Source organism: Bacillus sp. 179-C3.3 HS (genome assembly GCF_047229225.1).
Classification (GTDB): domain Bacteria; phylum Bacillota; class Bacilli; order Bacillales; family Bacillaceae; genus Bacillus.
Genome location: NZ_JBFEFT010000017.1, coordinates 1 through 57,671, shown reverse-complemented (window position 1 = coordinate 57,671; position 57,671 = coordinate 1). Strand labels below are relative to the sequence as shown.

Below are 57,671 nucleotides of genomic sequence, written 5' to 3'. Positions count from 1 at the left end.
TTTATTTTGCTTTCGGTGTCACCATTTCTTCTGGTTTCACAAACTGTTCGAACTGCTCTTCTGTTAATAGCTCTAATTGAAGGGCAGCTTCTTTTAATGTTAAGCCTTCTTTATGTGCAAGCTTGGCAATTTTCGCTGCATTCTCATATCCGATATGCGGATTGAGTGCTGTGACAAGCATCAATGAATTTTGTAGGTTCTTTTCAATTGTCTCAAGGTTTGGCTCGATTCCAATCGCACACTTGTCATGGAACGAGTTCATACCGTCTGCAAGCAATTCAACTGATTGTAAGAAATTGTAGATGATGACTGGCTTAAATACATTTAGCTCGAAGTTTCCTTGGCTTGCTGCAAAACCGATTGTAGCGTCATTCCCCATCACTTGAGCGACAACCATTGTTAATGCTTCACTTTGAGTTGGGTTGACTTTCCCTGGCATGATAGAGCTACCTGGCTCATTTTCAGGAATAGTCAGCTCACCAATTCCGCAACGTGGACCACTTGCAAGCCATCTGACATCATTGGCAATTTTCATTAAATCAGCTGCAAGTGCTTTTAAAGCACCGTGTGCATACGTGATTTCATCATGGCTTGTTAGCGCATGGAACTTGTTTGGTGAAGAATTGAATGTTTGACCTGTTAGCTGGCTAATTTCTTCCGCCACGTATGTGCCGAACTCAGGATGTGCGTTTATCCCTGTACCAACAGCCGTACCACCAATGGCAAGCTCTCTCATTTTTTCAGTGGACTCTAAGATCATTTCTTTTGAACGGTCTAGCATATAGACCCAGCCGCTAATCTCTTGTCCAACTGTTAGCGGTGTTGCATCTTGTAAATGTGTACGACCGATTTTGACGATGTCTTGATAAGCTTTTGCTTTCTCATCAAGTGTCGCTCTTAATTGATCAATCGCAGGTAATAGCTTGTTGTACACAGCTAATACAGCTGCCACGTGCATCGCCGTTGGGAACGTATCATTCGAACTCTGACTGCGGTTTACGTCATCATTCGGGTGAATGCTGAACTCACTCTTTTTCTCTTGTAAATACGCAGTCGCTCTATTTGCTACGACTTCATTCATGTTCATGTTACTTTGCGTTCCACTACCTGTCTGCCACACAACAAGTGGGAAATGCTCGTCATACTTTCCTTTGATGATGTCATCACATACAGCTGCAATGGCTTCTGCTTTTTCACTTTCAAGGTTACCAAGACGTTCGTTGGCAATCGCTGTACTACGCTTCAAAATTGCAAACGCATTCACAACTTCCTTTGGCATTTTCTCAGAACCGATTTTGAAGTTTTCCTTGCTTCGTTGTGTTTGTGCTGCCCAGAACTTGTCCTTTGGCACTTTGATTTCACCCATTGTATCTTTTTCGATTCTAAATTCCGTCATTATGTATCCCTCCATAGCTTCTCATCACTCAACTCTATTCTATACAAAAAACCAAAATCCTTTAAGCGTTTTCAATAAGATTTTATCTTTATTTTAATTTTAGTTCAATATAAACTCGAACATCTTTGGAATATTTATATTTTGGGTTCGTTTTTCCGTAATCCTTTGACGTATACGTCACCTCATAATGTTGATCAAATGATTGTAGAATACGATCAATCTCTTCTTTTGTACCTGCTAAACGAATTTGTGCCATTCTATTGTTCCTCCAACTCTTCCTTCTTTCTTTTATCTCAAAATAATGTAACACAGAATATTGTTTTTTCAAGCGGATATAATAATGGAAAATCTTGATGAGGTGAGTGATCCGCTTGAATCAGACTCCACTAAAAGAGCACTTATATGACAATCTCTCCATCATTCTCCCGAAGCTAAAAGATATGGACGATCTGATCCACGAGAAAAAAACATTACCTCACGGACAGACCATTTATTATCTTTACATAAAAGAATTGAACAATGGCTCAGAGATTCAAACCTTTTTAAAATTGCTTTTGCAGGATCATGACTCACTGACAAAAGAAAAACTTGAAACCAATTTATCTATGATGACCACTCGTTCAGTCAAAACGGCTGAAGATTTGATAGATGCTCTATTTCAAGGAAATTGTGTCGTTCTTATAAATGGATTTATGCATGCCTATATTTTACAAACGAACGAAACAAAAAAACGAGGGATATCAGAAGCAACAACTGAAATGGTATACAGAGGGCCCAAGATTGCTTTCATAGAAGACATTGATACGAACTTGGCATTAGTCAGGCAGCGTCTAAAGAACCCTCAACTGAAAACAGTGGACATGAAAATCGGAAAGCAGAAATTGATCAAAGTCACTGTCATGTACATTGACGGTATGGCTTCAACATCGGTTTTAAAGGAGCTGAAAAGACGACTGAAGCAAGTCACGATCGATGATTTGCAGGACTCAGGTGTGCTTCAGGAGCTCATTGAAGATAATGTGTATTCTCCTTTTCCACAAATACAAAATACAGAGCGACCTGACAAAGTTTCATCAGCTTTAAATAATGGGCGTGTAGCTATTTTTGTTGAGAATTCTCCTTTTGTTTTAATTGTCCCTGCTTCTCTAGCTACGATCATGCAATCACCTGATGATTATTATGAAAGATGGATTTCAGCCTCACTCGTTCGAATGCTACGCTTTTCTTCCATCTTCATTACATTGTTTTTATCAGCCTTCTATATTGCGCTTGTCTCTTTCCACCAAGGGTTATTGCCAACAACATTGGCTATAACCATTTCAAGTACAAGAGAGAACCTCCCTTTCTCCCCGATTGTAGAGGCACTGATTATGGAGACCACCATTGAGCTATTAAGGGAAGCCGGTTTTAGACTGCCCAAACCAATCGGACAAACCATTGGGCTTGTAGGGGGCGTTGTCATTGGGCAGGCTGCTGTTCAAGCGCATATCGTGAGTTCGGTCATGGTAATCATCGTCAGTGTCATTGCCCTTGCTTCCTTTACCGTTCCTCAATATGAATTGGGAATGTCGTTTCGTGTGCTTCGCTTTGTGTCGATGTTTGCTGCGGCCACTTTTGGGTTATATGGGCTTGTCTTGTTTATGCTTGTTCTGCTCACACATTTGACGAGACAAAAAAGTTTTGGCATACCGTTTTTTTCACCTTCATTTATCTTTAGTTATAAAAATGAAGACAATTCCATCATTAGATTGCCTTTGAAAAATCAAAAGAAAGGAGAGCGACATGGTCAATCATAAGGGAACCATCACAAGCTACCAAGCAACTGCCATCATTTCAAATGCAATACTTGGGGCAAGTATGCTCATTCTGCCAAGAACGATGGCACAAATAAGTGATACACCCGACGGTTGGATCACACTTATCCTAATGAGCGCGATTTATATCGTGTTCATTTGTTTCATTGTCCTCATGATGAAAAAGACTCACTTTTCTTCTTACTTTGATTTTACAGAGGAGGCATTAGGTAAATGGTTAGGCTCTGCAATAAATCTGATCATCACCCTTTATTTCTTAGGCGTCGCTACCTATCAAGTCCGCTCGATGTCAGAAATGGTTAAGTTTTTCCTCCTTCAAAACACCCCAGTCAGTGTAACGACACTTAGCTTTATTTTGGTTGGAGTTTATCTTGTCATGGGAGGCATTGGTGATATCGCAAGGTTATTTCCGTTTTTTCTCATCGTGACGCTCGTGATATTCTTCATCGCCTATTTACTCAGTTTGCAAGTGTTTGATCTCAATAACTTAAGACCCGTTTTAGGGCAAGGCTTCGCACCAGTCTTAAAGCCACTCAATGTCTTGACCATTTCATTTGTTGGGATTGAAATCATCTTTTTCTTACCTGCCTATCTCAAAAGCAAAAAGCACACATTCACATACAGTACATTGGGCTTTTTGATTGCTGTTATCGTTTATATTTCCACCTATGTGCTTGTCATAGGTGCACTCACCGTGAAAGAAACCGCCACGTTAACGTGGCCAACAATATCCTTGTTTCAGTCATTTGATATTCACGGAATTTTTATTGAACGGATTGAATCTATTTTACTGATCGTATGGCTTGTCCAACTGTACACCAGTTTTGTTGCATACACTTTCTTTGCAGCAGTGGGCGCCTCCAAGCTGACCAAGTTCCCTAAGAAAGTAGTTCTGACGCTGCTCACGATCATCATGTATGTAGCAGCGATACTCCCTAAGGATGTCAATATTGTCCGAGACTATATGTTATACATAGACAAACTGTACTTCCTATTATTCGGGATTCTCCCCTTCTTATTGTTTGCCATTGTTCTTTTAAAAAGGAGGCGGAAAGCCGCATGAAAAAGAAAATCGCCTTCTCTCTATTGGCTCTCGTCCTCTTGTGTGGGTGTTGGGATAGTACAAACATAGAGAATTTAAACATTGCGATTGGCTTTGCTGTTGATAAAGGTGATGCAGATCATAAATTGAAATTATCTATGCAAGTATTGGTTCCTCAAAAAATTAGTCAAGAAGCTAGCGTACAAGACCCGACTAAGATCATCGAAACGAGTGGCAATTCGATGCATCAAATCTTTCGGTCAACTTTTTTGAAAAGCCAAAAAATCTATTCACAGCAGCTGCGTGTGTATTTATTTTCCGAAGAACTCCTAAAGGATTATGACTTTGATATGGTCATTAACCAGTTTATTCGAGACAATGAAACGCGTAGAGGCAGTCTTGTGTATACGGCCTCTGAAAAGCCTGGAGAATTGCTGAAGATTAGTAGTGACGGACAGCCAGCATCTAGTGTTTTATATGATCTTGCAGAGAATACAAAAACGACCATTAGTATGCTTCATTCCGTTTCATTAGGGGATGTGTCATCTGCGATTCAGAACAATGTGTCATTCGTCGTTCCAAAAGCAAATGTCATTCAAGGAAATTTAGCCATAGATGGTGCATCTATTATTAAGGACAAACGCTTTTTAACCGATATTTCCGCAAAAGCGGTGCAGTCATACAACCTGTTAACAGGGAATGTCAAAGGGGGACTTGTTGAGGTTAATCATCATCAAACAACATATGCATTTGAGATTTTCAGATTAAAACATAAGGTAGAGACAAAAAGATCAAAAAGCGGACGATATACATTTGATGTCTCGGTCAAAATGGACGGAAGACTGTCGGAGGATTGGAATGAACATGAGAATTCATTTGATGAGAAATATATTCGTAAAATCGAGGAAATGGTTGAACGAAAAATAGAGAACCAAGTGAAGCATTTCATTCAAGTTTTACAGCAAGAAATCAAAGCCGATATTTGTGAATTTTATCAACAAGCGAGTATTGCGTATCCGAAGGAATTCAGTAAAGAAGCAAAGCACTGGGACGAAGTTTTCAGTGAATCTGACATCCATTACAAGGCCCAAGTAAAAATTCGTGACTTCGGGACTAAGGGCGCAACACAATCGCAATAGAGTATGTTAAAATGGTAAGAAAAAAAGGGTGTCAATCATGAAACGAGCTTTACAATCGGCCGGCATTCTATTTTTGATATTAGGAATCCTTCTGCTAATCGTTGCATTCTTACAATCAAAAGAAGATTTCTTCATTGAAGCCGACAGCTTTTCAAGCACTTTACTGATTGTGATTTATTATGGACAAACCCCTGCGCTCCTTCTCATTGGAGGCGGTCTATTCCTAGGATTATCACACATCATGAATTTGCAGGAGAAAAAAGCAGCATTGGCAAAGGAGAGCGTAAAGCTATTATCCGAGATGAAGAATACCCTAGAAACCAAATCGGCCCTGGAGCAGGAAGCTTTCCCGGTTCCTGAACTCCATCAACTTTCCGAGCGTCCCACAACGGGACAAAATGACTAATTCCGTCTGTTCTAACAGCTTTCAAACGAAAGCTGTTTTTTCAATTGATGAGCTTATGGCGATGTGCGTAAACTGCCGCTTGTGTACGGTCTTCCACATGTAGCTTTGATAAAATATTGGTGATATGCGTTTTTACGGTTTTAATCGTAATAAATAATTCCTCGGCAATCACTTTATTCGATTTCCCATCTGCAATCAGCTTCAATATTTCCATTTCTCTGGCTGTTAATGAATCGTGAAGGATCGATCCATTGGATGAATGCCTAAGTTTATTCATGACTTTCCCCGCCACTTTCGACTCAAGGCGTGGTTCGCCAACATTTGCAGATCGAATGGCATCAGCAATTTCTCCTGCCTTCGATGTTTTTAATAAATAACTCAAAGCACCAGCTTCTATGACTGGATAGACTTTATCATCGTCAATAAAGCTAGTCAGGACGATAATCTTGGCATCCTGAATGTTTTGACAAATTTGCTTGGTCGCTTCGATACCGTCCATTCCTTCCATCACCAAATCCATTAAAATGACGTCTGGTTTTAAGTCAATGGCTAATTCTACACCTTTTTGTCCATCTGACGCTTCACCGATGACTTCAATATCAGGCTGCGACTCCAAAAAGGCAGCAAGCCCCATCCTCACCATTTCGTGATCGTCAATTAATAGCACTCGGATCATCAAACGCTCTCTCCTTTTCCTTCAACAAAAATAGGAACCTTTACATCAATTTGCGTTCCTTTTCCCTCAAATGACATAATCTCTGCCACACCGCCTACTTCGCTTGTTCTTTCTCTAATCGATTCAAGCCCATAGGAGGAAGCCTTCACATCATCCATCTGAAAGCCAATGCCGTTGTCGATAATCTTCAGCTGCACTTGACGATTTCGAATAAGCAGACGGACTGTCACCTTTGTAGCCTTGGCATGCCGAAACACATTTGAAAGGGCTTCTTGGACAATGCGGAACAAGTGATCTTCCACCCCTTTAGATAAAGGAACATCGTCTTCAATTTCCCAATCAATATCAATTGGTTGCTTTGCCTGAAATTCATTAAGAAGTTCAATTAACCCTTTTTTCAAGTCTTTTCCTTCAAGGGTAATCGGTCTTAAATGCAGAAGTAAGGCGCGCATCTCATTTTGTGCATCGCCCGCCATTCGTTCGACAAGACTCATTTGCTTTAGAATCTTTTCGTCCTTTTCCTTCATTCCTTCTAGAATAGCAGACGTCATCATAGAGATCGCAAATAACTGCTGACTGACCGCATCATGCAGGTCACGTGCCAAACGCTGACGCTCTTCTGAAACAACGGATTTCTTCATTTGAACTTGCCATTCCGCCCGCTCATTCGAGAGCTTCTGTAAAGAGGCTACTTGCATTTCAACCCGCTTTGCCATTTCATTTAACTGATCGGCAGCTAAGCCTATCTCGTCATCACCAAGAGATGGTAGCCTATATGAAAAATTCCCGTTTTCAAACTTTAAAATAGATTCAACGAGCTGATCAAGCCGCTTTTTATGCTGATAGCCGAACACATAGCCTGCTGAAACACCAATCGTGACACTAATGATGAGCAAAATACAAACAAACGGGATACCGAACCAGCGCGAAGAGAGCAAAATGAGCGGGTCAAGTTGATAATAGAACACCAATGGTAGAGTCGTTACGATAAGGGCTCCAAGTGCGACGCCGACTGCGAGCCGGACAGATTGCCACTGGATGCCTAAATGCAGTCTCTTCATAGGTACCTCACATCGATATCACCAATGAGTAGAGAGATTGAAATTTTCACTTTTCGTTTACTTACTTCATAATCATTGGTCATCACATACATTTTACTACCTAATCCACTTCTTTTTTCATCAATGATTTTCAAATCACCAATGGCGGCAGATGCACTGACACATACCTCGATATCTTGCGGCACATAAATGTCGACATCGCCAATGAGTCCGCTAATGACAATGGTGCTTTCTTCTTCTGCGATGATTGCCTTTGATAAATCAATTTTGACATCCCCAATAAACCCTGAAATGGTCAAATCACCTAGCTGAAACGGCTTTTTCATTAATCTGACTTCACCAATAAAAAAGTCGTGCTCTTTGCGCGGTTTTGACTGACTTTTCGTTTTCCTTTGATCGCCTTCTTTTTCAAGATTTACTTTCAATGAAGGCTCGTTCTCCTCTGGTGATTCCTTTTTATCGACATCAAAGATCGGTTTGTTTTTCAATAATCGATAGCCAGCATAGATCAGAAAGGCAGCAAATAAATATCCTGTTAAACTAAACGTGATATCTAATAAAAACTTCAAGAACAGGAAGCCGGCAAAAATATAAGAAATTGAACCGAGCCAACCTTTGGATCGTGAATGCAACCAATAACCAGCAAGCGCAAAAAACACTGGCCAGAAGAGGTCACTTCCGATCCCGATGATATTGAGAAAAAGATTGATACCAAAAATCACAACAATGATACCTAAAATTTGATTTCTTGAAAAACGCAGTTGACTCGCCTCCTCCCTTTATTCAGTTTACTAGCGTAGTTTCACGTTCCCACTTGTCACCTCAATATCGACTAAGTGTGTTCCTTTTCCTCTAGTACCAGTAAAGCTTTTGCCTTCATTCTCTACATGATGGAAGTTGTATGAATAATCAATATTTCCACTTGTCTTTTTTGCTTGGACGGTGAAGTCTCCCTCATCCGGCAAGTTCATCTTTGCACGACCTGATGTCATTCGAAATGAGACAGGCGCATCAATTGTATCAAAGCTGGCATTAAGCCTGCCACTTGTCATCCCCAACTGGAGCTGTCCACTGACATTTTCAATATCCGCACGCCCAGATGTCGCACTGATGTCACTATCTTTTGCCTTAATATGAGACACAGCAAGTCTGCCAGAAGTCGCTTTGATCTCAACGCGCTCCGCAGAAAAATTCTCCGCTGTCAGACGCCCGCTTGTTGACTTAAGTTCCACTTCTTGAAGTGATAGCTTCTTTTCACCATCGACTTCTGTGACACCACTTCCACCAGTAATCTTTACATTTTTATGATAATCTGTTGGGATTTTAATTAAGAGCTCCCCTTTTTCAAATTTAGAAAAAAACAAGAACCCTTTATTTTCGGCACGGATTTTGAATGTACTGCCTGTTTGCTCTGCATACATTTTTCCATTTCCATTGACAACTGATACGGAAATATCCGAACGGTCCTCTGGCTCTACCTTCACCCGAAATCGAGATAGAGAGACATCCAATTGATCTATTTCATCGCTCTTCGCTGAAGCTGATGTGACTGCTTTTTCACGAGAGAAACTCAAATGAAAGAGATCTCCATTTTTAAATAGCATTCCAATGAATAGAGAAACACCTACAATTATACAAATTAGACCGATTAATCGTTTCATTGATACCATCCCTTTATTCTATGACCTTTTTATTATAAGGAAAAGCGAAACAGAAAGAAATCAAATATCGGAAGAAAAAACATGCTTTTCTCCCGATTTGACACATTTCTCTTAGTTTGCTTGCTGCTCAGGTTCCTTTTGTCGTTTGAGCTTCTGAAATTCTTTTTCAACTTCATCTGCGTAATCAAGATGTGCATAGGCACCTTGATCTGCAAATTGTCCATAGCCGCTGGCTTTTGTTTCCATTTCTTCGATACGATGTTCCATCCGTAGAAATTCCTTATACGCACTTTCACTATCGACTTTATTGATTGATTCATTCATATGTTGTTTTGCCTGTGCCGCATTGGCTCTAGCAATGAGTGCCTGCTTTTTGTCTTTAATATCACGGAGCTTCGTTTCTAAATGCTGTAATTGCTCTTTCAGTTCAGTCATTTGTGTCACAGATTGTTGATAAGCGCCCTGATGTTCTTTATGCTTCTCTTCAAAGTACTTCATTTCTGTGAGTGCTTTTTTTGACAACTCTTCCTCTCCTGCATGAAAAGCTAGCTCTGCTTGTTTCTTCCGCTTACCTGCAAATGCTTCTGCTTCCTCAGCCTTTCTTAAAAAGCCTTGCTGAATCGTTTGCTGTTTGATAATGGCATGTTTCGCTTTGGCAATATCCCCTTCCATATCTCGTACATATTGATTCAGCATCACACGTGGGTTCTCCAATTTATCTAATCCTTCATTTACCGTTGCCACAAACATATCTCTTACTCTTCTTAAGACCATTTGTTATTCCTCCTTTTATTTTTTCTTCAAGAAATGTTCCCACTCTTGATCAAATGACGTCCGAATGGGTTCTTCCATGTTCGGGACTGTTTCTGACTCCGTATAGGTTGTGTGTGAAGCGTCTTTTGTTGTATCACTACCGAGCAGCTGCCAGCCGAAATAGAGAAGTGCCACTGCGAAAGCAATGCCCATTAAAAATGGGATAGCCTGCACAATGAGCAACACACCAATGACAGCCAAGATGACACCGACGGTTTTATTGCCTTTATCATACTTAGTGATACCTAAATAAATGAGCCACGCCCCAATGAGACTTGGGATCAGTCCACCAAATGAACCGCCAAAGAAGATGGACAAACCGATCAACATGAGAATCGAACCGATGATTGTTTTACTTGTTGTATTCACCTGATACGCCTCCTTTCTTGCTCCTTGCTTTTACTATAATCAAAAAAAAGACGCGGCAAAACGTGTCGTAGATGGATCTTTGATTGCGACCAGAGTCGTAACTTCGCTCAGACTGACACGTTGAATCTATAAAAAAACACTCTTCTTTACGAAGAGTGTCTAGATTGTTGACAATGGGCTAAAATTTTTTAGTCCTTTGTCTTCAATTCAGCGTGATTGAAAACCCTTGAAGTCTAGGAAGGACGAGCACTGGAGCGGAGCGAATGAAACATTCGTGAGCACCAGCGCACAGGCCTGACAACGAATGCGAGGGTTTGTCTACACGCTGTACACTCTTCTTTACGAAGAGTGTCTCTCTTATTTAGAACGAAACACATGCGCGCTGCGTTCATATTCAACATCTGCCTCATCTAGTCGATGATTGATAACACGTGCAGCTGCAAATAAATAATCGGATAGACGATTTACATACGTCAGCGTCACTGGAGGAATCTCTGCCTCTTTCGCTAACGTGACAATCTGCCGTTCGGCCCTTCTGACGACCGTTCGTGCGACATGTAATAACGAAGCACCTTCCATCCCGCCAGGCAAAATGAATTTGGTGAGTGGGGCAGCTTCTGACACGTACACATCCATTCTCTTTTCTAGCATCTCCACAGATTCTTTCGTTAATTTCGCTTCTTTTCCAGGCGTGATTGTGGCTAAATCACCCCCACAGTCAAACAGTTCATGCTGAATTACGATCAGTTCTGACAGCACATCTTGAAATAACTCACCATACTGCCTTAAATTCGCATGTGCCAGACCAATGAAGCTATTGGCTTCATCCAGCGTACCATATGCCTCTACTCTGATGTCATCCTTATCGGCTCTTCCGCCAATCAGTCCTGTTTGACCTTGATCGCCTGTTTTTGTATACAGTTTCATCGGGCTTCCCCCTTTTCGTCGTCTTGATTTCATCATGGATGAATCTACAAATCTTCTTCAAGATCTATCTTTATCCAAAAAGCAATCCGGTATGTTCACTTTTTTATGACATCCAATGTAGCAAGGAGTTGACGAATCTTCTGTTGTAAGTGTTTTTCCCAAAGGGCGCCATGCCCACTCTCTTTCTCTTTAGTAGAAATCACACAAAGATGTTGAATCGTCATATTCGTCTGGAGTTGTATGAAATACATCAATTGTCCCATGAGCTGAATCATTGTGCCGTCTGATAAAGACCGTTTCATTACAAGCCAAACTGTCAGCTCTTCTTCGCTACACATGCCATAAAGAGCAAAGTGATCATCTTCTTCGGTTGCGTATTGTTTTGGGCTGTCAGATTGAAACATAAACAACATATCTTCATGACCATCCGTTTGTTCACTCGTCGTTCGAAGCGCCATACTCCCCGTTCCAAGTGACCTTTTCCAATAGAATCCTCCATTATCGCTATGTGAAGAGAGTATTCTAAGAGGCTGATTCATACAAAGCGTCATCCCATCCTGTCCGTTCATTTTCCATGCTATTGACAATGCCTGCTGATCTAGTTCGATTGAACTTACCGCAGGCTCAATGATGAATTGAGGATTTGCACGAAATGGGTGTTGGAGTGAAGTGACATTCGTTTCATATACACGATGAATGCGATCGGTGGTCAGCACACGTTCTGGGGAACCTAACATCTCAGTCTTTCCTTCGTGAAGCAAAAGCAGTCGATCACAATACAGACTAGCAATGTTGACATCATGGAACACGCCAATGACTGCTAACTTAGAAGAGTAGGTTTCTTGTTTGATGAGATCAAGTAAATGTTTTTGATAAGCTAAATCAAGAAAACTCGTTGGCTCATCTAGTAATAAATATTCCGGCTGCTGAGCCAATGCCTGTGCCAAATACACCCGTTGTTGCTCTCCTCCACTTAATTCATGGATGGATTGGTCCTTGAACTGAATGATATCTGTTTGTTCCATGACTTGATGTACGATGTCCATATCTTCTTTCGTGATCGATTGCAGCCACCCTTTTTGATAAGGATATCGGCCAAATTGTACGGTTTCTTCCACTGTAAAAGAAAAGGCTTGTTCGGTTTTCTGCGGTAATACAGCGAGCTTTTGTGCAAGTGCCTTTGCCCCGTAGGATTGAATGGGCTGCTTGTCGAGGCATACTTGACCACTTTCTGGTGGCATGATCCCTGCTATCATCTTCAGCAACGTCGTCTTTCCACTTCCATTCGGTCCGAGGATCCCGACAAATTCTCCTTGCTTGATCTCAAAGCTGACACCATCAATGACCTTTTTGTTACCATATCCGCCTCTGACTTCTTTCACTTGAATCATATGTGCCTTCCCCCTCTGTATCTCCGGATGAGGATCAATCCAAATACGGGTGCACCAATTAACGCCGTAATGATACCAATAGGCAATTCTGTCGGTTCAATCACGGTACGGGAGATGACGTCTGCTAACACGAGAAAGGAAGCTCCGTTCAGCATCGATAATGGGAGAAGGTGACGATGATCTGTGATGGCTAAAAGCCGGATAAAATGTGGAATCACAAGTCCAACAAAACCAATTGTTCCCGACACCGCCACTGCACTACCCGTTAGGATAGAACCGGCGAGAAGTATCACATATTTGCTCCTTTTGACATGTACCCCTAGCAGCTTTGCCTTCTCTTCTCCATACGTCAGTACGTTCAAATCTTTCCCCATGACCATTAGAGCAAAGGTACCAATCAGAAAGAATGGAATGAATAGCGCGATATAATGCCAACCTCTCATTCCCACACTTCCAAGAAGCCAATGAATAATCTCTCTTAAATCATCACCTGTCAAAGCAATCATTAATGAAATCAGTGCACCTAAAAAGGAGCTGAAAATCACACCTGTTAAGATTAAAGAAGAAATGCTCATTCCGCGATGAACAAGTCTCGCAAAAAAGAGGACGAGACATAGCGTCACAAGTGCCGTTGACATACTGAAAAAAGGCAGTGTATAACTGCCGAACATCGGAATCTGCAAACTAAAAAACAACGTTGCCACTGCGCCAACCGATGCGCCTTGGGATACGCCAAGTGTATATGGATCGGCGAGGGGATTTTTAAGCAAGCCTTGAAAAGCCGCACCCGATAACGCTAATGCTGCGCCAACTAATGCCGCTAACACAACTCTCGGAAGACGAATATTCATCATAATATTGTGATCTATGGTATCAATGGTGCCAATCTGCACACCAAACAGTTCATACATAAATATCCGGATAATAGAAGAAATCGGGATCCCTAGACTGCCAAAAGAGATCCCCATCCCGATGCACACGATCAAAAGAAGACTACTAAACGTATATGTCACAAGATATTTATTTGAACGTGTCAGGGTAAACACTTTTCGCAAGAGCCTCGACTCCTTCAATCAATCGCGGTCCCGGTCTTGATGCGAGATCCGTATTCAATTGAAAGACTTGTTTTTCTTTTACTGCCTTCATTGCATTCCAGCCATCTCTTTTTTCCAGATCAGCTAAACTAGCCCCATCAATCGTCATAATAATGTCTGGGTCCTGTTTGATCAGTGATTCTTCTGTTATTTGTACCCAGCCGGTTTGGTCACCTGCTGCATTTTTTGCGCGGATGACTGAAATCATTTCATCCATAAATGTATCTTGACCCGTTGTATAAATTTCTGGTGCACCTGACACTTCTACGAAAACTGTTTTTTCTTGATCTTTTGAAATGGTCTCTGCCTGTTTCCTAATGTCATTCAGCTTTGACTTCATGCTGTCTACTATCTTCACAGATGCCTCTTTCGCGCCAGTTGCTTCACCAATCATATTGATTGACTCGTAGACGTCCTTGAAGGAAGTCGCATCATTCACTGTCAGTACTTGAACCCCTGCGTCTTCAAGTTGTTTAAAGCCTTCTTTTGAGCCTAGTTGGGATGCATGTGCTAACACAAGGTCAGGTTTTAAGGAGATAATTTTCTCCACATTCAATGTCACTCCGCCAACCTTTTCTACTTTTTCTACTTCCTTTGGATAATTGTCAACATCGGATCTCCCGACCATTTTATCTCCAAGTCCAAGTGCGTAAACAATCTCTGTATTACTCGGGATTAAGGAAACAATCCGTTTCGGCTGTTCCTTGATTTCGACAGTTTGACCAGTTGCATCTTGAATCGATACAGGGAAAGCGGCAGTCGTTGTTTCTTTGTTTTGTGAACCTGCTGCTTTTTGCTCCGTCTCCGCTCCTGCACAACCTGCTAAAACACCCACCACAAGTAATACTGATAGCCAAATGGCTGTTAACTTCTTCATGAATGAACCCCCTGCATTATGTCATGTTGACGAAACATCCTTCGTCAATTCTTTTCTAATTTCGGAAATATTATACTACAGTGTAGATAGGTTGTATATGTGATGCCCAAAAGAGGATTTTCTGTGCCTAAAATAGAAAAAACAGCCCTTAAAAGGCTGTTTTCATTGATTCATTTCTTCTCCATTTACGATGACTTTCTGAAAAAAAGGAGATACTGCATGCTTTAGAGAGAGCGGATACGTGACATCATCGATGACACAATCCTTCATTTTAAAATGAGTGACTGGGGAATGCGCGTATGCTTCAATCTTCACGCCATAACGTCCGCCCTTACTTCTTAACCCCTCTATTTCAATATGACGGACAACTGGACGATGTGGACCAGCATCCCCTTCCTCATACATCATGTCGATACAGACCACCTCATGCTTTAAGCTTTTGATCGTATTGTTTTTAAAATAAATATGTTCAATGGTTCCGCCCCTGACAGAGTTGGTTTTGATACGCAGTGCCCGGTCAAGGTTCGGACTGTCCATTAGATTATCCTCTGCATAGACATATCTGACCCCGCCAGAAATTTCACTGCCAATCGTCACCCCGCCATGGCCATCGCGCATTTCATTTTTACGAATGACAATGTTTTCAGAAGGAACACCGATTCTTCGGCCGTCTTCATTTCTGCCCGATTTAATGGCAATACAATCATCTCCATTATCAAAATAACACTCTTCAATGAGCACATTCCGACAAGATTCTGGATTTACCCCATCTGTGTTAGGACCATGGCCTATCACATTGACTTGGCGAATGATCACATTCTCACTTAGTACAGGGTGAATTTGCCACATTGGTGAATCCTTCACGGTGACGCCTTCAATCAGTACATTGCGACACTCGTATGGCTGGATAAAGCTCGATCTTAAATAATGACCTTCTCCAAATATTCTTTCTTTCACAGGGATCCGCTTTTCTGCCATGTCAAAGAGAAGCTCGCGATCTCTCTCCTGTGAGGGCTGGCCGTTCGTTCCATATTTCCAAGGCCACCAATGATGTTCATCCCCGCTTCCATCCAGTGTTCCAGCACCTGTGATGGCCATATTTTCTGCATGGTGTGCATAAATGAGTGGAGAATAATTATATAATTCGATGCCTTCATACCTTGTGAGAACGAGTGGAAGATAATGAGCTGGTTCTTGGCTAAACTTAACATACGCGTCCTCATGTACATGAAGCTCTACGTTGCTTTTTAATTCAAGGGCACCTGTTAAAAATGTTCCACTTGGAATGTGCACACGTCCCCCTTTCAGGCGGTGTGCATCATCAATTGCGGTCTGAATCGCTTTTGTAGAAAGCTCTTTCCCTTGAGGATCTGCACCATATTGCGTGACATTAAATTCACGATCTGGAAAGACCGGTGCTTTCATCTGTTGTAAAATGTCATCAATCTCATCATTTATTTTGTCTGTCATTTGTTTCTTTGTCATTTCCTTCCCCCTCTCCACCTATAGGGTGACACCTGTTTTAAAAATTGCCAGCTCTCTAAAATTGTTTTTCTCATGATTTAATTGTTTGCCGCTCGCCACTTCAATGACAGTTGAAATAAAAGATTCCAACACGACATCTTCTGGAACATCTTCTAGCAGTTCTCCAGCATTAAAATCAATCCAGTGTTTTTTCGTCTCATATAAAGCAGTGTTGGTCGATATCTTCATTGTAGGAACAAACGTACCGAATGGGGTTCCTCTGCCTGTTGTAAAAAGTACTAACTGACAACCTGAAGCAGCAAGAGCCGATGAAGCAACCAAATCATTCCCTGGTGCACTTAAAAGATTCAGCCCTTTTCGTTTGAGGAGTTCCCCATATTTCAACACATCTTTAATGTCAGAAGTACCTGCTTTTTGTGTACATCCAAGAGATTTATCTTCTAATGTCGAAATTCCACCTGCTTTATTTCCCGGGGAAGGATTTTCATACACTGGTTGTCTATGATCAAGAAAGTACTGTTTAAAATCATTAATCATTTGTACAATATTGTCGAAGATTTCTTCTGATTCTGCTCTCTCCATTAAAATGGTTTCAGCACCAAACATTTCTGGTACTTCTGTTAAAACCGTTGTTCCCCCTTGGGCTACAATAAAATCAGACAGTCTTCCTAAAAGAGGATTTGCCGTAATGCCAGAAAACCCATCTGATCCGCCACACTTCAGACCGATTTTCAGTTCAGATAACGGGATCTCTTCTCGCTGATCCCCTTTAGCCGCTTCATAAATCTCCTTAAGGTAAGCGACACCTGCATCAATTTCATCACCGACTTCTTGGCTTCTTAAAAATTTGACCCTCTCTTTGTCATAATCACCGAGTGTAGATTTGAAATCCTCTATATCGTTATTTTCGCATCCAAGTCCTAAGACAAGTACGCCTCCAGCATTCGGATGCTTCACGGCATTTTGCAAAATGGTCTTTGTATTCTCATGATCATCCCCAAGTTGTGAGCATCCATAGTTATGTTTTAACACGAGAGCCGTTTCAAAAGGGTGAATGTTCCCGCCCATTTCAGAGGTGAAAATTTGAATGATTTGGTCGGCGATGCCATTGACGCACCCGACTGTCGGCACGATCCAAAGCTCATTTCGTATTCCACACGCTCCATTTTTTCTTTTATAGCCTTTAAATGTGAGAGTCGTTTTTTCATAACGATTTTCCGTAAAAGAAGGGCGATATTCGTAATCAAGTTTTCCTGATAGATTGGTTTTCATATTATGTGTGTGCACCCATTCTCCAGCTAATATTGGCGAAGTCGTGTGGCCAATCGGGTATCCGTATTTGATGACATTGTCATTTTGCCCGATATCAACGAATGCAAATTTATGACCTTTTGCGACGGTTTCTTTCAACACAACTGTATGACTGCCATGCACAAGCTTCGTCCCTTGCTCTATCACATTTAACGCAATGCCCACATTGTCTGAAGGGTGAATCACAATAAACTCTTTCATGCTTTTTCCCCCTGACTTTCAAATTGATGGTGCAACATACGATGAACAGCTGCTCTCATCCCATGTTCATGTATGAAAGTAAGCTGATCGACAACTGCATCACGTAAGCCCTCTATTTGCGTTAAATCTTCTCCCCACATTTGCTTGTTTGATAGAATACTAGATGCCATTAATTCATAGGATTGATTTTTCTCCCATGCGGCCTTCATCAAAGCCATCACCGTCTCATCATCTTTTATCGCTTCCTCACATTCTTTGTAAAAATAGATCAGACTGCTAAGTGAAAATACGAGCTTGATCGGCAGTTGTTTTTTTAGTGCAACGTAATCCAACAACGAGGGGAGTAAGCGAGTCTGGAATTTCGATATGCCATTTAAGGCAATATCCATCAATTGATGCTTTACAAACGGATTACAAAATCGATCCCAAACAGATTGTGTGTAAAGATATAATTCCTCATCAGGAAGCGGAACCCCCGGCAGTACTTCTTCCTCCAACATGCTTCGAATAAATGGACCAACAAGCGCATCATTTACCGCCTCGTTTACTGTCTCCAATCCACATAAGATCGCAATCGGCACCATCGCTGTATGTGCGCCATTTAGAATACGTACCTTTCTTGTTCGATAAGGTGAAATATCATCGACAAACAGTACATTTAACCCTGCCTCTTGAAAGGGGAGCTCTTGTCGTACAAAGGAAGGTGCTTCAATCACAAACAGATGATAATATTCCGCTGTCACAAGTAGTTCATCTAGATAACCGTCCTCTTTTTGTACCACTTCCGCCGTTTCCTTAGAAAACCCCGGTACAATCCGATCAACAAGCGTATGACAGAACGTGTTGGCCTCGTTGACCCATGTCAAAAAGGAACGTGGAAGATTCCATTCGTTTGCCATACGGATGATATACTCCCTTAAGCGCTTCCCGTTTTGTTCTACCAATTCACAAGGAAGGATAATGAGTCCCTTCGTATGATCTCCAGAAAATGTCTTAAACCTGTGATACAAAAAGGCTGTCAGCTTTCCCGGAAAACTCACCTGAGGTCGGTCCTCCAGTCGATCCTCATGTCTATACGTCAACCCCGCCTCCGTCGTATTTGAAAACACAAAGCGCAGATCAGGATTCTCTGCCACATGGAGAAATCTTTCATAATCCGTATAGGTACTGATTCCTCTACTGATGGATTGAATGATCATCCGTTCATTGATTTCCTTCTGATCATGAAAGCCTTGTATACATAATGTGTACAAGCCATCCTGCTCATTTAAAGTACTGACAGAGCCCTTACGAGGAGGAACAACAACCGCCCTCCCTTTAAATGAAGTGGTGTCATTCAATTTCTGGATTTGCCAATTGATAAAACCGCGCATAAAATTCCCTTCACCAATTTGGAGAATGGTTTCCGGGTAGTTGGCCGTCGGGTAGACAGTTTTGGATAATCGTTTCAAACAGTTTCCCCTCCTTCATCGATTGCACACGTGAACATTTCATGTCAAAAGGTGCTGATTAATGCACCTTTTTGACTGAATCCCTCATCATCAATTCTGTGTGGACGTACACTTTTTGCGGATGTTCTTCTTTCTTTTCTCCATTCATGACTGAAAAAAGAGCTTCTGCTCCAAGCGCACACATTTTTTCAATAGGCTTTTTCACTGTTGTGAGCGCAGGAGTCGTATACGATGAAAATGCGATATCGTCAAAGCCGATAATGGACATATCATCTGGACATGTTTTTCCTTTCGCATATAAAGCATTAATCGCACCAATGGCCATATCATCATTTGAGCAAAATAGCGCTGTTGGTGGGTGTTCAAGTGCAAGTAAGGCTCCCATTGATTCAAAGCCGCTTTTCATGTGATAGTCGCCTTTGATCATATATTCTTTTTTCATTGGCACGTGATGATCAATTAACGCTTGCAGGAAACCAGCTTTTCTTTCCTGAGTCGATTTAAAGCCTTCTTTTCCCTCTATCATGGCAATTTCCTTATGGCCTTGCTGAATGAAAAAGTGGGCAGCTTGATATGCACCTTGACTATCATCAGCTAATATATTCATCACTTCTTCACTTTCTACACGACGGTTGAGCACAATGATCGGTATGCCTTGGTTTTTCACATGATGGATAAAGGCTTCGTCGTGCTCGCTTTGACTCATAAGCAAAATGCCGTCATATCGCTGTTTATGAATCGTTGTGTAATCTTGAAAATCGTCAATCCCTCTTACAAACATATTATAGTGCTCCGTCATCACACGATTGACACCCTTTAGCGCATCAACGAAGAAGCTTGAGGATGTACCTTCCGTTAAGCTCGTAAAAAATAGCCCAATCGTAAATGATTTTTGTGACACAAGGCCTCTGGCATGAACATTCGGAGAATAATTCAGTTGCTTTGCAATCGACAAGATTTTCTGTCTTGTTTTCTCTTTAATAAAAGGACTATTATTTAAAGCCCTTGATACCGTGGTATGAGAGACATTTGCCAATTTTGCTATATCTTTAATTGTGACTGTCATGCTAATTCCGCCTCTTATGATTTTTTACCATCATCTTACCATAAAAACGTTTTCATTTTTTGTCTTTTTCTTCAAGTGTTGATCCTTTTCTGGTTTTGTTGGCCTGCTCGCTCAAATTGAAAGTACTGTTTGGCATTTTCATAACTAATCCCTTTGACAATGTCCCCTAACAAGGAAAGGTCATTTGGCACTTCACCTTTTTCGACCCACTCTCCTATGATGTCACAAAGCAATCTTCTAAAATACTCATGTCTCGTATACGATAGAAAACTCCGTGAATCCGTCAGCATGCCAATGAAGCGACTAATTAATCCGATACTTGATAGGGCCATCATCTGTTCTGTCATTCCCTGCTTCGTATCATTGAACCACCAAGCAGTCCCATGCTGGATTTTCCCTGGCGTTGTTCCATCTTGAAAGCTACCAGCCAATGTCGAAATCACTACGTTATCTCTTGGATTTAAGGAATAGAGAATCGTTTTCGTTAATGCATGTTCTCTCTCTAATTGATCCATGATTCGGCATAGCGGTTTCGCAATATCCTCATCATTCATCGCATCATATCCTGTATCCGGTCCAAGCCGCTCAAGCATTTTTGAATTGTTATTTCTAAGCGCATTGATATGAAGCTGCATCGCCCAATCACGCTCACAATATGCACGACATAATGCAATAAACGTATGTGTCTTAAATTTGATGCTCTCTTCTTTTGTTAACCGTTGATTCGATAACCTTTTATCAAAAATGATCTCCACTTCTTCTTCAGTCGTTTCTTCATACACCATCTCATTGATTGCGTGATCTGAAATCAAACATCCTTGTTCATGGAAAAAATCAATTCGCTTATGAAGTGCTTTCAAAAAATCCTCGTATGAATGGATGGGGGTCGCGGATACCTCTGCTAGCTGATGCACATAATCTATAAACAAATCAGCCGTAATATCAAGAGCCTTATCAGGACGAAATCCTGGCAACACTTGCACAGAAAAGCCTTCTTCACGCAACTTTTGGTGATAGGATAACGAATCAATCGGATCGTCTGTTGTCACAACTGTTTCAACATTGGATTTCAAGATAAAGTCTCTCGCACCAAAGCCCTCTCCCTGCAGTTTTTCATTCACTTTCTGCCATATGATGTCTGCGTTTGCTTCATTCAAAAGTTCATAAACACCGAAATATCGCCTCAGCTCTAAATGCGTCCAATGATAGAGAGGATTTCCTATGGTCATTGGGACGGTTTTCGCCCAGGCTAAAAATTTCTCTTGATCTGATGCATCGCCTGTTACGTGCGTTTCGGGAATGCCATTTGCTCTCATGGCACGCCATTTGTAATGATCGCCGTAAAGCCATGCTTCGGTGATATTTTGAAATGTTTTATTTTCATATATCTCCTTCGGACTCAAATGACAGTGGTAATCAATGATTGGCAGGTCTTTAGCAAACTGATGATATAACTTCTCCGCCGTTTCGCTGTTTAATAAAAACTGATCATCTAAAAAAGCTTTCATCAAACTCCCCCATCTCCCAATATATTAAATACATATTGTTCACGTTAACAATTTTATTGTAATCGTTTACATTGTCAATTTCAATCCGAAAACAGAAAAAAGCGACTTCCTTTTAAAAAGAAAATCGCTTTTTCACTATTTTACAGGGGGTGATTTTTTAAGGATAATCGAAATAGTTGTTCCTACATCCATTTCACTTTCGACTTGAATATCACCGTCATGCAACAAGACGAGTTCTTTTGCAATAGCAAGACCTAGCCCCGTTCCATTCGTTGGATCATTCGTATTTGTTCCTCTATAATAACGATTAAACAGATGATCCACCGTTTCTTGTGCCATTCCGCAGCCATTGTCTTTCAATTCGATCTGAACTTCTTCATTCGTTTCAGATAAAATCGTAGAAATATGTGTCCCTTTTTGATTATGCTTCACGGCATTTGCGAGCAAGTTCTCAATCACTCTTCTAAACCAAGCTTTATCAATTTCAAAGGTAACGCCATTCGTTTCGTCTACAAAGGATGAAGGATGATCTTCAGAAAATGAACTTCTTGCAAACTCGTCCATAATTGATGCTAAAAATGCTCCAAGATCGATAGGCTTTCGGTTAATTGGTAATGCACCATTTTTCAAGCGATAAGTGAGATTTAGATCCTCTATTAAGGTCGACATATATTCAGACTTCTCACGAATCACTTGTCCCATCTCCATGACTTCTTCCTTCGACCATTGATATTGATCCGATTCGAGCATGAGGCCATACCCATAGATCGTACTAAGTGGGGTTTTCAAATCATGTGACAAACCTGCAATCCATTCTTCTCTTGTCGTTTGAATCTTTTTGCGGTTTACCTCATTTTCTTTTAACGTATGAGTGAGCTGATCCATTGTTTTTAGGATATCCTCAAACAATCGGTATTCCCGTTTAATACGTCCCTTTTTATTTTTGCTAACTGGAATCCCTTTTCTATTTGTTGGCTCCTGCAATTTATTTCTTGATAAAAAAATCAACCAACGAATAATATGATAGATTGGTAGTCCGTAGCGATACGAATACCATAATGTCATCACAATAATGACTGCAAGTGCAAGTCCGGCAATGATCGTCGTACTATATTGATTCAAAGCTTCTGTCTCAAGATAATAAAGTTCATCTGGACTGTACACTTTATTGGGCACTGATACGATGATATATCGATTCTGATTTACTTTGATATAGGATAAGTCATTTTTAAATTCCCAAGGCTTTGATTGGTACTTCAGCAATTCAATATCTGTTACGTTGCTTTTCAACATATTTTTTGAACGAATGCCTGTTAAATATTTACCTTCTTCATTAAATAAATGAACCGATCCATTCATTCTTTTTAAGAATGCTTTTGTTTGCTCTGAATATTGAGATAGCGCAGCAAGATCTTTCTCGTGTTGTTTTAAATAGTTGGCGACCTTCGTGCTGTTCGTCTTAAACCCATAGAGCACGATATAGCTTTCATGGTCCATTTCAATTGGCCAATAGTACATCTTATAATCTTTAAACTGCCCTGTTTCAAAGATCTTAATCATTTCATCCTTTTGATAGGAAGTTGGAATACTTTGCGGCAAATGATAGCTATAGGCACTTTGTTTCTTTGAATCGATGACTTGTAGCCAACCGTCGCGCCTTTTGACTGCCTGTTTGAGCTGATCATCTGCTTCCATTTCTCCATCCTCATTAAAGTAAAGCCAGCTCATGAGGGTATCTTCATTCGCCTTTGTTAAACCGGTTTCGGTCATATTTTCGAAGGATTTCTTAATAGATACATTTTCAGAGAATGTATCTCCGATCAACAGGATGGCAATGACAATAAACATTTGTCCGACAAAGTGAAAGAAAAGTCTTATTCGTAAATTCATAAATTAATTGAGAACCTTCGCAGGATGCGGAATAAATTTATATCCCATGCCACGGATGGTCACAATATATTCAGGATGACTTGGGTCTAATTCTATCTTTTCTCTCAGCTTTCGAATATGGACCATGACAGTGTTGTTATCACCATATGATGGGACTCCCCAAACTTTCTCATAGATTTGATCTTTTGAAAGTACAACATTTGGATGATCACAAAAATACTTCAGCAAGGACAACAGCTGCGCTGAGCAGGCGGTCACCTCTCCTCTTACTTTCAATTCTGCTGCGTGCGGATAATAAGAGAAATGGGCATACTCATATTGGTTATGTGTCACTCCGTGTTCCTCTTGTATCGAAATATATGTTCGATTTAAGTGAGCCTTAATTCTAGCCACGAGCTCTAATGGGTTGAATGGCTTCGTGATATAATCATCTGCTCCTTGTGCAAAGCCTGTCAATTTATCTACATCAGACGTTCTTGCAGTTAAAAAGAAAATAGGCGCCTTCGTATATTTTCTCATTTCAGGAAGCACGTCAAAACCAGATTGACCGGGCATCATCACATCTAGAAGTAAAAGGTGGATATCTTCGTTTTTCACAATATCTAATGCTTCATCTGCATTGTAAGCTTTATAAATATGTTGAAAACCTTCTTTTTTCAGTACGCGTTCAACCATTTTTACAATTGCTTCTTCGTCGTCTGCAATCAATATTTTTGCTGTTTCCACGCATCTCTTTCCTTTCTAGCTTGATCTCTAACCGTATATTACCATTGTCCAAAGTAAAAAAGTACCTCTTTTCTGCATAAAAGCGAAAAAATATCAACTAAAAAGTATATAACTTACTAAATCTCTGAAAAAACAAAAAAACCCGGAGTTGCCCCCCGAGTTACTTGTACAGTTTTTTATCCATTCACAGCTTCTAGCTTTCTTTCCTCGTTGATTAAATCATATGTTAAACAGATCGGTTTGTTGGTTCTTGGATCAAGGACGATTTCTGCATCGATGTGAAATACTTGACGAAGCACTTCTTTTGTCATGACTTCATGTGGCGTCCCATCTTTGATCACTTTGCCTTGATTGAGCGCAATCATATAATGCGAGAATCGGGCTGCATGATTTAGATCATGGATGACCATCAGTACTGTACGTCCTTGTTCACGATTTAAACGCTCTAACAACTGAAGAATCTCAAGCTGGTGGGCGAGATCTAAATATGTTGTTGGTTCGTCTAGTAGTAGCAATTCTGTCTCTTGAGCGAGTGCCATAGCAATCCATACCCGTTGACGTTGTCCACCAGAGAGGGCTTCAATTGGTCGATCATGAAATGCGATCATGCCTGTTTCCTCTAGCGCCCACCTAATGATACGTTTATCTTCATTTGATAAACGACCAAATCCGGTTTGATGCGGGAAACGACCATAGGACACAAGTTCATAGACAGTCAGTCCACTTGGTGCCTCTGGTGTTTGTGGCAAGATCGCCATTTGTTTTGAGATCTCTTTGGTTGGCGTTTGATGAATGGCTTTCCCATTTAGATATACGACGCCTTGATGAGATTTCATGATGCGGGACATTGTTTTGAGAATGGTTGATTTCCCGCAGCCATTTGGCCCAATTAATGTAGTGACTTTGCCTTTTGGGATGCTGATATTTAAATCGTCTACAATGAGACGATCATGATAGCCGATGCTTAGCTTTTCAGTTTCGAGCGATTTCATATGTTATTCTCTCCTTCCTCATGCGTTCGTTTTCATTAATAAATAAATGAAGTAAGGTGCACCTAAAGCAGAGACGACAAGCCCGACTGGCACTTCTGACGGTGCAAGTATGACACGTCCAATGGTATCCGCTAGTAACAAGAGCAATGCGCCAATCATTGCAGAGGCAGGAATCATTCCTTGATGCCTCGGTCCGACAAGCTTTCTTGCTAGATGCGGTGCAGCTAATCCTAAGAACGTAATGCTTCCTGCAACAGCCACGCTCACACCAGCCAGTGCAACAGCAATCAGCATGAGAAAGCTTCTCTCTTTATGAACCGAAATCCCTAAACCATAGGACAACTGATCACCTAAATTCATAATATTTAAGTAACGAGCCCTGCCAACCGCTAACACTAGGAAAATGAGCATCCACGGCATGACGGATAAGACATAAGTCCAGCTCGAACCCCAAATGCTTCCTGATAGCCAAACAATGGCTTGGCTAAAATCGTTTGGGTTCATTTTTAATTGAATCACAACAATCGCTGCTGAAAACGCAGCATTTATCCCAATTCCGGTCAAGATCAATCGAACAGGTGTAATCCCTTTTTTCCACGCTATCACATAGATCAGACATGCAGCAAGCGCTGCACCTGCGAAAGCGAATAACGGCAATACAAAGATCGTGAAATCACCCAGATTTGACACAGAACCTTGAAAGGCAAAAATAAACAACACAACGGCAAATCCCGCTCCTGCATTCACACCGAGGATGCCAGGATCAGCTAAACCGTTTTGAGACACTCCTTGCCAAATGGCACCTGATACAGCGATGGAAGCGCCAACGAGTAAGGCGATGACCATTCTTGGAAGTCTAAATTCAAACAACACCAGTTCATCCATTTCACTTCCAAATCCAAAAAACGTCTTCAATGTATTCAAAGGAGAAATACGAATTTCTCCAGTGTTTAAACTGATTAAGAACACAACCACAATCGCAATAGAGATGATGAGCATGGTTCGTCTATATTTCTTTTTCTTTGCCTGCTGCGCCAATTCCATTAAAGACCGCTCCTTTCACGTCTAGCTAAATATAAGAAGAAAGGAACACCGATGATCGCTGTAATCGCTCCGACTGGCGTTTCAAATGGCGCATTGACAAGCCTTGCCGCAATGTCTGCATAAATGAGCAAAACAGCTCCTAAAATGGCTGTGCATGGAATGATCCATCTATAATCGACACCGACGAGAAAACGAGTGACGTGAGGAATGACAAGCCCGATAAATCCAATGGAGCCTGCCACTGAAACAGCAGCACCTGTTAACAAGATCACAACCAATATCCCAAGCACCTTCACCGTTTTCGTATATTGCCCAAGTCCTTTTGCCAGTTCATCACCTAAGCTAAGTACGGTGATTGACCGGGACAGGATCATGGCGATGATCAGCCCGACAATCGCCACTGGAATGATCATGTGAATCTTCTCCCAATTCACACCTGCTACACCGCCAGCGTACCAGAAACTCATGTCCTGCGCGACGTCAAACCGAATGGCAATCGCTGTAGAAATGGAGGTCAATAGAGCACCAACAGCCGTACCAGCTAGGGCTAGTTTCACTGGGGTTAGACCACCTTTTGAAAGCGTACCGACACCAAAGACAATCGAAGCGCCAAGTGCCGCACCAACAAATGACCATATAATGATTGAAAAAGAAGATTGACCTGGGAAGAATGCGAACGCAATGGCTATAGCAAATGCAGAACCATTTGTGACACCCATTATTTCAGGAGATGCAAGTGCGTTCCTTGTCATCCCTTGCATGATCGCCCCAGATACGGCCAAAAATGCACCGACAAGTGCTGCTGCCACCGTACGTGGCAACCTTAATTCTCTAATAATCTGATGAGAAGTTTCTTGTTTATTGAAATGAAAAATCGCTTCCCACACCGTGTGTAAATGGATATTGGCCGCTCCTAAAGAAACGGATAAAAAAAGACCCATTGCTAAAGCGATTATACCTATTATCATAACAGCTACTGTTCCAAAGGGCTTCGTGACAATTTCTACTGCCTCATCTTTGGCAACCGGCTGACGATTCGAATGTGAGCCCAAATCCTATTCTTCCTTTCGTTCAATATCCCCCTTAATGGTGATAATGATTCTCAATATCGAAGTATAGTATATCACTTTCTTCTCTTTTTGAAATCACTGTTATGATATTTTTAATAAAAAACTAGGAGTTTTTTATTATTTTCTTCTTCAAACAAAATAGTCGCTGTTTTTGTATTCACAACGTGTTACAATAATCAATGATAATCATTCTCAATGATCGCATTGTGAATCATGATATAAAAAAAACGTTTCTCCAGTATTGGAGAAACGCCCGCGTTTAAACCGTTCCCTTCGCAAATCCTTTGGACATGAGTGGATATAGCAAAATGCCCACTAAAAACAAGCCAATTCCGAGAGCGAATGTATCGAAATCTGCTGTTCCTGAGATAATCACCCAAACGGAATATCCCATGGCAATGAGTGCGATGATCCCATCTCGCGTTCGATTCCCTTTTTGCATCTCATACGTATCACCTTGCATGATCACCTTAAAGCTGTAGATGGACGACACGATGTAAGGAATGAGATATGCAAGTGTCGCTGATGTTGTTAAAAAAGTAAAGGCTTCATTGATCGTCCGAGACATGACTGAAAAAATGAACAGCTGGGACATCAAATTCGTGATCGTCAAAGCGAAAACAGGGCTTCCTTTTTTATTTGTTTTTGCGAATACCGCTGGGAAATCACCAGCTTTCGCCGCTTGATAAGGTACTTCTGAACCAAGTAAAATCCAGCCAAGCATTGAGCCAAATAGACAAATGATAGCAAGAAGTGCCATAACAATTCCACCAGCAGGTCCAATAATCAGTTGCAGGACATCGACAAATGGCTTATCTGAGCCTTGCAATTGATCGTGCGGTAGAACGCCCATTGTAATGAGTGTGATGATCATATAGATCGAAAGGGCGATTAAAAGACCTGTAATTGTTGCGCGTTTTACATCTCGCTGTGAAGATGCTCTACCTGACAGGATGACCGCAGATTCTATCCCTACAAACGCCCATAACGTAGAGATCGCTGCGTGGTGGATTTGACCTCCGAGTCCAAGCATACCCTCATTTGTTGAAGCGACTGGGAAGTAATAATGTTCAAATAATGCCGTTTGAAATGCAAATAATCCAGCCACGATAAAAAGGACGAATCCAAGCACCTTAGAAAATGTTGTCACAAAGTTTAATTTACTCGCTGCACTTAAGCTAGTAATTAAAATCGTATGGGTTCCCCATAGTAAAATGGTACATACAATGAAAGTAATCAGTTGCCCAAGGGTAATGGTTTCTTTCCCAAAGGTGAAAATCTCCGTCGTCACCGTTAAAATAGGGAAAAAAGTCGTTAAGTATCCAGCAAGACTCGTAATAATGGCTACATTACTGATCCAGCTTGCCACCCAGTATCCCCATACCATCGTAAAACCAGCCACTTTTCCTTTCTTCGGATCTTTAAAAAGCGCTCTAGCGTAGCTTTGTGGTCCAGCTGTCAGCTGCGGTTTATGCATGGACAAATGTCCAAACACTAGCGCAATCATCAGCACACCACCGCCAGTGACAAGCCATGCCATTGTCACACCTAAAGGACTTGCATGCTGTGCAAGCGTACTCGGGAGCATAAAGATGCCTGACCCTACCATATTTCCAACGACAAAAGCCGTTAATAACCAAAAACCCCATTTTTTCGTCTGTTCCATTTCCGTACCTCCGTATTATTCTCTTTGGACCAGACCCGGCAGTATCTTTTTTGATATATTTGCGAAGCAATGACTTGCATTCTTTATGTTCATTCAGGGCCTTTTCTTCATATGATGCCCCATCTTCTTCAGTCAGAACATAAAAAAAAGCCTGAACAACAGTCCATGCTTTTCAAAACATACACCTGATCTCCGGATAGCCCTCCACGCTTCTAAGACGTGGCAGTCCTGCATTTATTCAATGCAGACCCAGCATAAAGAAAGTTGGAGCCTTCTTTACACTTCGGCGCTGATGCCTTTTTCTCATGATCATCGATTCCATCTCTCCCATAAGTGACTCATCATCCGCGCAACCTCTACCTCACTGAGACATAGCGTGAGGATTTCTATTCATTTTTACTACACGAAGGTTATCAAACATTCTCATTTCTGTCAAAGGGAAAAACATAGAAAGAAGGACAGAGTTACATGTCTCTGCCCTTCTTTCATTATTGTTGATTGTTTTTCTTCTTTTGTACAGCGTCCTGTAGCGGATCGCCTGCAAGTTCTTTACTTGCTTCTTCTAACAGCTGATCTACTTGCTGATGTTCTTTTTCACTTTTCGCTTTTTTCCCTTTTTGGAACAATGACATCATGGCTCCCCCCTTCTCAAAAAATACGAATGCCTCTTTAATGTGTGCGACAGGCTTTCGTATTATTCAATTGGATTGGGCTTCATCATCGGTAAAGGTTTTTCTCATTTTATGCAAATAATCAAGAAATGTCTTGATGTCTTCCTCTGTGAAGTCGGCCATCATATCCTGAATCACCTTACCAAATTGACGTGTATGTTTTTCATAAACAGCCAATCCCTTTTCAGTCGCTTCTAATCGGACAAGTGAATGATTCTCTTTATCCCTTTCTCTCTGAATAAACCCCTGCTCACATAATTTATTGAGGGCAATCGAGGCTGCACCTGGATTTAAAGAAAGCTTTTGTTTCAGCTCCTCAACATGTGATACTTCTCCTTGGATCAAAATAGAGAGGGCATAAATTTGTGGCGGCGTGATGTCTTTTTCTAACTCAAGTAACTTACGGTTTAATTTACGGCTGACTTCATAATGTACTAGAACAATTTCTTTTAACATGTCTGCATTATTCATCCGAATCGCATCCCTTATCGTTAGTGTCGACTTGACTTCTCTCTTATTATAGAATGTTTTTCCAATCCGCCAACTATTTTACCCTTTTTTTCTTTCAATTCGCCTTGCCCAATGTATAGACGCTTGATATAGTGATTACTTGGACGAAAAAAAGAACAGGAGTACGCATCATGACAGGAAAAACACATATCATGGGCGGAATAGCCGCCTCCACAGCCGTCGCCTCCTACTATGGATTCGATCCAGTCACCATGACTGCCGCTGGATCAGTCGGTTCCCTTATCCCAGATCTTTGTCATACGAAAAGCAAAATAGGAAGGAAATTCCCCCTGCTTTCAACATTGATTAGCAGCATGTTCGGGCATCGGACCTTTACACACAGTTTATTGTTCCTACTGATCATTTATTGGATTGCGACAACATACATTCCAAATGATAGCTTTAGTACCGGTTTGCTTGTTGGAATGGCGAGCCACCTTCTACTTGATGCAGGAACAGTGAATGGCATTAAACTCTTATTTCCAGCTTCAATCAAAGTACGTCTTCCCTTTTATGTCAAAACAGGCAGTACGGGTGAACAAGTTGTACTCGCTGTCCTCACCATCGTGACCTGCTATTACATCGCTGTTATTTGCAAATTATCCATACCATTCCATTTTTAAGAGCATGAAAACAGTGTTTTATAAAAATAATAGGATATGAATTGATCATTCCTCATTTTTTTAGTAGTTTTAAGATAAGTGTTTTTACCTTGCAGCTGACTGAATACAGAATGGTGAGGAGCTACATAAATGAAAGCGTTTTTCAAAGATCACTGGTTTTTAGTGTACTCCATCCTTTTTATGTGGATGAAGACATATATCATTTATCAATTCGGATTTCAGATCAGAACAGCCAATTTGTTTCATGAATGGCTGCTCCTCATAAATCCTCTTAGTTTTTTACTTCCTTTGTTTGGGATTGCTCTTTTTTTAAATGGAACCAAACAAAAGGTTTTTTTGTTGACGTCAAATTTTATTCTTACGGCCATTTTAATATCTAATTCGATTTTTTATGGATTCTATATCGATTTCATAACCATTCCTGTGCTATTTCAAGCAAAGAATATGGGGGATATGGGCAGTAGTATGACTGAGCTGTTCCACCCGTTGTTTATCTTGATGTTAATCGATTTTGTCGTGCTTGCTTGGCTCTTAAAGCGTAAACCAACAGCACGAAAAGCCTCATTTAAGACGATTAAAACATATTATGCGATTTGCGTAGGCTTCCTTTTATTCCATGTCAGTTCAGCCATGATAGACCATCCTCGATTTTTAACAAGCTCTTATGATCGAGAAGTCATTGTAAGGAACCTTGGTCTGTTCCAATTCCATCTATATGATGGTGTGGCTCAAACGGCTCGTATCGGACAAAAAGCTTTTGCAGATGAGGATACACTATCAACTGTGGCTAACTATACAAAGGCTGACTACAGTGCACCAAACGAAGAATACTTTGGACTTGCTAAAGGAAAAAATGTCGTATTCATTTCGCTTGAATCTACGCAACAATTTGTCATGGATCAAAAGGTGAACGGGCAGGAAATCACACCATTTTTAAATCAACTTGCCAAAAAGAGCTTTTATTTCGATGAATTTTACCAACAAACAGAGCAAGGGAAGACGTCAGATTCAGAATTCATTGTTGCCAACTCGCTCTATCCATCCAGCAGTGGCGCTGTTTTCTTCACAGCAAGCGACAATGAATATGATACGTTATACAAACAATTGAAAAAAGAAAACTATCAATCCGTCCAATTCCATGCGAATAATAATACGTTTTGGAATCGTGATGTGATGTATCAATCATTTGGCATTGATCGTTTCTATGATGTCGAATCATTTGATGTGAATGAAGAGAATTCCACTGGGTGGGGCTTAAAGGATATCGATTTCTTCGACCAATCAATCGATTATTTGAAAAAATTAAAAGCTCCCTATTACAGCACGTTTATCACTTTGACCAACCATTTCCCATTTGAAATTGATCCAAAAGATCAGTTCATTGATGAGTATGACTCGTCTAGTGAGATATTAAATCGCTATGTGACGACTGTTCGCTATCAGGATGAGGCCATTAAGAAGTTCTTCACCAGCCTAAAGGAAGAAGGGATGTATGAAGATACAATGTTTGTCCTAATGGGTGATCACTATGGCATCTCAGAGGCGCACCATGAGGCGATGGCAGAGCTATTGAAGCAAGACGAGATCACACCGTTCGATGCTGTCAAACTTCAGCGGGTTCCGTTCCTGATTTACATTCCAGGTGTAACAGATCAAGCACCTCAGAAAATTTCTGAAACGGCTGGCCAAATAGACGTGAAACCGACGATTCTCCACCTACTTGGCGTTGAATCAAAGAACTCCATTCAATTCGGAAATGATTTATTCTCAAACGAACGGACACCTTTTACTGTACTGAGAAATGGGAACTTTATTACAGACGATTATCTTTATACAAAAAATACATGCTATGACCAAAAAACGAAAGAGCCTGTGGAAGAAATTGAAGTGTGTCAGCCTTTTATTGAAAAAGCGAATAAAGAGCTTTCCTTATCTGACAAAGTCATCAATGGGAATCTGCTTCGTTTCTACCAGCATTAAAGCCGCCGTTTGGCGGCTTTTTTCGTATTGCATATGGACTTCCCTGACCTGTTTTTTACTGAAACGCTATGAATCGCCAAATAAGTTTGATTATAATAAAGGGAGTCATTTTATAGATACATGATTTGAGGTGTAAACATGAGATATCCACTTTTAGCCTTCATCACTGTTTGTTGTTTGCTTCTAATAGGATGCCAAACAGAGATGGAGTCAGCTAATTCAAATAAAAAGACGGAGCTTGTCATTTCTGCGGCAGTCAGCTTGCAAGATGCATTAAAAGAGATGGCGGCGGATTTTGAAGATCAACATGCCAATGTGAAAATCACATTTAATTTCGGGTCATCAGGTGCCTTAAAGCAACAAATCTCTCAAGGAGCTAACGTCGATCTCTTTCTCTCAGCGGCCAAAGAGCCATTTGATCAACTCGTTCAATCTGGAGACATCGATCAAAAACACGTAAAGGATCTCATTCAAAATGAACTGGTTCTGATTGTGCCAAAAGATCACGCGTCTTCCATCAAGACATTTCACGATCTCACATCTTTAAAAGGAAAGATTGCGCTCGGTACACCTGAATCGGTTCCTGCTGGTACATACGGAAAAGAAACGTTCACCAACCTGAACATATGGGAGCAGATCAAGAGGAAAGTTGTTTACGCAAAGGATGTGCGGCAAGTCCTAAGCTATGTCGAAACAGGGAGCGTTGAAGCGGGGATTGTGTACAAAACGGATGCCCTTGTGTCCAAAAGCGTGCGGATTGTAGATCAAGCGAAAAAAGACCTGCATTCTCCGATCGTTTATCCAATCGGAATTGTGAAAGAGACTGATCACATGTCGGAAGCGAAGTCATTTTTCAACTATCTTCAAACAGATACAGCCGCCTCTATTTTCAAGAAATATGGCTTTCAAGTTCGGTAATGCCTATGTTTAATGAAGAGTTTTTTTCTCCTATATGGCTTTCTGTTCAAATTGCGATCGTTAGCGGCATGTTCGCAACCATTTTAGGTACGACGATTGGTTTTTGGATGGCCCGTACTTCTTTCAAAGGGAAATTAATCATCGAAACGCTCCTGATGATGCCGCTTATCCTCCCGCCAACAGTGATCGGTTTTTTGTTGCTTGTCATTTTTGGAAAACATAGCGTCATTGGTCATGCGATAGAGTGGCTTTTCAATCAGCCTGTCATCTTTACATGGTGGGCGGCGGCGATTGCATCCACAGTGGTCGCATTTCCGCTCATGTACCAATCAGCGAAAGCCGGATTTTCAACGATTGATGCGGATATTGAAGGTGCGGCCAAAGTAGACGGTGCCCATCCGATTCAAGTCTTTACATACATCACCGTTCCACTCGCCTTGCCATCCCTCTTGTCTGGGGCTGTCCTCAGCTTTGCAAGAGCGCTCGGGGAATTCGGCGCAACCTTCATGTTTGCTGGCAACATCCCGGGAAAGACGCAAACACTCCCAACAGCCATCTATGTCGCCATCGATTCAGGACGCATGGAGCTTGCTTGGGCATGGACGATTTGTATTGTCATTCTGTCTTTCATCATGCTTCTCGTTGTGAGGAGTCATAGTACGAGATAAAACCCCCTATGTGAGAATAGGGGGTTAGGTTATACAACATATTTACTTTGACGTTTCATCAACGTATATGTCAAAAATGACAATAAGATAAGGAAGAGTGACATACAAATGACAATTGAGGTCACACTCACTGGAATCGGTTCAAATAACTGATAGTTTCCTTGAAAAGAAAAAAGATGCAAAGCTAAGTTGGCGATCATATTTTTCAAATCAAAAGCACCTAAATTAGGAACCAGTAAGAAATAGACCAAATAGACAACAACAGAAACAAAAAAGCTTCGACATAATGCTCCTACATAAAATACAATTGTACTAAAAAAACAGCTGATAAAAATGACAAAGAGTAATTGAAGCAGTATATGCTGGTTGTAATGGTCTTCATATGTAAATAACTGAACAGATATATCACGGGAAATGACAGAATAAAACACATGACTGGCCATATACGAAAAGAGACAGTTGATAAAAATAAAGAGACAGATAATAGCATACAGAGACAACTGCTTTGAAAACATCACTTGACTCCAATGATTCCGAACTGCCTTTATTTTGATGGTTTTATATTTGACATCATATGTGGATAAATAAATTGCATATAAACCAAATGCTAGAGGATAAAAGATAAATCCCATCCATTCTAAAGTAGTTGAAATGGCTTGTATTGGCTCCATGATATGAAGTGATTGTACAAACTGATCATATTCATATTTTAAGATATTTTCTATGACTTCTCCATCAGCACCGTTTAGTTTCCCTTCTTCAACCTCAACTGGCATCGTCAAAGCCTCTTGTAGATCAATACCAAGTTCTTTATATTCAGTCTCAGTTTTCACATATTGTGCATAGTTTGATTTTGCTGTTTCAGATTGTGCATACAAATTCCATAATGAAATCAATATTAATGGAATGAACAAAATGAAAAATGTTTTAGCATAATGTTGATATAAGAGCTCTTTTTTCATTAGCCTAAAGATATGTTTGATAAATGTCACCCAAATCCTCTCCTTTTTCCTGAAAGTCATGGATTTGAATCATTGATTTGTCCTTTAAAATAAACAATTCATCGACAATAGACGAGTAAAATTCAAATTGATGACCTGTTGCGATAATGGTCATGTCTTTAGACCACTCCTTGATCAACGCTTTTAATTCCATCATTGTGCCATAATCTAAACCATTGGATATTTCATCTAAAAATAAATAGGTTGGTTTGGCTAAAGCAATGAATATAAAACTTAGCTTCTTTCGTTGTCCATAAGAATAATGCTTGACCTTCTTCTTTAGGATCTCATGCGGGAGATATTCACGTGCCAGCGCCTCACACTTTTTTTGATCAATAGGGACATTTAATAATAAGCGTATATTTTGATAACCATTTAAATTTAAATAAAGCGGCGTATCGTCATACATCACCTGGATCTCATGTCTTACTTGTTCGATTGGCTGATTGTGATATAAAATCTCCCCTTCATATTGCTCTAATTGAAGAAGACATTTCATAAAGGTTGTCTTTCCAGACCCATTCTTCCCCATGATGAAATTGACCTTCTGATGTTTGATTTGCAAATGCAAATTTTCGAAAATAGGCTGGTGTCGATATGTTTTTGTCAGTCCTTTTACATGGATCATATGAAAATCCCTTCTTTTTCTTAAAATAGATTTCTCCAACCGTTCACACACAAACTAAAATTTACCATCATATTCTATTGATCGCTATACACATCGATCTTTTTAAGCAAAATTTAAACAAACACGATCGTTAGATGCTGAAATTCACAAAATCTATATTATGAAACAGAAAAAACACCTTCCAATACCCCCAGGAGCGTATCACTCCCAGATCCTATCGAAAGGTGTTTGATTTCAATCATTCTATTTTCTCATCACTCAAACCCAGCAGTCTGGGTATCAGGGTTCGAGCCGACTCGCTCGTCATTATTTAATGCATTGATTTTTTCCATGTCTTCTTCAGAAAGCTCGAAGTCAAAAATGTCTGCATTTTGTTTAATTCGTTCTTCATTGATTGATTTTGGAATCGTGACAACGCCACTTTGTAGATCCCAACGCAGGATCACCTGGGCAACCGTTTTGTCATGACGTGAGGCAATTTCCTTGAGCACCTCGTGATCAAGCAACTTCCCTTGCATCAGTGGTGACCATGCTTCAATTTGAATCCCTTTTTCTTTTGCATATTGACGCAGTTCTTGTAAAGTTAGTTTCGGGTGAAACTCAACTTGGTTAACGGCTGGGACAACTTCCGCATCTTTTAATAGTTCTTCTAGATGATGAACATGGAAGTTACTGACGCCAATGGCTCTTACTTTTCCATCTTTATAAAGCTTTTCAAGAGCTCGCCATGTGTCTTTAAATGTGGCTGCGTTTGGTCCTGGCCAATGAATCAAATAGAGATCTAAGTAATCAAGGCCTAAGCGGTTTAAGCTTGCGTCAAAGGCTGCAAGCGTCTTATCGTACCCTTGATCCGCATTCCATACTTTAGATGTAATAAACAAGTCTTCTCTTTTCACGCCAGATTCTTTGATAGCTTTTCCTACGCCTGTCTCATTTTTATAAACAGCGGCAGTATCAATACTGCGATATCCATTTCGAATGGCTGCTGTGACAGCATCTACGACTTGATTGCCATCCTCCACTTTAAATACACCTAAACCAAACCAAGGCATTTCTACTCCATTATTCAGTGTTACGGTATCATTTAAGCTTTTGACCATGTTCACAACCACCTTTTCATAGATTCCATCTTTTCCATTATCTCATGTTGTGTCTGAAAACTCTAATACAAGCGTTTTCATTGTAACAGGAAACCTTTTTGATTGTCCTTTTCCTCCACCTTAAAACAAATGATCTATCAAGTATTGGTCAATAATACGGCTTCCATGTCATTAATATATTCTCTTAAATGATGGGCAATATCACGGTTGATATCCCCATTTTCATATAAGGTTTGTATTTCGTTCCGAATCGACTGTACAGCTCGAAAGTTTAATTCCTTTTTCTTTCGGTCAAAGACACGATCTTTTGGCTGAAAGAAAGCTGGACCGTGTACACAGCGAAAAATCACCTGATTATAAAAATCAATGACTTGATCACACGTTTGTTGATTTTGCTCAGTCATGTGTCGTTTGATAGAATCCACAGCCGCTTCAGCCGTGATCTTTCGGATTTGTTTGTATGACGTTTCGTTTTCTAAAATGCCGCCTGACATGCGCTGTTGTGGACGCCATAGTTGGAGCCACTGAAGTACACGCAGAAACTTCACTTTTGAAAAACGAATTTTAAATGAGTTTGAATAGAGCATTTCCAGCTCATGAAACCTCTCTTGAAGCTCATAGGCTTCTTCTTTCTGTATTTTTCCTTCTTCTATTAATTCCTGCAATTTGACTTGTTCTGCTTTGATGCCATGCAGTCTGATTTTTCTTTCCTGTTTTCTCATTCCAAGATGATATGGCTCACGCTGAACATTTCTCAGTTTCATTCTATATTCATGAATCAGGGCAAGGGAGACCTCTCGATTATCCTCATTCATGTTCTCTCTTAATGTTTTAATGGCACTTCTCAATAACTTCCGCTTGGCATGCTGAATTTTCGTATCTAAGTCGATATCTCCTTGCTTGTCTTTTTTCTCAGATAATAGTGGCAATAGCACACTAGCCAAAATCAATGTGCATAAAATCACCCCAGCTGCGAGAAAAATCATGAGATGCCGCTCTGGAAATGGTGATCCGTCCGCCAGAGTAAATGGGATCGAAAATGCACCAGCTAATGTAACAGCACCACGAACACCGGAAAATGTCATCAGCATGGCTTCACGAAGCTTTGGCTTTTTCATTTGCCGCTTGATTGCTGCCGTCCATTGTCCTGCCCAGAATAGCCAGACCCATAAAAACCTTAAGATCATAAGACATAGCGTAATCATCAGAATGTACCCAATGACCTGTATGTTATTAAACGCCTCATCTTGGAAGATAACGGCTGACACATCGGGGATTTGCAAACCAAGCAACACAAAAACAAGACCGTTTAAAATAAATAAAATGATATTCCACGTATTTGTTGAAGCAATTTGCAATTTGGCTAAGTTCGCTTCCATTCTGTCTTGCAAAATGGCATGCGTGACTCCACCTGCTACGACAGCTAAAATGCCGGATACGCCGATTTCTTCTGCTGCCAAATAGATCACAAAAGGGGTTAATATTTGCAGGATCATGTGCATGGTGACATCATCCATTCCTAATCGGCGAAGAAAGAAGCGAAAACGAATGATAAAGAAGGATAGGATAAATCCAGTCAATAAACCACCTACGGCAATAAGAACAAAGCTAAAGGACGCTTCCGCAATTGAAAAAGCCCCCGTCACTGTTGCGGCAATGGCAAATTTAAAAGCGACAAGGCCTGATGCATCGTTCATCAATCCTTCGCCTTCCAGCAGTCTCATCATGCCCCTTGGCATATTGACTCGACTAGATAACGCACTGACAGCAACGACATCTGTTGGTGATAATATCGCGGCAAGCGCAAAAGCCGCTGGAAGTGGAATACTTGGAATCATCCAATGAATCGTATACCCTGCTACAATGACTGTCGCAAACACCAAACCGAGCGCTAACAGTAAGATAGGGGCTCTTAATTTCCAAAGCTCGTCCCTTGGGGTCCGCTTTCCGTCATTAAATAACAGCGGCGCAATGAATAACACGAAAAACAACTCAGGATTTAACGTAATATGTAGACCTGAAGGAAAAGCTGCGATCAAAATTCCTAACCCCACTTGAATGAGCGGGACTGGAATAAAGGGGACAAACCGATTGATAATATTAGATGACGCAATGAGTGCTAGTAATACAAGCACTGCTAGAAAAATCTCCAATGGAACATCTCCCTCCTTTTTCTTTTGATGTCACGGTGTTTTTACTTACATGCCCTGATATGTTGACTTCACCTTGCCCTGATAACATTAGTATGTCGCAAATGGTAAAACCAACACATGACAGTCCATCTAGGCAAAAAAAAGCTGAATATCTGAATTCAGCCGCATGACAAAAGTTTCATTACATGTATTGTTCCAATTAAGAATAGAATGTCCGTTTTTATTTTACATGAAAACGCCCTCTTTTGCTGATATCGCGCTCTTTGTCAAAATAAAAAAAGAGAGCGAAAACGCCCTCTTTTGTTTTACCCTTTATGAAAAAAATAAGACTTGGCAGGAAGTCTCCATTTGAAGTGGTAGGAACAAACCCGACATGTGACGAGAATGAGAAACAGCAAATACAGGCTTAACTCCCCTTGGACTAGACCAAGTCCAATGAATAAACCGCCCAGTACGGCCCATACTGCGTATATCTCAGCTTTTAGAACGAGCGGCTTGCGACCAGCGAGTAGATCACGGATCATTCCTCCTCCGCTTCCCGTCAAAACAGCTGCCACAATCACAGCACTTAGCGGGAGTTCTTTTTGAACAGCAAATAATGCGCCTTGGATCGCAAAAGCGGCTAAGCCTATTGCATCCGAGAAATTCCCCCACGTACTCCAATGCTTTAACAGCAACTTTGGAAAAAGAAAGACAATCGTAATCGACACAAGGGCAATGGTAAACAACTTGCCTTGTGACCATAAAGCGGATACTGGTAATCCGATTAAGATATTACGAATGGCTCCGCCGCCAAAAGCTGTCACGATGCCTAAGATGTACACGCCTAAAATATCATATTCTTCCTCCATTGCTACAATGGCGCCACTAATAGCAAATGCCATAATGCCAATGATACTTAAAACTTCCCATGCCATTTTTCGCTTATCTCCTTACCACGATCTGTTCATCTAACGCTACTCATATAATGTATATCCGACACAGAAGAAAAGCAACAAAAAAACTCTTTCAATTTTATCTTTTTTAAAAATAAAAATAGCCTGCTTTTTCAAGCAGGCTCGTCCACCTTTAGTCTTGTTTTGCATTTAATAGCAACATACTAATGATGATGAGAATAAATGCAATTAGTGCTAGTAATGGAATGGTGATAAATCCAAACCAATTCAGATAATCAAAAGAACAAGGTATGCCACTTAGGCAAGGCCTGATCGAAGCAAACCCTGGGATCTTTTGTTCCATATAATGATAGATGGAAAAGCAAGCACCAATCACAGCTAAAGGAAGAACATAATATTTCACTTTCACATCCCCGCGGAATGTAGCAATGCCTAGTAAGAGAACAAGCGGATACATGAAAATGCGTTGAAACCAGCACAGGTCGCATGGAATAAACTTTTTCACTTCACTTAAATAGAGGCTGGACATCGTTGCAACAATCGAGACGATCCAGGCGCTGTATAAGTAAACAAGCTTATTCTTCATGAGGTTTTCCCTTTGAGCTCTTGTTCTATTAATCCTTTAATCTCATCATAGTCATAAAAATTTTGAACTTGTTTGTTATTAATGAACACCGTTGGCGTGGAATTCACTTTCAACTCATTCACCATTTGATCGTCTGTGTTGAGCTGTGACTGATACGTTTTCTTTGATAAGTTTTCTTTTAATTTATCAGTATCAATTTTTGTTGTCTTTTTAGCCAATTCTGTCAGTTTAGCAGGTGTGACCCATTCTGCTTCACCTTCTGGCTGTGCAGAAAAAACAGCTTCGTGAAATGCCCAGAAGTTTTTCGGATCTTCTTTCCATACCTCTTCAGAAGCAAGTGCTGCTAACGTCGCTCCTTCTCCATGAACCGGTAGTGGGAAATTGATAAATGAGAAAGACACATCGCCTTTATCAATAAAATCTGCTTTCAGCTTCGGGAAAATGTCCTTTTCAAAAGCCTTACATGATGGACATTTATAATCACCAAATTCAACGATTTGGACAGCTGCATTTTTGTCCCCAATCACAGGCTGTCCTTTTATTGAAGGTTTACTATCAACAGTTTGTACTTCCTCACTGCTATTGTTGTTGCCGATCACAACAAAGAACCCAATGAGAAGTGCTGCAATGATGGTTAATATAACGGCAAATTTAATAGATGAAGATTGATTTTTTTTACTCACAAAAGCACCTACCTTATCTTTTTCATTCCTATATGAAGAAAAAGGATAACAGCTTAGGGAAATGCCATTATCCAACTTCTTCTATTCTATCAAGAGGGGCTCCATTATAAAAGATACGATCTTGAATTTTTCATTACAATTTTACTTCATCACCCGCATCGCATTTAAAACAGCGAGTACAGTCACGCCAACATCAGAAAAAACAGCTTCCCACATGGTCGCGATCCCGAATGCACCGAGTAAGAGAAAGATCCCTTTCACGCCAAGAGCAAAGGCGATATTTTGCCAAACAATCGCTCTAGTTCTTTTCGCCACAGTGATTGCTTCCGCTACCTTTGATGGCTGGTCTGTCATAATGACAACATCTGCCGCTTCGACAGCTGCATCTGAACCAAGACCTCCCATTGCGATACCAATATCTGCGCGTGCCAGTACCGGCGTATCATTGATCCCATCACCGACAAAAAGTAACTTTTCATTTGACGCTTTTTGTTGATCGATTTCCTCTAATTTCGTCACTTTATCCTGTGGCAATAATTCAGTGTGGACTTCATCCATACCAAGTTGCTTAGCAACCGCCGTCCCTACTTGTTTTGTATCACCAGTAAGCATCATCGTTTTTAATCCAGACTGTTTGAGGGCAGTGACAGCCTCTATTGCATCATCCTTCAATTCATCTGCGATGACGATTGATCCTGCAAACTCTCCGTCTATTGCCAGATAGACAACCGTTCCACTTTGATTTTCTTTTTGATAGACAATGCCTTCTCGTTCCATTAAGCGATGATTTCCAGCTAGCACGTGCACACCATCAATGATCGCTTTGATTCCATGACCTGCGATATCCTCGTAAGTGCTAATTTTGGTCTCATCAAGCGGTGAGCCGTAAGCAGCTTTAATCGATTGTGCGATAGGGTGAGACGAGTGCACTTCCGCTAAAGCGGCAAATGACAAGAGCTCTTCCTCCGACCACTTATCAGTCACAGGTTCAATTTTGGTCACCGTAAAGTTTCCTTTTGTTAGCGTACCCGTCTTATCAAATACGGCATAGCGAACAGAATGAAGGGCTTCAAGATAATTACTACCTTTTACTAAAATGCCTCGTTTTGATGCCGCTCCGATTCCTCCAAAGAAACCTAATGGAATTGAGACAACAAGCGCACATGGACAAGAGATCACGAGAAAGACAAGTGCCCGGTACACCCATTCGGATAATTGAGCTGATGGCATGATAAGCGGCGGTACAAAGGCAAGCAATAGTGCCAGTACGACGACAGCTGGTGTATAATATCTCGCAAACTTTGTGATAAAGTTTTCCGTTTGAGCTTTACGACTGCTTGCATTTTCGACCAGATCCAAAATCTTCGTCACAGCCGACTCGCCTAGCCCCTTTTGCACTTCAATCTCAAGAATTCCATGTTGATTCACAAATCCAGCAAGAACTTCTTTCCCTACTTCCACATCTCTTGGTACAGATTCACCAGTTAATGCAGAAGTATCAACGAGTGAATAGCCTTCTAACACAACTCCATCTAAAGGTATTTTTTCGCCTGGTTTGACGATAATACGATCACCGATTTTGACGTCTTCTGGGTTCACTTTTTTTGTTTCATGCCCGACTTTGAGATTCGCATATTCTGGACGAATATTCATTAATTCACTAATAGATCGTCTTGAACGATTAACAGCCTCTCCTTGAAAAAGCTCACCAATTTGATAAAAGAGCATGACAGCCAGAGCCTCTGGGTATTGCTGAATGATAAATGCCCCAACAGTTGCAATGGTCATTAAAAAGTTTTCATCAAACACCTGACCACGCACGATATTTTTCAGCGCTTTAAAGACGACATCGCCACCGACTAATAAATACGCGGCGAAAAATAGGACAAATTCAAGCCAGCCGTCTTGAGGCAGAAAATAGGCAGCCGTTCCAATAACAGCCCCGCCAATTAATTTGATCACAATGGTTTTTAACGATTTTGTTCCATGGTCATGATGATGTCTATCTTTCTTAGGTGATACACTCACATGAGGCTCAATAGATTGAACCGTTTTTTCGATACGCTTTGACATGGTTTCTTGTGCATCTGCATGTGTCACAGTGAGCGTACCTGTCGCAAAATTAATGTAACAAGTCTCAACACCTTCTAACTTACTGACACCTGTCTCAATTTTGCGCGCACAGTTCCCGCAATCAAGACCGCTTAATACGTATTCATCCTTCGTTTTTTTCATGTTCTCACCTTTTTCTATATAAGTAGCTTTCCCTGATTCAATCAAATCAACCAACGGCTTTATATAATATATGAGCACATATTCATATATTGAATTACCCTTATTATATGAAGAGTTCCTACGAATTGTCAATCATTTATCTGTAATTCTTATCGGTATTCCAAAGATGTACTTGTCTCATCAATCAAACATGCTCACGTCCATTGTTTTTCGCATACCATGATACGATCATTTGACCTTAAGTGAAATAAGTTCATCTTTTCTCTTTACAAAAGAAGGGTCTACGCTTAGAATAAAATAAAAGTTTCCCTAAGGAAACAAATTAGCATCAGGTAATCATTTCAACCTTTAGTCAAAATTATTTTATTAACGCATATATTTTTAGGAAACGCAATGTGATTGAAAGGGGTCGCACGACATGTCAAATGCTTTAACAATCGATCGTCTCTATGTCTCATACCATGGACAGGATGCATTGGAAAACGTCTCTCTTTCTATTCAGGAAGGAACGATGACCGGAATCATCGGGCCAAATGGCGCCGGTAAATCTACGCTATTAAAAGCATGTTTGGATTTAATTGATACAGATCAAGGAGATATTCGCTTTTTTGAACAGCCCTTTAAGCAGGTCAGGAAACAAATTGCCTATGTACCACAAAGAAATGACCTAGACTGGACTTTTCCAATTCATGTGCTTGATACCGTTCTACTCGGCACATATCCAAAACTCGGTCTCATCAAACGACCTAAAAAAGAAGACCGTGCCTATGCTTACCACTGCTTAGAAAAAGTCGGCATGCAGGATTTTGCCAAAAGACAGATTGGAGAATTGTCTGGCGGACAGCAACAGCGTGTATTTCTGGCAAGAGCACTAGCTCAAGATGCACAGCTTTTCTGTCTTGATGAACCTTTTGTTGGAATCGATATGGCCAGTGAAGAAACAATGGTTCGCATTTTGAAGGAATTACGAGATGAAGGGAAAACCATTCTTGTCGTACACCACGACTTAAGCAAAGCCGATGATTATTTCAGCCACCTCGTTCTTTTAAATAAAAAACTGATCAAAGCAGGGCCCGTACATGACATCCTTCGGCCTGAGGTCATGTTAGAGGCTTATGAAACGCAGCTTCCATTCTTAAAATCAGTAGGAGGAGATGCGTAATGGAATTCATCACAGGACTCTTCGAATATGCGTTTTTACAAAAGGCATTATTTACGTCAGTGATGGTCGGCATCATTTGTGGTGTCATTGGCTGCTTTATCATTTTACGTGGCATGGCACTTATGGGAGATGCGATATCTCATGCAGTACTTCCCGGTGTGGCCATTTCTTATATGCTAGGCATTAATTTCTTCTTTGGCGCCGTCTTAACGGGTGTGTTAACAGCTCTTGGCATCGGATATGTTAGTCAAAATAGCCGCATAAAGAATGATTCTGCCATCGGAATTGTGTTCACCGCTTTTTTTTCAATCGGAATTATTTTAATTACGTTTTTGAAAAGTTCTAGCGACTTATATCACATCTTATTTGGAAACGTGCTAGCTGTTCGATCATCTGATATGTGGATTACACTTGGAATTGGCATCTTTATTTTGCTGGCAGTCATCGTTTTCTATAAAGAATTGCTGATTAGTTCATTCGATCCGGTGATTTCTTCTGTTTACGGTTTACCAAATCGCATGATCCATTACTTTCTCATGACATTACTCACTTTAGTGACAGTTGCCTCACTGCAAACCGTTGGGATTATTCTCGTAGTTGCAATGCTCATCACACCGGCAGCTACTGCTTATTTACTGACAGATCGGTTATCAATCATGCTTTATTTATCTGCTTTTTTCGGTGCCGTTTCGGCGATCATAGGGCTAGGACTGAGTTTTACGTATAACTTATCGTCAGGTGCTTCCATCGTCTTGGTCGCGACCATTTTGTTCGGCAGTGCCTTTATCCTATCACCGAAGCAAGGCATTTTATGGAGATCAATTAAAACAAAACAAAAACGAACGCAATTAAAGAAAGAAGCGTCTATGTAAAAGGAGGACTGAAATGAAAAAGGTATTTGCAATCCGTTTGATCGCAGTATTTGTCGCTCTTTTAGTCATTGCGGGCTGTTCTACAAATCAAAATAATTCTGGCAAAGATGATGGCAAATTAAAAGTTGTCACCACCTACTCCATTCTTTATGACATCGTGAAGGAAGTAGGCGGCGAGCATGTCTCTATTCACAGCATTGTGCCAATTGGTACAGACCCACATGAATTCGATCCACTGCCAAAGGACGTTCAGTATATGACGGATGCAGACCTTGTACTATTTAATGGGCTCAACCTGGAAACAGGAAATGGCTGGTTTCAAAAGCTACTAGAATCAAGTGGTAAAGACGGGGAAGATGCACCTGTAGCAGAAATGAGCGAAGGCGTCAAAGTGAAGCATTTGTCTTCAAAAGGACTGGAAAGTCAACAAGACCCGCACGCTTGGCTGAATGTCGAGAATGGCATCCTTTATGCACAAAATGCTAGAGACGCCCTTATCAAAGCAGATCCTGACCATAAAGAAGACTACGAAAAAAATGCAGCAGACTACATGAAGAAACTTCAAGCACTTCATGATGATGCAAAAAGCAAATTTGAACAACTACCAAATGACAGGAAGATGCTTGTCACAAGTGAAGGAGCATTCAAGTATTTTGCAGAAGCATATGGATTGAAGACGGGGTATATTTGGGAGATCAATACTGAAAGTGAAGGTACACCCGGTCAAATGAAACGGATCATTCATTTTGTGAGAGATCACCGTGTCCCTGCACTATTTCTTGAAACAAGTGTCGATCAACGCAGTCTCGAAACGCTATCTGAAGAAACAGGCGTACCAATTAAAGGGAAAGTATTTACCGACTCCATTGGGAAAAAAGGCGAAGACGGAGATAGCTATTACAAGATGATGAAGTGGAATATTGACACCATCTATAATGGATTGAAACCATAAACAAAAGACAGGCGAGACATGTGCCTGTCTTTTTTGGTTCTTCTTGATCTCGTGGACATGATGGATAAAATACGAACCGCCTGCATCATTCCCCATCATAAAATGCAATTGACTTCTAATCACACCAAATGTAATATATAAATGACATATGTAAACTATATCTGACATTTAACGGGGTGTGATATGAAAAATCATGTGAAAATCGCTAGGATGACAGCCTCTATCACGCAACAACAATTAGCAAGCAAAGTTGGGGTAACCAGACAAACGATTGGTCTCATTGAAAAGGGCGAATATAACCCCAGTCTCCAGTTGTGTATAGCCATCGCGAAAGAACTTCATAAAACGTTAGACGAATTATTTTGGGAGGTCGACACGTAATGAAATCATGGATATCCTTCATCTTACCAGACGATGAATATAAGAATAAAAAGATATTACATTTTTTATCAGAGGGAGGAATCGTCCTTTTTCTATCCCTTATCGTCATGTTAGTTTGCAATAGGTATTTCACTTTAGACGTAGAAACTGTCTTATTTTTACCTCTTGCTCTCTTCCTTTTTTATGTATCAGGGAGATATATCTTATCAGGGATTGAATATACTGACATTTCGACAACAGGAGAGTACAGAAAAGAATTGAGATCCATAGTCATGAAAACAATTCGCTTTGTTGTGATTTTTATGATCCTTATCACACTTTATTCGCTTTTCACCAATGTCCCCCCTATTCTCAACAGATGGTTCGACATATTAGGTGTAACGATATGTTTGAGTGTCGTGAGTTTTTTATTTCAATTCATCTCTTTAAAGAGTTCCTATAAGAAAAACAAAGAACTATTATAATCTCATTTGGAAGAGGGGCCCTCTTTTAACATGACATAGCTCATACGAATGAGGTGAAAAGAAGAGATGTTGTTGCTGGATCATACCGATCTATCGCTGGAGACTGAGAGACGTTATGTAGTTGCATCTGCAATCCATCACACAAAAAAGACGTGCCTCCTCAATAGGAGTACACGTCTTTTTTAATCTTCCGTACACATTCGCTTTGCCTCGTAATACAGAACTTGTACAAACTTCTTCACATTGATTCGGGTGTGTTCTTCTCTTCCACTTGTCTCTTTTGTCAATTCACTCATTTTCTTACGCACAATGGTAAAATCGAAAAACTTGGACGCATAGTTTTCGAAGGTAGGATGAGAAAAATCGGTCAACCCGAGCGATGCGATATGTTTCAATGATTGGTTGATCGCACGCCTTACACGCTGTTCAGCTGCTTTCGCCTCTCTTGCAATATCTGCTGATGTATAAGATGCATTCAATTTTTCCTGCGTGATCCCTGTGAAAATGATCTTGAGAGAAGGAAAAGAATCATGCTGATCAATATGTAAAGCTAAGTACTGATCGGTAAAGAGAATCATCTCTAGTAAATCCTTAGATCCCTTCTCTCCGACAATACCAAGCTCCGCAAGCAGGAACTGTCCTGACTCAGCAAGACTTTTTCCACGATGCTTCGCCTTTGTATTGCCACGCTGCTGGAACTGCATCACAGACTTGAGTGAATGTTGAATATTTTCAATGGAATGCTCTAAATGAAGACGCTCGATCATGAGATGGAGCACACTTAAGATTTCTAATCGATTGATCGGTTTTGTTACATAGTACTCAACACCAAATGCATATGCCTGTCCAATCAATTCCTTTGTTTCAACCTGTGATAGCATTAAATATTTCCCGCGGAATTCATCTTTGATGGCTCGAATCGTTTCGAGTCCGTCTCTTTCCGGCATGAGAAGATCTATACATAATATATCGATTTGAAGATCGTTTAAGTAGCTGGCTGTTAACTCTGCGCCGTCCTCTGCTTCTCCAGCCACAATGCCGAGCTCTTCATCTTCAATGAGCTGCGCCAGCGTTGATCGAATGGCTTCATCATCATCGACAATAAAAAATCTCATTTCCCAATCCCCTCTCTTCTACTTACTTGATCAACTGGTATGGTCAACGTAAATATGGTTTGCACATTCGGGATACTCTTCATCTGAATGCTCCCACCTAGTTTCTCCGCTGTATCCTTCACATAAGAAAGACCGATGCCACTCGATGGATTCCCAGCTTGATCATACTTTAAAGTGAAGCCAGGTTTAAAAATGACATGATGATTGCGTTCTTTGATGCCAGGTCCATTGTCACTGATTGTAAATATGACATCTTTTCCTTTTCGCGTGATAGATAATGACACCTCTCCATCGAACGAAATGGCTTCAACAGCATTTGATACAATGTTATTTAACAAAGACAAAATCGTATACACATGGTACGAGGGATGTTGTCCTTTTTCATCATAATGAAAAACGATGTTCTTTTTAAGAGATTCTGCATAATTTTCATGAATACGAATGACCAAGCCTACGATATGAGATGGACTTGAATATTCTTGGAAATTCTCCTCATGAATCAGCTTCGATAACGCAGAAAAAATCCGCTGATTGTCTTTTTTAATTTCATGCACTTCTCCTGCGATCTGAAGCGCCGTTTTTCCGAGTTTTTTTAAATCTAATGACTCCGCATCTTTTGCATGATGAAGGGACTGATACAGTTGATAAGATGTGGCTGTAATATGCTCTGCATGTTCAAGCGTTTTATGAAAGTATGTAGATTCTGTATAAAGGTTTGAGAGCAACATGAGCAGATGTTCCTTTTCTTTTATCATTTGGCGCTCTCTCGCCTGCTCTTCATATAATCGAACCATCGTATAACAAGCCAACACAAAAAATGTGCGGAATATCGCTAGTACAAATAGTTGAAATAACGTACGCACTGTTAAGATTTCCTCAATTGTCACGCGAAGCGCAATCATTTCAACAACACTTGCACATAATTCCATGGCGATGCCTGTCGCCCCAATCAGCAGTGGGGCCGTGCGATAGCGGCGTACCTGTAATAAGTAAAACAGCAAACCATATGTCACATAATATAATAAGGCAGGAAATCTTAATGTAATCGCCTCATCCAGTGGTAAATGACCTGACACCACTGTATCTAGCAATACACGAAAAGCAAAAACAGAAACCCCCGCAATAAGACCGCTTGCCCACGCTGGGAATCTCTTCATTTGAAGGAGGATAAAGAAGAAGATAACCGTTCCGAAGCTGACCCGAAAACTGTCTTCAAACGGATAAAATTTCAGTTCTCCACCAATCGGTGTCAGTACAATCAGCATGATGATTAAAAAAGGTTCTGTATTCAGCCATTTTTTCAGTAGATTCAAACGCAGTCACATCCCTAATAATTGACGATAGTATACTATGTGAGCTTGAGAAAGACAAACTGTTCATAAAAAAACGCACACCGGTCATTTGTCGGTGTGCGCTAACATGATGCAGCTTAATCTTCTAAACGATCCTTTTCTAATAATGACGCACCAGCAATACCTGGTTTTGTCATTTCAAAAGGATTTAAGATGACATCAAGCTCTTCCTCTGTTAAAACATCATTTTGCAGACAAAGCTCACGTACAGATGCACCTGTAAGGATCGCTTCTCTCGCAATTCGTGCAGCAGCTTCATAACCGATATGCGGATTGACCGCTGTCATGACACCAGCACTTTTTTCTACATATTCTTTTAATCTTTCTTCATCTGCTTTAAGATCGCGTAAGCAATTGTCAACGAAGGATTCAAATACATTTTTCATGATGCTAAGAGATTGCAGCAAGTTGAAAACAAGTACTGGTTCCATTACGTTTAACTCAAGCTGACCAGCCTCTGAAGCAAGACAGATTGTGTGGTCGTTCCCAATGACTTGGAAAGCCACTTGGTTCATGACCTCTGGCATCACTGGGTTGACTTTTCCTGGCATAATCGACGATCCTGGCTGTCTTGGCGGCAAGTGTAGCTCGCCAAAGCCAGCTCTTGGGCCAGAAGCCATCAAACGAATATCATTTGCCATTTTCGACATATTCATCATACATACTTTTAAGGCAGCTGATACTTCTGTATAAGCATCCGTATTTTGTGTCGCATCCACTAAGTCTTCAGCTCCAACTAACGGTAAGCCACTAATCTCAGCCAGATATCCAACGACTTGACGAATATATTTCGGGTCTGCGTTCAGTCCAGTTCCAACGGCTGTTGCCCCCATATTCACTTCATATAAATGCTGCTTGGTCTGCTTAATGCGTTTGATGTCACGAGAAAGTACTTTTGCATATGCACTAAATTCCTGACCGAGTCGGATTGGAACAGCATCCTGAAGGTGCGTACGTCCCATTTTAATAATATGATCAAATTCCTGTGCTTTTTCCGTCATGACTTGATGCATATTTTCCATCGTATCAAGTAGCTTTTCAATCATATTTAATGTAGAAATATGAATCACTGTAGGGAACACGTCGTTTGTAGACTGCGACATGTTCACATGCGTGTTCGGACTTAGCTCAGTATAAGCGCCCTTTTCTTTTCCTAGTAGTTCAAGCGCTCTGTTGGCAATGACCTCATTGGCATTCATATTGATTGAAGTACCAGCTCCGCCTTGAATTGGATCGACAATAAATTGGCTGTTCCATTTTCCTTCAATGACCTCATCTGCGGCTTGGACAATTTTTTCTCCAAGACCAGAATATAGTCGCTGTGTATCCATATTTGCAAGGGCTGCTGCCTTTTTGACAATCCCTACTGCTTTGATGAGTTCCTCATGAATACGGTAGCCTGTAATGGGGAAGTTTTCCACTGCACGTAATGTTTGAATACCATAGTATGCATGAATGTCTACTTCCTTTTCACCTAGAAAGTCACGTTCAATTCGAACTTGCTTGTCCTGTAGCTTCGTCATTTGAAAAGATCTCCTTTTTTACGCTGCTTTTGTTTGTTGTTTTAATTCCGCAATATACTTCTTCGATTTCTCTTGATCAAATACTTTTTCCCACTTAGACATGACAATCGCTGCAAGTGAGTTACCAAATACGTTAACTGTTGTACGAACCATGTCAAGAATACGGTCGATTCCAACGATGAAGGCAAGTCCTTCAAGTGGAAGTCCCATTGCACCAAGTGTCGTGATAACGACAACGATTGATGCTCCAGGTACACCAGCCATTCCTTTTGATGTCAGCATTAAGATTAATAGTAACGTAATTTGCTCATAGATCGATAGTGGCACACCATACATTTGGGCAACAAAGATTGCTGCAATCGATTGATAAATTGCACTTCCATCTAGGTTAAAGGTATAACCTGTTGGAATAACGAACGAAGTGATGGCTTTCGGGCATCCGAATTTCTCCATTTTGTCCATTAATCTAGGAAGTACAGCTTCTGAACTTGCTGTTGAGAATGCTAGAATGATTTCTTCTTTCAATATTCTAAATAACATAAAGACACTTGTTCCAGCCATTTTCGCAATGATACCGAGTACGATAAATACGAAGAATGCCATTGTTCCATAAACGACAAGAACGAGTTTACCTAGTGGGAGCAGTGCCCCGACCCCGAATTTGATCACCGTCACGCTGATGAGGGCGAATACGCCAAATGGAGCAAACTTCATCACTTTATTCGTGACCCAGAACATGGCTTCGAGTACGCCTTCAAAGAACCCTAACACTGGTTTTCCTTTTTCTCCTACTGCGGCAATTCCTAATCCGAATAAGACTGTAAAGAAGATGGTTGGTAATAGATCACCTTCTGCGATTGATTGGAATACGTTTGTCGGCACAAGGTGCACAAGTGTTTCAGAGAGGGACGCTTTATCTGCTGAAGCCTCAGATGTCTCTGCGTAACTAGAGATATCTCCTTTTTCCATGTTGCTCATGTCAATGCCAGTACCAGGATGGAAGATATTCGCTGCAAGTAACCCGACGGCTAATGCAATCGTCGTAACAATCTCGAAGTAAAGGATGGTTTTCCCGCCCAGTCTCCCGATTGTTTTCATATCCCCAACACCTGCAACTGCAACAATCAATGCCGCAATGACAATTGGAAGAACAATCATTTTAATTAAATGGATGAATATATCGCCAATCGGCGTTAATACATTAATAACGGTTTCATTTTGATAAAACATTGCTCCTACGGCAACACCCAGAACAAGTGCAATGAGTATTTGAGAAGCCAACCCTAACTTTTTCATACGTGAACCCCCTTTTTTTGATAACGCTTTCTTTATTTCTTAATCGCATCTTAACGACAAACCTACATAAAACGACAAAAAGGAACAAAAACAAATGAATTTTTTATGAAAAATCTTTAAAAAAGTCGATTTCTCCACAAAATTGTTAAAAAAAGACTTCACTTTTGGCGAAGTCTTCGTGTTCCATTTGTTCAGTTTTTTTCATGTGCCATAGAATGTATCATAAATGGTATAACCGATTAGTACGAACGTAACATAAATCAGCGCACTCAATGTCCATATCCATTTCCTATTTAACTTCATTCTACCGCTCCCTCTCTTACAGGGTTCAGACGCTGTAGTCTTAGCGCATTTAGCACAACCGAAACAGAGCTAAACGCCATTGCCGCTCCTGCTAACCATGGCGCAAGGAGTCCAATTGCAGCCACCGGTATTCCAATACAGTTGTAAGCCAGCGCCCAAAATAAATTTTGTTTAATGTTTCTCATCGTTTTTTGACTGTATACAAGCGCATCTGCAATCGCATGCAGGTCTCCTGTCATCAGCGTTATATCTGCCGCTTCCATGGCAACGTCTGTACCTGTTCCAATTGCCATCCCTATATTCGCTGTCGCAAGAGCAGGCGCATCATTGATGCCATCTCCGACCATAGCGACTTTCTTCCCTTGTTTTTGAAGTGCCGCAATGTGAGCTGCCTTTTCCTCTGGCAAGACTTCAGCAATGATATGATCAATACCCGCCTCGCTCGCAATGGCTTCTGCGGTACGCTGATTATCCCCTGTCATCATCACAACGTGAATTCCTTGCTTTTTCAGCCGCGCAATGGCTTGTGGCGAAGATGGTTTTATCGTATCAGCTACTGCCACGATCCCCGCTAACTCACCGTCAATTCCGATTAACATGGCCGTCTTCCCTTGCTCCTCAAGCGCAGTCACCGATGCTTCTATATGATGTGATGACATGTGGTGTTTGTTTAATAGCTTTCGCGTGCCAATGAACAGCTGATGCCCTGCTACCTTTGCTTCAATTCCATGACCTGGTTCTGCTTGAAATGCTTCTACCTGAAGTGCTTCAAGATCTTTTTCCTTCATTCTTTCAGTAATGGCTTGGGCAAGTGGATGTTCTGACTGCTGTTCTGCCGATCCCACTAGCTGAAGCAACGTATCCTCTGTCCAATTGGCATATGCGATCACATCTGTGACACTCGGTTCACCTTTTGTCACAGTCCCTGTCTTATCTAATACTACTGTGTCCAGAGATTGCGTCACCTCTAAATGCTCTCCGCCTTTAAATAGGATGCCTGCCTCAGCCGCGCGACCGCTACCAGCCATAATAGAAGTTGGTGTAGCAAGACCGAGCGCGCAAGGACAAGCAATGACAATGACTGCGATAAACGTTTCAAGGGCTGACGTCACATTGCCCGGGTGAACAAAGACAAACCAGATGAAAAAGGTCAACACAGCAATCCCTACAACGATGGGAACAAATATACCAGAAATTCGATCTGCCATTCGTTGAATTGGCGCTTTTGAACCTTGTGCCTGTTCCACCACCCGGATAATTTGTGAAAGAGCGCTCTCTTTGCCCACTTTCGTTGCTCTTACTTTGATAAAACCATTTTTATTCATCGTTGCCCCAATAACCGTGTCCCCTGCCTTTTTATCAACGGGCAGGCTTTCTCCTGTGATCATTGACTCATCTATTGATGTTGTTCCTTCAATCATGGTACCATCTACGGGTATTTTTTCTCCTGGCTTTACAAAAACTACATCATTCACTTTCACATCAGCAATCGGAACCGTCATCTGATTCCCGTCTCTTTCAATAACGGCTTCTTTCGCTTGTAACCCCATGAGCTTTTGAATTGCTTCTGAGGATCTCCCTTTCGCTTTTGCTTCCATTAATTTACCGAGCACAATTAACGTAATCAGCACAGCACTTGTTTCATAATAGAGGGCCGTCTCATGTGTGCCTTCAATTGCTGATAGAATACTTTGATAGAAACTATAGAAAAAGGCGGCAGATGTCCCAAGTGCCACAAGGACATCCATATTGGCACTTTTATTTTTTAAAGCTTTGTAGGCACCGACATAAAAAGGCCAACCAATCACGAACTGAACTGGCGCAGCTAATGCAAATTGGACCCATGGATTCATGAATGCTTCAGGCAGCCATATAAAAGATGTGAATGAAAAGTGACTGACCATTGCCCACAGAAGAGGCAGTGATAAGATCATAGAGAACAAAAAGCGTGCCTTCTGCTTCTCAATCGCTGCTTGACGGTGGTCTTTCTTTCCGGCTTCATCCTGATCTTCAGCCGATTCTATTAGTGAATAGCCAATCGATTGTACAGCATCTTTTATATCGCTCGGGGAAGTTTGCCCCGGATGATAAGTAACCTGAAGTTTCTCAAGTGCGTAGTTTACAGACCCGTGATCAATCCCATCCATTCGATTGATCTTTTTCTCAATCCGGTTCGCACAAGCAGCGCAGGTCATTCCCTCAATATCAAATTCTGCTTCTTGCATCACGACATCATAACCAAGCGATTGAATCTTCTGCTTCAAATCATCAGGTGAAATACGTTCTGTTTCATATATGATATGAGATGTTTCAAGGGCCAAATTCACATTGGCATCATCTACTCCATCCAATTTGGACAAACCCTTTTCAATACGCCCTGCACAAGCCGCACAGGTCATTCCAGTAATATGAAAATCAATTTCTTTTTTCATCATCTCACCTCTTCATATACCCAATGGGGGTATAATCCTTTAAAAAAAAGACGCGCTGACACCGCAGCACGCACTCATTTATACAACATCATATCCCTGTTCTTCAATGACATCAGAAATACGATGTAACGTGATTTGGTCTGAATCGAATGAAACATCAACCTGTCCTTTGTCTAGATGGACTTTCACAGATTCAACACCTGCTAATTCTCCTACATTTCCTTCGACGGCTTTTACGCAATGTCCGCAAGACATGCCCTTTACTTGAAGTGTTGCTTGTTTCACTATTCAACGCCTCCATTCTTTAAATGACAATTTTACTATACCCTAGTAGGGTATGTTTGTAAACATGAAAAGTTTTCAGTTTTATGATTTGCTAAGCTTTGTAAACACATTCATTAACTCTTCAATCGCTTCATCCCCATTACCGCTCTTAATGGCATCTGCCACACAGTGATGTGTATGCTTTTCCATTAATTGAAGACTCACTTTTTTTAAAGCCGCATTCACAGCAGAGATTTGATTGACGACATCTATACAATAACGATCAGATTCAATCATTTGTTGAATCCCTCGCACTTGACCCTCAACGCGTTTCAAACGATTGATTAATTGATCTTTTTCCTTCTGAGCCCTAGGCGAAGCCATATGTTTTTCTGCATGCTCTGTCATGTAATCACCTTTTTCTATATGACTGTTCTTCATCCCAATTAAAGCATACCTCTACCTGAAAAGGCAAAGATATGCCGATTGTACACAAACTGCGTATCCTAGTTTGTTAATTGCTGAATATCATTCAGAAGACCAACAGACTGCTGTAACTGTTGAATCAATCCTTGTTGATCCTCCAACATCGTTGCAAGATCAACATTGTCTGTTTTTAGTTTCTCTAAATAGCTTTGAATTTCCTCTGACAGCATCTGATTCTTTTCAACGATTTGTCCATGCAAATCTTCAGCTATCTGTGGTGCTGTGAGCTCATTAAAAGATTGAATTTCCGCCTTTAATGATTCTAGCTGCTTTGTCAGGTCTGTCTTTTTGGCAACATCTTGTACAGCCTCCTCAGCAAGCTTTGGAAACTCTTCCGTAAATTGTTGAATCTCAGCAATATAATCATTTGCTTCTGTCACATACGTCGTCGTATCGTTCACTTGCTCAAGTACATCAGAACACCCACCTAACACTAACGTGCCAGAAAACAAGAAAGCCATCACATACTTTTTCAAGCTTCATCACCCTTTCATCTATGATGGATATCAATCATTTACTCGCTTTCCCCTATCCACTTCGCCCGAAAAATCCAAAAAAAGCCAGACCTTTGCCTCACGAATGATAGACAAAGGTCTGGCTAACATGTTCATGCCGGAAGGGCCGAGAAACACTGAATGTCTCTGTAATGACGACCAAACCGTAAAAGCTACTCCCCTTTAGGAAACCGTTTAAATGTTATGTTTATCATATCGGAAGTAGGGGTGACAGTCAAACGGGAATCCTGAATCATTTGCGTTGGTCTAATAACGATTGAGGAAGTTGTTTAGACACTGAATATGCAAATGATTGCTCGGGATTTCCCATCAGCAATCTACACACAATAAAATACTACTTTTCTCCCTTTCTTAAAAAAAGTCACGACACATGATACTTTTTTCAGTACAATGATGACAACTTCAAAAAGGAAGGGACATACAACATTACAGTTGTCGTTAGCCTTTTATCAATAGAGGGAGGTAAGTAAAATGACCTTCATCATCATCATGGCAGGTTTATTTATACTTATTCTGTTAGACAAACCATTTCAAAAAAGAAAGTTAGGTTTGTTATTTTTATTGTGTTATTTATTACTAATTTCACTGTATATCATTAATACAACATTTATAAAACTTATTTCAAATCACCTGTTACTCATCATAGCGATTATTCTTGTTTTTCCTTTGTTTATTCGATTTTTAAAATCTTCTCAAAAAACGTAACAAGACATGACTTGTAAAATAAAAAAGATGACGGTGATCGTCATCTTCAGATTGTAGAGAAACTCATGTTTTTCTACAATCTTTTTTATTTTAAAGGTATATATGTTGAATGAAATGTATC

53 protein-coding genes and 1 riboswitch are annotated in these 57,671 nt (G+C 40.7%); of the genes, 12 read left to right on the top strand and 41 right to left on the bottom strand.

Features of this window, described 5'->3' with window-relative positions:
• Nucleotide 1: 1 nt before the first annotated feature.
• Together fumC and AB1K80_RS11740 are read right to left on the bottom strand one after the other, a co-directional pair.
• The gene (gene fumC, locus AB1K80_RS11745; protein ID WP_412856806.1) at nucleotides 2–1,396 is read right to left on the bottom strand and encodes a class II fumarate hydratase; all 1,395 of its coding nucleotides are present in this window, start codon (nucleotides 1,394–1,396) and stop codon (nucleotides 2–4) included.
• Nucleotides 1,397–1,484: 88 nt separating this feature from the next.
• Complete coding sequence (locus AB1K80_RS11740; protein ID WP_412856805.1) at nucleotides 1,485–1,652, bottom strand: YvzF family protein; 168 nt, start codon at nucleotides 1,650–1,652, stop codon at nucleotides 1,485–1,487.
• A gap of 115 nt (nucleotides 1,653–1,767) precedes the next feature.
• Between AB1K80_RS11740 and AB1K80_RS11735 the strand changes: the two genes are divergently transcribed.
• From AB1K80_RS11735 to AB1K80_RS11720, 4 genes are read left to right on the top strand one after another with little or no spacing between them, the layout of a single operon-like run.
• A complete protein-coding gene (locus tag AB1K80_RS11735) occupies nucleotides 1,768–3,192 on the top strand; it encodes a spore germination protein (RefSeq protein ID WP_412856804.1) in 1,425 nt (474 codons plus the stop codon).
• Nucleotides 3,179–4,273, top strand: a complete 1,095-nt coding sequence (locus tag AB1K80_RS11730; protein ID WP_412856803.1) for a GerAB/ArcD/ProY family transporter — start codon at nucleotides 3,179–3,181, stop codon at nucleotides 4,271–4,273. Before AB1K80_RS11735 ends, AB1K80_RS11730 begins: the two co-directional genes overlap by 14 nt.
• Nucleotides 4,270–5,391: a Ger(x)C family spore germination protein gene (locus AB1K80_RS11725; protein ID WP_412856802.1), complete on the top strand. Its 1,122-nt coding sequence runs from the start codon at nucleotides 4,270–4,272 to the stop codon at nucleotides 5,389–5,391. Before AB1K80_RS11730 ends, AB1K80_RS11725 begins: the two co-directional genes overlap by 4 nt.
• Before the next feature lie 37 nt (nucleotides 5,392–5,428).
• On the top strand, nucleotides 5,429–5,797 hold the full coding sequence (locus tag AB1K80_RS11720) for a hypothetical protein (protein WP_412856801.1): 369 nt from the start codon (nucleotides 5,429–5,431) through the stop codon (nucleotides 5,795–5,797).
• A gap of 40 nt (nucleotides 5,798–5,837) precedes the next feature.
• On the opposite strand, the gene AB1K80_RS11715 is transcribed toward AB1K80_RS11720, so the two are convergent.
• From AB1K80_RS11715 to AB1K80_RS11605, 23 genes are all read right to left on the bottom strand, one after another.
• Entirely contained in the window at nucleotides 5,838–6,473 is a 636-nt protein-coding gene (locus AB1K80_RS11715; RefSeq protein ID WP_412856800.1) for a response regulator, read from the bottom strand.
• Nucleotides 6,473–7,534 (bottom strand): two-component system sensor histidine kinase LiaS, encoded by a 1,062-nt coding sequence (gene liaS / locus AB1K80_RS11710; RefSeq protein WP_412856799.1) that lies wholly within the window; start codon nucleotides 7,532–7,534, stop codon nucleotides 6,473–6,475. The genes AB1K80_RS11715 and liaS overlap by 1 nt, the downstream gene beginning before the upstream one ends.
• Complete coding sequence (liaF, locus tag AB1K80_RS11705) at nucleotides 7,531–8,295, bottom strand: cell wall-active antibiotics response protein LiaF (protein WP_412856833.1); 765 nt, start codon at nucleotides 8,293–8,295, stop codon at nucleotides 7,531–7,533. Before liaF ends, liaS begins: the two co-directional genes overlap by 4 nt.
• A gap of 30 nt (nucleotides 8,296–8,325) precedes the next feature.
• Nucleotides 8,326–9,195, bottom strand: coding sequence for a DUF4097 domain-containing protein (locus tag AB1K80_RS11700; protein ID WP_412856798.1), 870 nt, complete (start codon nucleotides 9,193–9,195; stop codon nucleotides 8,326–8,328).
• Nucleotides 9,196–9,306: 111 nt separating this feature from the next.
• Entirely contained in the window at nucleotides 9,307–9,969 is a 663-nt protein-coding gene (liaH, locus tag AB1K80_RS11695) for a stress responsive protein LiaH (protein ID WP_412856797.1), read from the bottom strand.
• Nucleotides 9,970–9,984: 15 nt separating this feature from the next.
• Nucleotides 9,985–10,377, bottom strand: a complete 393-nt coding sequence (locus AB1K80_RS11690; RefSeq protein ID WP_412856796.1) for a hypothetical protein — start codon at nucleotides 10,375–10,377, stop codon at nucleotides 9,985–9,987.
• Nucleotides 10,378–10,734: 357 nt separating this feature from the next.
• On the bottom strand, nucleotides 10,735–11,304 hold the full coding sequence (locus tag AB1K80_RS11685; protein ID WP_412856795.1) for a cob(I)yrinic acid a,c-diamide adenosyltransferase: 570 nt from the start codon (nucleotides 11,302–11,304) through the stop codon (nucleotides 10,735–10,737).
• A gap of 95 nt (nucleotides 11,305–11,399) precedes the next feature.
• A complete protein-coding gene (locus AB1K80_RS11680; RefSeq protein WP_412856794.1) occupies nucleotides 11,400–12,695 on the bottom strand; it encodes a heme ABC transporter ATP-binding protein in 1,296 nt (431 codons plus the stop codon).
• The gene (locus AB1K80_RS11675; RefSeq protein WP_412856793.1) at nucleotides 12,692–13,750 is read right to left on the bottom strand and encodes a FecCD family ABC transporter permease; all 1,059 of its coding nucleotides are present in this window, start codon (nucleotides 13,748–13,750) and stop codon (nucleotides 12,692–12,694) included. The genes AB1K80_RS11680 and AB1K80_RS11675 overlap by 4 nt, the downstream gene beginning before the upstream one ends.
• The gene (locus AB1K80_RS11670) at nucleotides 13,716–14,666 is read right to left on the bottom strand and encodes an ABC transporter substrate-binding protein (RefSeq protein ID WP_412856792.1); all 951 of its coding nucleotides are present in this window, start codon (nucleotides 14,664–14,666) and stop codon (nucleotides 13,716–13,718) included. Before AB1K80_RS11670 ends, AB1K80_RS11675 begins: the two co-directional genes overlap by 35 nt.
• A gap of 162 nt (nucleotides 14,667–14,828) precedes the next feature.
• The gene (locus AB1K80_RS11665; protein WP_412856791.1) at nucleotides 14,829–16,151 is read right to left on the bottom strand and encodes a glycoside hydrolase family 28 protein; all 1,323 of its coding nucleotides are present in this window, start codon (nucleotides 16,149–16,151) and stop codon (nucleotides 14,829–14,831) included.
• A gap of 18 nt (nucleotides 16,152–16,169) precedes the next feature.
• A complete protein-coding gene (locus AB1K80_RS11660; RefSeq protein WP_412856790.1) occupies nucleotides 16,170–17,663 on the bottom strand; it encodes a UxaA family hydrolase in 1,494 nt (497 codons plus the stop codon).
• Nucleotides 17,660–19,114: a tagaturonate reductase gene (locus AB1K80_RS11655; protein WP_412856789.1), complete on the bottom strand. Its 1,455-nt coding sequence runs from the start codon at nucleotides 19,112–19,114 to the stop codon at nucleotides 17,660–17,662. The genes AB1K80_RS11660 and AB1K80_RS11655 overlap by 4 nt, the downstream gene beginning before the upstream one ends.
• A gap of 58 nt (nucleotides 19,115–19,172) precedes the next feature.
• Nucleotides 19,173–20,180: a LacI family DNA-binding transcriptional regulator gene (locus AB1K80_RS11650; protein ID WP_412856788.1), complete on the bottom strand. Its 1,008-nt coding sequence runs from the start codon at nucleotides 20,178–20,180 to the stop codon at nucleotides 19,173–19,175.
• A gap of 71 nt (nucleotides 20,181–20,251) precedes the next feature.
• On the bottom strand, nucleotides 20,252–21,688 hold the full coding sequence (gene uxaC, locus AB1K80_RS11645; RefSeq protein WP_412856787.1) for a glucuronate isomerase: 1,437 nt from the start codon (nucleotides 21,686–21,688) through the stop codon (nucleotides 20,252–20,254).
• A 135-nt stretch (nucleotides 21,689–21,823) separates the two neighbouring features.
• Nucleotides 21,824–23,578 (bottom strand): sensor histidine kinase, encoded by a 1,755-nt coding sequence (locus tag AB1K80_RS11640; RefSeq protein WP_412856786.1) that lies wholly within the window; start codon nucleotides 23,576–23,578, stop codon nucleotides 21,824–21,826.
• 3 nt (nucleotides 23,579–23,581) lie between these two features.
• Nucleotides 23,582–24,304: a response regulator transcription factor gene (locus AB1K80_RS11635; RefSeq protein WP_412856785.1), complete on the bottom strand. Its 723-nt coding sequence runs from the start codon at nucleotides 24,302–24,304 to the stop codon at nucleotides 23,582–23,584.
• A gap of 176 nt (nucleotides 24,305–24,480) precedes the next feature.
• Nucleotides 24,481–25,296 (bottom strand): ABC transporter ATP-binding protein, encoded by an 816-nt coding sequence (locus AB1K80_RS11630; protein WP_412856784.1) that lies wholly within the window; start codon nucleotides 25,294–25,296, stop codon nucleotides 24,481–24,483.
• An 18-nt stretch (nucleotides 25,297–25,314) separates the two neighbouring features.
• Nucleotides 25,315–26,340: a FecCD family ABC transporter permease gene (locus AB1K80_RS11625; RefSeq protein ID WP_412856783.1), complete on the bottom strand. Its 1,026-nt coding sequence runs from the start codon at nucleotides 26,338–26,340 to the stop codon at nucleotides 25,315–25,317.
• On the bottom strand, nucleotides 26,340–27,392 hold the full coding sequence (locus tag AB1K80_RS11620; protein ID WP_412856782.1) for a FecCD family ABC transporter permease: 1,053 nt from the start codon (nucleotides 27,390–27,392) through the stop codon (nucleotides 26,340–26,342). Before AB1K80_RS11620 ends, AB1K80_RS11625 begins: the two co-directional genes overlap by 1 nt.
• 277 nt (nucleotides 27,393–27,669) lie before the next feature.
• Nucleotides 27,670–29,076, bottom strand: a complete 1,407-nt coding sequence (locus AB1K80_RS11615; protein ID WP_412856781.1) for an amino acid permease — start codon at nucleotides 29,074–29,076, stop codon at nucleotides 27,670–27,672.
• Between the two features lie 189 nt (nucleotides 29,077–29,265).
• Nucleotides 29,266–29,443: riboswitch (Lysine riboswitch) on the bottom strand.
• A gap of 121 nt (nucleotides 29,444–29,564) precedes the next feature.
• Nucleotides 29,565–29,711 carry a small acid-soluble spore protein SspJ gene (gene sspJ / locus AB1K80_RS11610; protein ID WP_412856780.1) on the bottom strand — a complete coding sequence of 49 codons (147 nt, stop codon included), beginning with the start codon at nucleotides 29,709–29,711 and terminating at the stop codon, nucleotides 29,565–29,567.
• Nucleotides 29,712–29,774: 63 nt separating this feature from the next.
• The gene (locus AB1K80_RS11605; protein ID WP_412856779.1) at nucleotides 29,775–30,218 is read right to left on the bottom strand and encodes a MarR family winged helix-turn-helix transcriptional regulator; all 444 of its coding nucleotides are present in this window, start codon (nucleotides 30,216–30,218) and stop codon (nucleotides 29,775–29,777) included.
• Between the two features lie 170 nt (nucleotides 30,219–30,388).
• Between AB1K80_RS11605 and AB1K80_RS11600 the strand changes: the two genes are divergently transcribed.
• The 4 genes from AB1K80_RS11600 (at nucleotide 30,389) to modB (ending at nucleotide 34,446) form a co-directional block, all read left to right on the top strand.
• Nucleotides 30,389–30,880: a metal-dependent hydrolase gene (locus AB1K80_RS11600; protein ID WP_412856778.1), complete on the top strand. Its 492-nt coding sequence runs from the start codon at nucleotides 30,389–30,391 to the stop codon at nucleotides 30,878–30,880.
• 129 nt (nucleotides 30,881–31,009) lie between these two features.
• Nucleotides 31,010–32,860 carry an LTA synthase family protein gene (locus AB1K80_RS11595; protein ID WP_412856777.1) on the top strand — a complete coding sequence of 617 codons (1,851 nt, stop codon included), beginning with the start codon at nucleotides 31,010–31,012 and terminating at the stop codon, nucleotides 32,858–32,860.
• Between the two features lie 138 nt (nucleotides 32,861–32,998).
• On the top strand, nucleotides 32,999–33,778 hold the full coding sequence (gene modA, locus AB1K80_RS11590; protein WP_412856776.1) for a molybdate ABC transporter substrate-binding protein: 780 nt from the start codon (nucleotides 32,999–33,001) through the stop codon (nucleotides 33,776–33,778).
• Nucleotides 33,778–34,446 carry a molybdate ABC transporter permease subunit gene (gene modB, locus AB1K80_RS11585; RefSeq protein ID WP_412856775.1) on the top strand — a complete coding sequence of 223 codons (669 nt, stop codon included), beginning with the start codon at nucleotides 33,778–33,780 and terminating at the stop codon, nucleotides 34,444–34,446. Before modA ends, modB begins: the two co-directional genes overlap by 1 nt.
• Before the next feature lie 29 nt (nucleotides 34,447–34,475).
• Here modB and AB1K80_RS11580 read toward each other — a convergent pair whose 3' ends face one another.
• The 8 genes from AB1K80_RS11580 to AB1K80_RS11545 form a co-directional block, all read right to left on the bottom strand.
• On the bottom strand, nucleotides 34,476–35,438 hold the full coding sequence (locus AB1K80_RS11580) for an ABC transporter permease (protein ID WP_412856774.1): 963 nt from the start codon (nucleotides 35,436–35,438) through the stop codon (nucleotides 34,476–34,478).
• Entirely contained in the window at nucleotides 35,413–36,075 is a 663-nt protein-coding gene (locus AB1K80_RS11575) for an ATP-binding cassette domain-containing protein (protein WP_412856773.1), read from the bottom strand. Before AB1K80_RS11575 ends, AB1K80_RS11580 begins: the two co-directional genes overlap by 26 nt.
• Before the next feature lie 254 nt (nucleotides 36,076–36,329).
• A complete protein-coding gene (locus tag AB1K80_RS11570; protein WP_412856772.1) occupies nucleotides 36,330–37,175 on the bottom strand; it encodes an aldo/keto reductase in 846 nt (281 codons plus the stop codon).
• A gap of 137 nt (nucleotides 37,176–37,312) precedes the next feature.
• Nucleotides 37,313–39,328, bottom strand: coding sequence for a Na+/H+ antiporter (locus tag AB1K80_RS11565; RefSeq protein ID WP_412856771.1), 2,016 nt, complete (start codon nucleotides 39,326–39,328; stop codon nucleotides 37,313–37,315).
• Nucleotides 39,329–39,633: 305 nt separating this feature from the next.
• The gene (locus AB1K80_RS11560) at nucleotides 39,634–40,245 is read right to left on the bottom strand and encodes a trimeric intracellular cation channel family protein (RefSeq protein ID WP_412856770.1); all 612 of its coding nucleotides are present in this window, start codon (nucleotides 40,243–40,245) and stop codon (nucleotides 39,634–39,636) included.
• A 151-nt stretch (nucleotides 40,246–40,396) separates the two neighbouring features.
• Nucleotides 40,397–40,810 carry a disulfide oxidoreductase gene (locus AB1K80_RS11555; RefSeq protein ID WP_412856769.1) on the bottom strand — a complete coding sequence of 138 codons (414 nt, stop codon included), beginning with the start codon at nucleotides 40,808–40,810 and terminating at the stop codon, nucleotides 40,397–40,399.
• The gene (locus AB1K80_RS11550) at nucleotides 40,807–41,493 is read right to left on the bottom strand and encodes a DsbA family protein (protein WP_412856768.1); all 687 of its coding nucleotides are present in this window, start codon (nucleotides 41,491–41,493) and stop codon (nucleotides 40,807–40,809) included. Before AB1K80_RS11550 ends, AB1K80_RS11555 begins: the two co-directional genes overlap by 4 nt.
• 141 nt (nucleotides 41,494–41,634) lie before the next feature.
• Nucleotides 41,635–43,728, bottom strand: a complete 2,094-nt coding sequence (locus tag AB1K80_RS11545; protein WP_412856767.1) for a heavy metal translocating P-type ATPase — start codon at nucleotides 43,726–43,728, stop codon at nucleotides 41,635–41,637.
• A gap of 418 nt (nucleotides 43,729–44,146) precedes the next feature.
• Between AB1K80_RS11545 and AB1K80_RS11540 the strand changes: the two genes are divergently transcribed.
• From AB1K80_RS11540 to AB1K80_RS11525, 4 genes are all read left to right on the top strand, one after another.
• Nucleotides 44,147–44,890 (top strand): metal ABC transporter ATP-binding protein, encoded by a 744-nt coding sequence (locus AB1K80_RS11540; protein WP_412856766.1) that lies wholly within the window; start codon nucleotides 44,147–44,149, stop codon nucleotides 44,888–44,890.
• The gene (locus AB1K80_RS11535) at nucleotides 44,890–45,762 is read left to right on the top strand and encodes a metal ABC transporter permease (protein WP_412856765.1); all 873 of its coding nucleotides are present in this window, start codon (nucleotides 44,890–44,892) and stop codon (nucleotides 45,760–45,762) included. Before AB1K80_RS11540 ends, AB1K80_RS11535 begins: the two co-directional genes overlap by 1 nt.
• Nucleotides 45,763–45,775: 13 nt before the next feature.
• Complete coding sequence (locus tag AB1K80_RS11530; protein WP_412856764.1) at nucleotides 45,776–46,714, top strand: metal ABC transporter solute-binding protein, Zn/Mn family; 939 nt, start codon at nucleotides 45,776–45,778, stop codon at nucleotides 46,712–46,714.
• A gap of 183 nt (nucleotides 46,715–46,897) precedes the next feature.
• Nucleotides 46,898–47,095, top strand: a complete 198-nt coding sequence (locus AB1K80_RS11525) for a helix-turn-helix transcriptional regulator (RefSeq protein WP_412856763.1) — start codon at nucleotides 46,898–46,900, stop codon at nucleotides 47,093–47,095.
• A 646-nt stretch (nucleotides 47,096–47,741) separates the two neighbouring features.
• On the opposite strand, the gene AB1K80_RS11520 is transcribed toward AB1K80_RS11525, so the two are convergent.
• The 8 genes from AB1K80_RS11520 to AB1K80_RS11485 all read right to left on the bottom strand — a co-directional run bounded on the left by AB1K80_RS11520 (nucleotide 47,742) and on the right by AB1K80_RS11485 (nucleotide 56,806).
• Entirely contained in the window at nucleotides 47,742–48,674 is a 933-nt protein-coding gene (locus AB1K80_RS11520) for a response regulator (RefSeq protein WP_412856762.1), read from the bottom strand.
• Nucleotides 48,671–49,987 (bottom strand): sensor histidine kinase, encoded by a 1,317-nt coding sequence (locus tag AB1K80_RS11515; RefSeq protein WP_412856761.1) that lies wholly within the window; start codon nucleotides 49,985–49,987, stop codon nucleotides 48,671–48,673. Before AB1K80_RS11515 ends, AB1K80_RS11520 begins: the two co-directional genes overlap by 4 nt.
• Before the next feature lie 116 nt (nucleotides 49,988–50,103).
• The gene (aspA, locus tag AB1K80_RS11510) at nucleotides 50,104–51,549 is read right to left on the bottom strand and encodes an aspartate ammonia-lyase (RefSeq protein WP_412856760.1); all 1,446 of its coding nucleotides are present in this window, start codon (nucleotides 51,547–51,549) and stop codon (nucleotides 50,104–50,106) included.
• A gap of 18 nt (nucleotides 51,550–51,567) precedes the next feature.
• A complete protein-coding gene (locus AB1K80_RS11505) occupies nucleotides 51,568–52,845 on the bottom strand; it encodes a cation:dicarboxylate symporter family transporter (RefSeq protein ID WP_412856759.1) in 1,278 nt (425 codons plus the stop codon).
• A 299-nt stretch (nucleotides 52,846–53,144) separates the two neighbouring features.
• Entirely contained in the window at nucleotides 53,145–55,580 is a 2,436-nt protein-coding gene (locus AB1K80_RS11500; protein ID WP_412856758.1) for a heavy metal translocating P-type ATPase, read from the bottom strand.
• A 78-nt stretch (nucleotides 55,581–55,658) separates the two neighbouring features.
• Nucleotides 55,659–55,865, bottom strand: a complete 207-nt coding sequence (gene copZ / locus AB1K80_RS11495) for a copper chaperone CopZ (RefSeq protein WP_412856757.1) — start codon at nucleotides 55,863–55,865, stop codon at nucleotides 55,659–55,661.
• A gap of 81 nt (nucleotides 55,866–55,946) precedes the next feature.
• Nucleotides 55,947–56,252 (bottom strand): metal-sensing transcriptional repressor, encoded by a 306-nt coding sequence (locus AB1K80_RS11490; protein ID WP_412856756.1) that lies wholly within the window; start codon nucleotides 56,250–56,252, stop codon nucleotides 55,947–55,949.
• A gap of 98 nt (nucleotides 56,253–56,350) precedes the next feature.
• Nucleotides 56,351–56,806, bottom strand: coding sequence for a DUF6376 family protein (locus tag AB1K80_RS11485; RefSeq protein WP_412856755.1), 456 nt, complete (start codon nucleotides 56,804–56,806; stop codon nucleotides 56,351–56,353).
• Between the last annotated feature and the right edge of the window lie 865 nt (nucleotides 56,807–57,671).

What these genes read in the sequence shown, in the direction of transcription:
- fumC (WP_412856806.1), bottom strand. Translation starts at nt 1,396, where the DNA reads ATGACGGAATTTAGAATCGAAAAAGATACAATGGGTGAAATCAAAGTG.
- AB1K80_RS11740 (WP_412856805.1), bottom strand. Translation starts at nt 1,652, where the DNA reads ATGGCACAAATTCGTTTAGCAGGTACAAAAGAAGAGATTGATCGTATT.
- AB1K80_RS11730 (WP_412856803.1), top strand. Translation starts at nt 3,179, where the DNA reads ATGGTCAATCATAAGGGAACCATCACAAGCTACCAAGCAACTGCCATC.
- AB1K80_RS11725 (WP_412856802.1), top strand. Translation starts at nt 4,270, where the DNA reads ATGAAAAAGAAAATCGCCTTCTCTCTATTGGCTCTCGTCCTCTTGTGT.
- AB1K80_RS11720 (WP_412856801.1), top strand. Translation starts at nt 5,429, where the DNA reads ATGAAACGAGCTTTACAATCGGCCGGCATTCTATTTTTGATATTAGGA.
- AB1K80_RS11715 (WP_412856800.1), bottom strand. Translation starts at nt 6,473, where the DNA reads ATGATCCGAGTGCTATTAATTGACGATCACGAAATGGTGAGGATGGGG.
- liaS (WP_412856799.1), bottom strand. Translation starts at nt 7,534, where the DNA reads ATGAAGAGACTGCATTTAGGCATCCAGTGGCAATCTGTCCGGCTCGCA.
- AB1K80_RS11700 (WP_412856798.1), bottom strand. Translation starts at nt 9,195, where the DNA reads ATGAAACGATTAATCGGTCTAATTTGTATAATTGTAGGTGTTTCTCTA.
- liaH (WP_412856797.1), bottom strand. Translation starts at nt 9,969, where the DNA reads ATGGTCTTAAGAAGAGTAAGAGATATGTTTGTGGCAACGGTAAATGAA.
- AB1K80_RS11685 (WP_412856795.1), bottom strand. Translation starts at nt 11,304, where the DNA reads ATGAAACTGTATACAAAAACAGGCGATCAAGGTCAAACAGGACTGATT.
- AB1K80_RS11680 (WP_412856794.1), bottom strand. Translation starts at nt 12,695, where the DNA reads ATGATTCAAGTGAAAGAAGTCAGAGGCGGATATGGTAACAAAAAGGTC.
- AB1K80_RS11670 (WP_412856792.1), bottom strand. Translation starts at nt 14,666, where the DNA reads ATGAAGAAGTTAACAGCCATTTGGCTATCAGTATTACTTGTGGTGGGT.
- AB1K80_RS11665 (WP_412856791.1), bottom strand. Translation starts at nt 16,151, where the DNA reads ATGACAAAGAAACAAATGACAGACAAAATAAATGATGAGATTGATGAC.
- AB1K80_RS11660 (WP_412856790.1), bottom strand. Translation starts at nt 17,663, where the DNA reads ATGAAAGAGTTTATTGTGATTCACCCTTCAGACAATGTGGGCATTGCG.
- AB1K80_RS11650 (WP_412856788.1), bottom strand. Translation starts at nt 20,180, where the DNA reads ATGACAGTCACAATTAAAGATATAGCAAAATTGGCAAATGTCTCTCAT.
- uxaC (WP_412856787.1), bottom strand. Translation starts at nt 21,688, where the DNA reads ATGAAAGCTTTTTTAGATGATCAGTTTTTATTAAACAGCGAAACGGCG.
- AB1K80_RS11640 (WP_412856786.1), bottom strand. Translation starts at nt 23,578, where the DNA reads ATGAATTTACGAATAAGACTTTTCTTTCACTTTGTCGGACAAATGTTT.
- AB1K80_RS11630 (WP_412856784.1), bottom strand. Translation starts at nt 25,296, where the DNA reads ATGAAATCGCTCGAAACTGAAAAGCTAAGCATCGGCTATCATGATCGT.
- AB1K80_RS11625 (WP_412856783.1), bottom strand. Translation starts at nt 26,340, where the DNA reads ATGGAATTGGCGCAGCAGGCAAAGAAAAAGAAATATAGACGAACCATG.
- AB1K80_RS11615 (WP_412856781.1), bottom strand. Translation starts at nt 29,076, where the DNA reads ATGGAACAGACGAAAAAATGGGGTTTTTGGTTATTAACGGCTTTTGTC.
- sspJ (WP_412856780.1), bottom strand. Translation starts at nt 29,711, where the DNA reads ATGATGTCATTGTTCCAAAAAGGGAAAAAAGCGAAAAGTGAAAAAGAA.
- AB1K80_RS11605 (WP_412856779.1), bottom strand. Translation starts at nt 30,218, where the DNA reads ATGAATAATGCAGACATGTTAAAAGAAATTGTTCTAGTACATTATGAA.
- AB1K80_RS11600 (WP_412856778.1), top strand. Translation starts at nt 30,389, where the DNA reads ATGACAGGAAAAACACATATCATGGGCGGAATAGCCGCCTCCACAGCC.
- AB1K80_RS11595 (WP_412856777.1), top strand. Translation starts at nt 31,010, where the DNA reads ATGAAAGCGTTTTTCAAAGATCACTGGTTTTTAGTGTACTCCATCCTT.
- modA (WP_412856776.1), top strand. Translation starts at nt 32,999, where the DNA reads ATGAGATATCCACTTTTAGCCTTCATCACTGTTTGTTGTTTGCTTCTA.
- modB (WP_412856775.1), top strand. Translation starts at nt 33,778, where the DNA reads ATGCCTATGTTTAATGAAGAGTTTTTTTCTCCTATATGGCTTTCTGTT.
- AB1K80_RS11575 (WP_412856773.1), bottom strand. Translation starts at nt 36,075, where the DNA reads ATGATCCATGTAAAAGGACTGACAAAAACATATCGACACCAGCCTATT.
- AB1K80_RS11570 (WP_412856772.1), bottom strand. Translation starts at nt 37,175, where the DNA reads ATGGTCAAAAGCTTAAATGATACCGTAACACTGAATAATGGAGTAGAA.
- AB1K80_RS11560 (WP_412856770.1), bottom strand. Translation starts at nt 40,245, where the DNA reads ATGGCATGGGAAGTTTTAAGTATCATTGGCATTATGGCATTTGCTATT.
- AB1K80_RS11555 (WP_412856769.1), bottom strand. Translation starts at nt 40,810, where the DNA reads ATGAAGAATAAGCTTGTTTACTTATACAGCGCCTGGATCGTCTCGATT.
- AB1K80_RS11545 (WP_412856767.1), bottom strand. Translation starts at nt 43,728, where the DNA reads ATGAAAAAAACGAAGGATGAATACGTATTAAGCGGTCTTGATTGCGGG.
- AB1K80_RS11540 (WP_412856766.1), top strand. Translation starts at nt 44,147, where the DNA reads ATGTCAAATGCTTTAACAATCGATCGTCTCTATGTCTCATACCATGGA.
- AB1K80_RS11535 (WP_412856765.1), top strand. Translation starts at nt 44,890, where the DNA reads ATGGAATTCATCACAGGACTCTTCGAATATGCGTTTTTACAAAAGGCA.
- AB1K80_RS11530 (WP_412856764.1), top strand. Translation starts at nt 45,776, where the DNA reads ATGAAAAAGGTATTTGCAATCCGTTTGATCGCAGTATTTGTCGCTCTT.
- AB1K80_RS11525 (WP_412856763.1), top strand. Translation starts at nt 46,898, where the DNA reads ATGAAAAATCATGTGAAAATCGCTAGGATGACAGCCTCTATCACGCAA.
- AB1K80_RS11520 (WP_412856762.1), bottom strand. Translation starts at nt 48,674, where the DNA reads ATGAGATTTTTTATTGTCGATGATGATGAAGCCATTCGATCAACGCTG.
- aspA (WP_412856760.1), bottom strand. Translation starts at nt 51,549, where the DNA reads ATGACGAAGCTACAGGACAAGCAAGTTCGAATTGAACGTGACTTTCTA.
- AB1K80_RS11505 (WP_412856759.1), bottom strand. Translation starts at nt 52,845, where the DNA reads ATGAAAAAGTTAGGGTTGGCTTCTCAAATACTCATTGCACTTGTTCTG.
- AB1K80_RS11500 (WP_412856758.1), bottom strand. Translation starts at nt 55,580, where the DNA reads ATGAAAAAAGAAATTGATTTTCATATTACTGGAATGACCTGTGCGGCT.
- AB1K80_RS11490 (WP_412856756.1), bottom strand. Translation starts at nt 56,252, where the DNA reads ATGACAGAGCATGCAGAAAAACATATGGCTTCGCCTAGGGCTCAGAAG.